The following is a 56,031-nucleotide window of genomic DNA, read 5'->3' on the forward strand; positions in this document are numbered from 1 at the left end:
GTCTCCGGGCCCCTTCCGTCCTGCGGTGGTGCTGCGCTCCCTGGCTGATTTCGAACGTTGTCCCAGCTCCCGTACCCTCGCAGACGTGCCCTCCATGAACGAACTGGTCCGCCAGCACACCGCCCTCAGTGACTCCGACCTGGAGTGGCTCCACCTGCTGGTGTCGGAGTGGCAGCTGCTGTCCGACCTCTCCTTCGCCGACCTGGTCCTGTGGGTGCCCACGCGTGACGGCACCCGGTATGTCTCGGTGGCGCAGATGCGCCCCAACACCGGCCCCACCTCCTACCAGGACGACATGGTCGGCCACCTCGTCCCGCGCGGCCGCCGCCCCATGCTGGACGCCGCCCTGGACGAGGGCCGGATCGTGCGCGAGGGCGACCCCGAGTGGCGCGAGGAGGTCCCGGTCCGGGTCGAGTCCATCCCCGTACGACGTGAGGGGCGCGTCCTCGGGGTCATCGCGCGCAACACCAACCTCCTCACCGTGCGTACCCCGAGCCGCCTGGAGCTCACCTACCTCCAGAGCGCCTCGGACCTGGCTCAGATGATCGCGGCCGGCTCCTTCCCGTTCCCCGACCAGCAGGTCGACATGGACGCCTCGCCGCGCGTCGGCGACGGGCTGATCCGTCTCGACGCGGACGGCGGCGTCCAGTACGCGTCTCCCAACGCCCTGTCGGCCTACCACCGCCTGGGTCTGGCCTCCGACCTGGTCGGCCAGCACCTCGGTCAGATCACCGCCGACCTCGCTCCCACCCGGGGTCCCGTCGACGAGGCGCTCGCCAAGGTCGCCAGCGGCTGGGCGCCGCGCGAGTTCGAGATCGAGGCCCATGACGGGGTGATCCAGTTCCGCGCCATCCCGCTCAAGCCCAAGGGCACCCGGATCGGGTCCCTCGTGCTGCTCCGGGACGTCACCGAACTGCGGCGCCGCGAGCGCGAGTTGATGACCAAGGACGCGACCATCCGGGAGATCCACCACCGGGTGAAGAACAACCTGCAGACGGTCGCCGCCCTGCTCCGCCTCCAGGCCCGCCGTATCGAGTCCGAGCGGGGACGGGAGGCGCTGGAGGAGGCGGTACGCCGGGTCGGCTCCATCGCCATCGTGCATGAGACGCTGTCTCAGAACCTGGACGAACGGGTGGAGTTCGACGAGATCGCCGACCGGGTGCTGGCCATGGTCGCCGAGATCTCGCCCGGCACGGTCACCGGCCGGCGCAGCGGCCGCTTCGGCATCCTGGACGCAGAGGTCGCGACCCCGCTCTCCATGGTGCTGACCGAGATCCTGCAGAACGCCCTGGAACACGGCTTCCGTCAGGGTGACACCGGCACCGTCGAGGTCTCGGCGGTCCGTGGCGGTACGACGAAGGAGGCCCGGCTTCTCGTCACCGTTCAGGACGACGGGGTCGGCCTGCCCGAGGGCTTCGACCCGCACACGGCGGGCAACCTCGGTCTGCAGATCGTGCGGACGCTGGTGGAGGGCGAGTTGGGCGGCGCGTTCGACATGGTGCCGGCCCCGGGGCGGGGGACCCGGGTGATCCTGGACATCCCGGTCCGCGCCCAGGCCTGACGCGCGTGGCGCGGCCGCCCGGCGCACACAGCAATGAGCCCCGGACCACAAGTGGTCCGGGGCTAAAGCTCAGTTGCCAGCTATTGCTGCGCACCGGGGGTACTGCGCGCTGCGGCTCGGGGGCGGGAGATGCGCACTCGCTGTACGCGCCGCCAAGCTCAGGCGGGGTGTGTGTCAGGCGGAGGCCTGACGGGCCCGGTTGCGGGCGGCGCGGCGCTTCATGGCACGGCGCTCGTCCTCGCTGAGGCCACCCCAGACGCCGGAGTCCTGACCGGACTCGAGCGCCCACTGCAGGCACTGCTCGATAACCGGGCAGCGACGGCAGACGGCCTTGGCTTCCTCGATCTGCAGCAGCGCGGGACCGGTGTTGCCGATGGGGAAGAAGAGCTCGGGGTCTTCCTCGCGGCAAACGGCGTTGTGACGCCAGTCCATGGCTGCTACCTCTCTTGGTGTTACGTGCAGATTGCTTGTGAATGTGAACGCTTTCACGAATCCCTCAACAAGTGAAGGGCCGATCGTCAGACTCACTGACGTGGTCCTTGGTTTGAGGAGGGGTTCGGGCTCTCCGTGGGGGCCGATGGTGCGTGCCGTCCCGAGCGCCACGTAGAGACTCGCAAACCTCAGCGGCGGATACAACCCCTTCCGGAAAGTTTTTTTTGATTCCTTGGTGTCGACTAGGTCACAGCCGTACTTCCAAGGGGTGGATCCTGGCCTAAACGTTCGAGTGAAAGGACTTTGGGGCGTTCTGCTCACACAATCACACGCAGTGCACGGCGTACGCCTGTGAACGTCACGCTGGTGCGCAGTCCCAGGTGGTCCCCGTCCATCTGGAGCGGCAGCGGCACCTTCGATTGCAAGGTGAAGGCGCTCAGGTCGTGCAGGGAGACAACGCGCTTGCCGCGGGGGCCCCGCTCGGGGGACGAAGTGAGCAACTGGGTTGCATACCGGGCAATCGAGGTCGTCGACATACGGCTGAGAGCGAGTACGTCGAGTCCGGTATCGAACGAGGCCTTAGGCGAGGCGTACACCGGACGATTGCCGAGAAACGTCCAGGGCACCGTGTTGCAGATTATGGACAGGACGAGACCCTCGATCGGCTCCTCGCCGGGCCGCTCCAGAGTGATCGTTCCGTGCCTGCGATGAGGTTCGTCCAGAAACTGGCGCAGTACTTGGCGCAGATACAACGCATGGGTGGAGCGCCGGCCCCGCTCCCGCTGCTGTTCGACCCGGCCCACCACGCCCGCGTCGAAGCCCAGGCCGGCGTTGAAGGTGAACCAGCGGGAGGGCACCGCCTCGTCCTCGGTGCCCGGGGTGCCCTCGGCCAGACCGAGGCCGACCGTGCGCTCCCGGCCGCCCTCGCGCAGGGCGTCGAGGATCGCGCCGGTGGCCTCCACGGCGTCGTTGGGCAGGCCGAGGGCGCGGGCGAAGACATTGGTCGAACCGCCGGGCACGACGGCGAGTCGGGGGAGCCGGCCCGGATCGGGGCCGTGGTGCAGCAGGCCGTTGACGACCTCGTTGACCGTGCCGTCGCCGCCGAGCGCCACGACCAGTTCGATGTCGTCGCTCTCCGCGGCCTGGCGGCCGAGGTCCCGGGCGTGCCCCCGGTACTCGGTGGTGACCGCCTCGAGCTTCATCTCGCTCGCCAGCGCGTGGATCAGAACGTCACGGGTACGCGCGCTTGTGGTGGTTGCCGCCGGATTGACCACGAGAAGTGCACGCATGAGTTGCAGGTTACCTACTCGGCGGTACTCGTCCCAGGCCGAGTTAGGGATCGGGTAAGAGGAGTGGGAGTGGCCTTGGGCACAGTGGCCGGGAAAGCGGCCCGGGACACGGTGGCCGTCACCGGCCCGCGCCGCGCCGCCCGCCCCGCCGGCCGGGCCGAGTGCGAGGGCTACTCTTCTGGGGTGAGCGCTGAGCAGAACCCGACCTCCCCGGCCCCCGACGCCGGGCCCCGCCCCGTGCGGCTGACCGTCGCGGCGGCACTCGCCGGCCTGGAGGGTCTCGCCCTCCTCGTGGGCGGTGCATGGATGCTCGTCCTGGGCCTCACGGGCTCGCCGGACGACCGCCGGCAGGCCGTCACCGGCGGCATCACCCTGATCGTGCTCGCGCTGCTGCCTCTGCTGGCCGCGCGCGGTCTGCTGCTGCGGCGCAGCTGGAGCCGGGGGCCCGCGGTCATCACCCAGATCATGGCGCTGCCCGTGGCGTACAACCTGCTCCAGGCCGACAGCGTCGCCATCCCGGGCGGCATCGTGCTCGCCGTCGTCGCGGTGGCGGCCCTGGTGCTGCTCGTGAACCCGGCGACCACCCGGGCGCTCGGCATCCGGGGGCCCGGGAACGTACAGGACCAGAAGTAGGCCGACAGCAGGCGGCACACGTGCGGAAGGGCGACCGGGATCCGGTCGCCCTTCGTCACTCCTCGACCAGCAGCTTCTCCCGCAGCTGGGCCAGGGTCCGGGCCAGCAGTCGCGAGACGTGCATCTGGGAGATGCCGACCTCCTGCGCGATCTGCGACTGCGTCATGTTGCCGAAGAAGCGAAGAAGGAGGATCCGCTTCTCCCGTGGCGGAAGGTCCTCGAGCAGCGGCTTCAGCGACTCGCGGTACTCCACGCCCTCCAGTGCCTCGTCCTCCGCGCCGAGCGTGTCCGCGACCGCCGGGGACTCGTCGTCCGTGTCGGGGACGTCCAGGGAGAGGGTCGAGTACGCGTTGGCGGACTCCAGGCCCTCCAGGACCTCCTCCTCCGAGATGGCCAGCTTCTCGGCCAGCTCGTGGACCGTCGGGGAGCGGCCGTGCAGCTGGGACAGCTCGGCCGTGGCCGTCGTCAGGGCCAGCCGCAGCTCCTGCAGGCGCCGTGGCACCCGTACCGCCCAGCCCTTGTCGCGGAAGTGGCGCTTGATCTCGCCGACGACCGTCGGGGTCGCGTAGGTCGAGAACTCGACGCCGCGCTCCGGGTCGAAGCGGTCCACCGACTTGATCAGGCCGATGGTCGCGACCTGGGTCAGGTCGTCCAGCGGCTCGCCGCGGTTGCGGAAGCGGCGCGCGAGGTGCTCGACGAGCGGCAGATGCATGCGGACCAGCTGGTTGCGCAGCTCCGCGTACTCCGGGCTGCCCTCCTTCAGCTTGCGCAGCTCGACGAACATGGACCGCGCCCCGCTGCGGTCCTGTGGGTCGTGCTGCGCGCCGCCCGGCACGCTCTGCTCGGCGTTTCGCTCGTGCTCGCTCATCGTCCCGCCCGTCACCGTTCCCCGCGCTCTCGGCTCCGCCCCCGCTCTCGACCGCGCTCGAGCGGGAGGACCCCCATGAGCCGGGGAGGCCCCAGTTCCTCCAGAGGGCGTGCTCCGCGGGAGACCGTCCGGATCCCGTCGTGTGCCGCCCCGCACGGAGAACGTCTCCTCGGCCCCGGCCGCTCCCGCCTGTACGGGTGCCGCGACCGCCGAAGCGTCGTCCTCCGGATGCGGACGGGCCTGCTCCGGGATGCCGTCCACACCGGCCGCCGTCCGCCGCGGCCCGGTCGGGCCGCCGACGGTCCCGGCGGACGGTTCTCGTGTGCCGCGCTCTTCGTCCCGCACCGGCCCGTCCCCGTTCGTCACGCCGGCCCGGGTCCCGCGCCGCGCTGTTTGTAGAGGCTGATGGACACGGTCTTGTCGTCGGCGACCGCGGAGGAGACCTTGCCGGCCAGGGCCGACAGCACGGTCCAGGCGAAGGTGTCTCGTGACGGAGCGTGACCGTCCGTGGTCGGCGCCGCGACCGTGACCTCGAGCGAGTCGTCGATGAGCCGGAAGACGCAGCTGAGCACCGAGCCGGGCACGGCCTGCTGAAGCAGGATCGCGCAGGCCTCGTCGACCGCGATGCGCAGGTCCTCGATCTCGTCGAGGGTGAAGTCCAAACGGGCCGCGAGGCCGGCGGTGGCCGTACGCAGCACCGACAGGTAGGCACCCGCTGCCGGCAGCCGGACTTCCACGAAGTCCTGGGTCGCGGGCTCGCCTGCGATCTGGGACACCCTCACCTCCAAGGTGGTACAAGCTCTTTCGGGGGCCGAGGGTCGCCCCCCGGGGTAACGCCCTACGTGGTTCAGCGGTGACGCTATCGCGCTACCGGCTTTTCTGTCCCCGCGGTCCCCGCGACCCCGGCCCCTTGCTGTCACTCATAGTAAACCTATGTGTACGCACAGTGGCTAGGGGTCTGCGGGCCCAATTGGGAAGAGCGCGCGCCGGTTTGACGTACCCAGGCGTCAGACCGTCGAACCGTCCGGATCCAGGGTCACACGAGTACATGGTCGACGAAGCACCAACGCCAGTCCTCACCCGGCTCGAAGGTGCGCATCACCGGGTGGCCGGTCTCCGTGTGATGCGCCGTCGCATGCCGCAGGGGCGAGGAGTCACAGCAGCCCACGTGCCCGCACTCCAGACACAGCCGCAGTTGCACCGGGTCGGTACCGGCCGCGAGACACTCCAGGCAGGTGTCGCTCCGGGGCTTTGGTTCGGGGTGCGGCAGCGCGCCGGCGTGCGTGCACTGTTTCATGATTGCCAGGTTACGACGGCTCTGCGGAAAGCAGCGCGAATATAGAGGGGCGGGCGCAAGACATGAACGTATTGCCGCTGCTGTTGCTGGTCGCGGGCAGTGCCGCCGTGGCGGGGATCGCCCGCCGCACCCCTGTGCCCGCCCCTCTGCTGCTGGTCGCGGTGGGACTCGTCATCTCCTATGTGCCCGGGGTGCCGGAGTACACGCTCGACCCGGACATCGTCCTGCCGCTGGTGCTGCCGCCGCTGCTGTACACGGCCGCCGCGGACAGCTCGTACCTGGACCTGCGGGCGCAGCTGCGGCCGGTGGCGCTGCTGTCCGTCGGCTATGTGCTCTTCGCGACACTCGCGGTGGGCTGGGCCGCCTATCTGATCGTGCCGGATCTGCCGCTGACGGCGGCGCTGGTCCTGGGCGCGGTGGTCGCGCCCCCGGACGCCGTCGCGGCCACCGCCGTCGCCCGGCGGGTGGGGCTGCCGTCGCAGATCACCACCATCCTCCAGGGCGAGTCCCTGGTGAACGACGCGACCGCGATCACCGCCTACAAGGTGGCACTCGCGGCGGCGGTCGGGGAGGGCGCCACCTGGGCGTCCGGGGTGCGCGAGTTCGCCCTCGCGGCACTCGGCGGTGTCGCGGTCGGCCTGCTGCTGATGATGCCGATCCACTGGCTGCGCACGCATCTGAAGGAGGCGCTGCTCCAGAACACGCTGTCGCTGCTGATCCCGTTCGTGGCCTACGGGGCCGCGGAGTGGGCGCACGCCTCCGGGGTGCTGGCCGTGGTCGTCGTCGCCCTCTACCTCGGCTACCACAACTGGCAGGTCGACTTCGCGACCCGGCTCCAGGAGGAGGCGGTGTGGAAGATGGTCGCGTTCGTCCTGGAGTCCGCGGTGTTCGCGCTCATCGGGCTGCAGCTGCCGGTCGTGCTGCGGGGCCTCGGCCGCTACGAGGGTGTGCATGCCGCCTGGTACGCGGTGGCCGTGCTCGTCGTGGTCGTCCTCTCGCGGTACCTGTGGGTGTATCCGGCGACCTTTCTGCCGCGTGTGCTGTCCTCGCGGATCCGGGAGCGCGAGGAGAACCCCACCTGGAAGGCGCCGTTCATCATCGGCTGGGCCGGGATGCGAGGCGTGGTCTCCCTCGCGATCGCCTTCTCGATCCCCCGGACCGTGCACGGCGGCGGTCCCTTCCCCGGCCGCAACCTGATCCTTTTCCTGACCTTCACCACGGTGATCGGCACCCTGGTGGTGCAGGGACTGACCCTGCCCCCGCTGATCCGTCTGCTCAGACTGCCGGGGCGCGACCCCCGCGCGGAGACCCTCGCCGAGGCGAACGCCCAGGCGCAGGCGTCGCGGGCCGCCGAGCATCACCTCGACGCACTCCTGGAGGACGAGGGCAACGCGCTGCCGCCGCCGCTGGCCGACCGTCTCCGCGCGGTCCTGGAGCGCCGGCGCAACGCCGTGTGGGAGCGCCTCGGCTCGGTGAACCCGGTGACCGGCGAGACGGCCGACGACACCTACAGTCGGCTGTCCCGGGAGATGATCGGCGCCGAGCGGGCGGTCTTCGTGCGGCTCCGCAACCATCGTTACATCGACGACGAGATGCTCCGCACCCTGCTCAGACGCCTGGACCTGGAGGAGGCGGCGGCCTATCGCGAATCCGCCTGACCCACGACCGGGCGGCGCGCCCCCGGATCCGACGACAGGGGAGCCGGGGGGCCTACGCAGGGGGGAAGGGGGTTCCGGTGATCACCGCGGCCAGCGTCGTTCCCCGCGGGAACGCGCCCTCCTCGGTCAGGGCGACCAGCGCGTACAGCAGCTTGGCGACGTAGAGACGTTCCACCGGCAGGCCGTGCCGCGACTCGAAGTCCCGGGCGAAGGCTTCGAGTTCGTCGCTCGTGCGGGCGTAGCCGCCGAAGTGGAAGCGGGTGTCCACGGACCAGGTGCCCCGGCGGCCGCCGAAGGCAAGGGTCTGCAGGGCGGCCGTCTCGCCGGCCAGGAAGTCGCCCTTGAGCACCGCGACCCCGAGGGCCCGCTGCTCGGGGGCCAGCCCCGCGGCCAGTCCCGCCAGCGTGCCTCCCGTGCCGCAGGCCACGGCGGCGACGTCCGCCCGCCCGCGCAGTTCCTCGCCGAGCGCATGGCAGCCGCGCACGGCGAGGGAGTTGCTGCCGCCCTCGGGCACCACATACGCGTCCTCGGCGTCCGCCGCGCGCAGCACGCCGGCCAGGACCGGTGGCTCCGCGACCCGCCGGTAGGTCGACCTGTCGACGAAGTGCAGCCGCATCCCGTCGGCCGCGCACCGGGCGAGAGACGGGTTGAGCGGACGGTCGGCGAGCTCCTGGCCGCGGACCACGCCGACGGTGTCCAGCCCGAGCAGCCGGCCCGCCGCGGCCGTGGCCCGCAGGTGGTTGGAGTACGCGCCGCCGAAGGTGAGCAGGGTGCGGCCGGCCGCGGCACGCAGGTTCGGGGCGAGCTTGCGCCACTTGTTGCCGATCAGCTCCGGGTGGATCAGATCGTCCCGCTTGAGCAGCAGCCGGACCCCGTGGCGGGCGAAGCGCTCGTCCGCGACCTCCCGCAACGGCGACGGCAGGCGCGGACGCAGACGCGGCACCGCCGCGTCGGGCGTCCGGCCTCCGCTGGGCACGTCGGGGCTGGTCACCCGGCCATTGTCGGACACTCGACGGCGTGGGCGGCGGCCGGTGTCCCGGACGGGCGGCCCGGGGCGCTGCAGCCGGTCGTGGCCCCGCTCCCTGAGCCGGTCCGTCGGGAGGTGCGTCGGGCCGGTCCGTCGGGAGGTGCGTCGGGCCGGTCCGTCGGAAGGCACGTCGGGCCGGTCCGTCGGGAGGTGCGTCGGAGCCACCCTGTCCGCTGCTCGGCGAAGCGCCTCAGTGTGCCCGGGCGGCCGTTGATCCATTCCCGCTCGTTTGGGTAATGGCAGCGCCACTCTCCGTGCTGAGAGGCTTCTTCCCGCAGATCGATGCGTGATCGGGAGGGGCAATACCAATGTCGGTAGGCGAAGAGGTCCGCGCGGAGCAGAACAAGCCGCAGCAGAGTCTGGGCACTGCGGCCGCTCGGAACCTGGCCACCACCACCAAGTCCGCACCCCAGATGCAGGAGATCAGCTCACGCTGGCTGCTGCGTATGCTGCCGTGGGTGGGTGTGCAGGGCGGCACATACCGGGTGAACCGCCGTCTGACCTACACCGTGGGCGACGGCCGGGTGACGTTCGTGAAGACCGGTGACCAGGTCACGGTGATCCCGGCGGAGCTGGGTGAACTGCCGGCCCTGCGCGCCTACGAGGACCTGGAGGTGCTCGGCGAACTCGCCCAGCGGTGCCAGCAGCGCAGGTTCGCGCCCGGGGACGTGCTCGCCGAGTTCGGCAGCCAGGCCGACGAGGTGTTCCTGCTCGCGCACGGCAAGGTGGAGAAGATCGGCACCGGTCCCTACGGGGCCGACGCGGTGCTCGGCGTCCTTGCCGACGGCGCCTACTTCGGCGACCAGGCGCTGCTGGACCCGGACGCCATCTGGGAGTACACGGCCCGTGCGGTCACCGCCTGCACGGTGCTCGCACTGCCCCGGCGGGAGGTCGAACTGGTCGCGGACCGCGCCCAGTCCCTGCGCGACCACCTTCAGGAGCAGCGCTCGGCTCCCGAGGAGGAGACCAACAAGTACGGCGAGAAGGCCATCGACCTCGCCGCGGGCCACAGCGGTGAGCCGGACATCCCGCACACGTTCGTCGACTACGAGGCCGCGCCCCGCGAGTACGAACTGAGCATCGCGCAGACCGTCCTGCGCATTCACACGCGCGTGGCCGACCTCTACAACCAGCCGATGAACCAGACCGAGCACCAGCTGCGGCTCACGGTCGAGGCGCTCAAGGAGCGCCAGGAGCACGAGCTGATCAACAACCGGGACTTCGGGCTCCTCCACAACTGCGAGTACGACCAGCGGCTGCAGCCCCACGACGGGGTGCCGAGCCCCGACGACATGGACGAACTGCTCAGCAGGCGGCGGGGCACCAAGCTGTTCCTCGCCCACCCGCGGGCGATCGCCGCCTTCGGCCGGGAACTCAACAAGCGCGGACTCAACCCGGAGACCATCGACATCGGGGGCAACCGCGTCCCGACCTGGCGCGGTGTCCCGATGTTCCCCTGCAACAAGATCCCGGTCACCGAGGCCCGTACGACCTCGATCATCGCCATGCGTACCGGCGAGGAGGAGCAGGGGGTCGTCGGACTGAGGCAGTCCGGCATCCCGGACGAGATCGAGCCGTCCCTCTCGGTGCGCTTCATGGGCATCAACGAGCAGGCGATCATCAGCTATCTGGTGACGGCCTACTACTCGGCGGCCGTCCTGGTGCCCGACGCGCTGGGCGTCCTGGAGAACGTCGAGATCGGCCGCTGGAGGTGACGCCTTGGACGCTCGCCGGCTCCGGGCGCGCCCCCGGGGCCCGGGCGCCGCGCGCCTGCGGCGGACCGTGTTCCCGCGCGCCGGGCCGGGTACACCCTCGGGGTGCGCGCCCGGTGGCGGAGGCCTCTCCGTCCGCAGACTCTTCGAGGCGGTCCCATGGGTGAGTTCATGACGGAGCCGAAACAGGGCCCGACGCGCAAGCGGCGGAGCGCGACGGTCCCGGCGGGGCGGCACGTTCCGCCCCCGGGCCCTGAGCAACCGTTCGACGGGCACGAGGCCGTGGCGATCCTGGATCGCACCCGCGCCTCGGTCGACCCGGAGCTGCGCCGGGCCGTGGACTCGCTGCCCGGCTCGATGCGGCGGATCGCGCTCTACCACTTCGGCTGGCAGCACGCGGACGGCACACCGGCCGCCGGCAACGCGGGCAAGGCGATACGGCCCGCGCTCGTCCTGACCGCGGCACAGGCGCTCGGCGGACGGCGGTCGACCGCCGTCCGCGCCGCCGCGGCCGTCGAACTCGTCCACAACTTCACGCTGTTGCACGACGACGTGATGGACCGGGACACCACTCGCAGACACCGTCCCACCGCCTGGACCGTGTTCGGCGACGCCGACGCGATCCTCGCGGGGGACGCCCTGCAGGCGCTGGCGCTGGGGCTGCTCGCCGAGGATCCGCACCCGGCGTCGGGGGCCGCCGCCGCCCGGCTCGCGGCCTGTGTCGTCGAACTGTGCGCCGGGCAGCAGGCGGACACGGCCATGGAGCGGCGCGGCCCCCACGAGGTCACCCTCGAGGAGGTGCTCACCATGGCCGAGGCCAAGACGGGCGCGCTGCTGGGCTGTGCCTGCGCACTCGGGGCGCTGTACGCGGGGGCCGACGACGCGGATGTCGAGGCGCTGGACGCGTTCGGCCGCGAGGCCGGGCTCGCCTTCCAGCTCATCGACGACGTGATCGGCATCTGGGGGGATCCGAGTCGCACCGGCAAGCCGGCCGGGGCGGACCTCATGGCCCGCAAGAAGTCCCTGCCCGTGGTGGCCGCGCTCGCCTCCGGCGGTCCCGCGGCCACCGAGCTGGCCGAGCTGTACGAGGGGCCCTACGAGGAGGGGGAGTTGGAGCGCACGGTGCTGGCCGTCGAGCGGGCGGGCGGCCGTGACTGGGCGCAGGTGCAGGCGGCCGACCGGATGGGCCGGGCGATGCAGGAGCTGTCCCGGGCGGTGCCGGACCCGGAGACGGCGGGCCCCCTGCTGGCCCTGGCCGAGTTCGTGACCCGGCGCAGTACCTGAACACCGCGAGACCCCGGAGTCCCGGCCCGTGCGGCTCCTGACCCCGTACGGCTCCCGGTGGCTCCGCCCGGGGCGGGCCCCGCGCATTCCCACGGTGCGCGGGGCCTTCGCGCGCGGACCGCGCTCCCGGGGCCGGTCCGGGTCAGCGGAGGCGTCGGGCGCCGGGGCCGCCCTACGCTGAGGTCATGGGCCGTGAGGAGCAGGTCTGTCCGTGGTGCGGACAGCCCGTCGCCACCGTCGTACGGCGCCACAAGACGCTTGGCGTCTTCGTCCCGGTGTGGCGCCCCGGTCCCTGCCGGAATCCGCGGTGCCCGGCCTCCGTGACCCGGGAAGCGGGGACGCTGTCGGAGCCGGGCCCTAGGGTGGGCGGCATGTCCGAACCCCTGCTGCACCTCACCGAGCGCTCCCTGTGGGAGGCGGCCCGCACGACCGGCTCGTACGAGATGTCGACGCGCGGCGTCACCCTCCAGGAGGAGGGCTTCATCCACTGTTCGCTGCGGCACCAGGTGCCCCGCGTGGCGCGCTGGGTGTACGGCGAGTACGAGGGGCCCGACGAGCTGGTCCTGCTCGTCATCGATCCGGAGCGCCTGACGGCTCCGGTGCGCTACGAGGCCCTCAAGCCCGGCGGCGAGGAGTTCCCGCACATCTACGGGCCGATCCCGGTGTCCGCCGTGGTGGACGTGGAGGTCTGGGACCGCGGGCCGGCGGCGGGGGAGTGACCACGACGGGGGGAGCACGCCGGGTGTGGTGGTGGGCGGGCGCGGTGTGGGCGGCGCTCGTGCTGATGGGAGGGGCCCTCACGCTGTGGCTGCAGGACCGGGACGAGCCGGATCCCCCTGCCCGCTGGGAGCGCGCACCTGCGCCTCGACTGTCCCGCGAGGCGCAGGGCACGGCGTGTCCGACCCAGGGGGCTTTCGAGCGGCCGGTGATCGTGGTCTGCCTGGAGTCGACCGCGACCGCCCGCTGAGTTCCGGGCGGGCCGGTCAGGAGCGCGGGCGTTGCGTGAAGCGCAGCAGATTGCCCGCAGGGTCGCGGAAGGCGCAGTCCCGTACGCCGTAGGGCTGGTCCATGGGCTCCTGGAGGACCTCCGCACCGGACGCCTCGACGCGGGAGAAGAGGGCGTCGCAGTCCTCGGTGGAGAAGATGACCCCGCGCAGGACGCCCTTGGCGAGCAGCTCGGCCATGGCCTGGCGGTCCGCGGGGGAGAAGTCCGGGTTCGCCGCCGGCGGCTCCAGGACGATCTCCACGTCCGGCTGGAGCGGCGAGCCGACCGTCACCCAGCGCATCCCCTCGAAACCGACGTCGTTGCGCACCTCCAGGCCCAGGACGTCGCGGTAGAAGGCGAGCGCCTTGTCATGGTCGTCGACGGCGATGAAGCACTGGGAAAGTTTGACATCCATGCCACAAAGCTAGGGCCTGTCGTCAAACTCCCGCCTGCCCTGCGACGCCATGCACGCTCGGCTTCGCTCGCGCGGGCGGTGCACCCACCGCCGCGCCGGGCGAAACCCCACGTAGATCCAGTACGAGGGCTTCCGCCCGGCACTCCCCCAAGCTCTTCGAGCAGGGATACCACGCACCTGACGCCGCAGCGCCGCCCTTCGGGCGACAACGCCCGTGATCAATACATAGGGGGTGTCGGACAATTCCCGCGCGCGACTCCCCCAGCCTGGCGGCTGGGAGGTGCCCCCAGGCACGCACCTCGCCGCGTTGTCGGATCACCCGAGTACGTCCGGTACGCGGATGATCCTCCGCCGTGCGATGAACCGCACCAGACGCCGCGCGCTGATCCGGCGCGAATTGTCAGACACCCCTAGGCCGGTCAGCGGATTCCCGTCCGCTCTTTCGCCCTCGCGGGAGCTCTCGCTAGAGCTGTGTGCGCGGATCGGTCCGGGTGTCCTCGGGGCGGCCCCGGCGCGGTCGCGTCAGGCTCTTCGCCACGCACGGCGGTATCGCCGCCCCCTGCTCGTGCGACCGGGCCCGGTACGCGCTCGGGGTCTCGCCCACCAGTTCCGTGAAACGGGAGCTGAACGATCCGAGGGAGGTGCACCCCACGGCGAGGCAGACCTCCGTCACGGTCAGATCGCCGCGCCGCAGCAGCGCCTTGGCCCGCTCGATGCGGCGGGTCATCAGATAGCCGTACGGAGTCTCCCCGTACGCCGCGCGGAAACTGCGCTGGAAGTGCCCCGGTGACATCAGCGCGGTGCGCGCCAGCGCGGGCACGTCCAGCGGCTCCGCGTACTCGCGGTCCATCCGGTCCCGGGCCCGTCGCAACCGGATCAGGTCGTCCACGTCCACGTCGTTCAGCATCGCACGGACCACCGACAGCGGACCCGCCCCGACCGGCAACCGGCGGCCGGTCCCGAGCGCGAACGGCCCGGGCAAGATCCGTCCGCCACGCTCTAACCTACTCGGGTGACCACGGAGCTGACCTTCCTCACGCGGGTGGCCCACCGTGGCCGGGAGGTCAGCGGGCCCCGGTTGCGCGGACTGCTCGCCCTGCTCGCCGACGAACCGCGCGCCGGGTGCAGCGCGGCCCGGCTCGTGGACGGGCTGTGGCCCGACGAGCAGCCCGAGCACCCCGCCAAGGCGCTCCAGGTGCTCGTCTCCCGGGCCCGTACCCGGATCGGCGCCGACGCCATCGTGGTGACCCCGAGCGGCTACCGGCTCACCCTCGACGCCGAGGCCGTCGACACCTCCGCCGTTCTGCTCGCGGCCACCCGTGCCGCCCGCGCCGCCCGCGACGCCGACCACGGCGCCGCCCTCGCACACGCCGAGGCCGGGCTCGCCCACTGGGACGGCCCGCCGGGCGACGACGTCCCGGACGACCCGGTCGCCGCACTCCGGGCGGCGCGCGTGGCGACGTACACCGCCCTCGTACGCGCCCGCGCACTCGCCCTGTCCCGGCTCGGCCGGTCCGCCGAGGCCCTCGAACCGCTCAGCGCGCTGGCCGCGGACCATCCCCGGGACGAGGAGGTCCTCGCCGAACTTCTGCGCTGCGAGGCGGCGGTCAGCGGCCCGGCCGCCGCCCTGACCCGCTACGACACCTACCGCCGCGCCCTGCGCGACGACCTCGGCAGCGACCCGGGACCCGCCCTGCGCGCCGTCCACCAGGAACTGCTGCGCGACGAGGCACCCACCGTCCGCCGGGGCATCCCGTACGAACCGAACCCGCTGCTCGGCCGCGCCGACGACCTCACGGCCGTGGCCGGGCTGCTGCGCACCTCGCGGGTCGTGTCGATCGTCGGCGTGGGCGGCCTCGGCAAGACCCGCCTCGCGCACATGGCCGGCCGTGAGGCCGAGCAGAAGGCCGTCCACTTCGTCCCGCTCGCCGGGGTGACCGGGGACGACGACGTGACCGCCGAGGTCGCTGCCGCTCTCGGCGTCGGCGAGGCCCTCCACCCGGACCTGCTCACCGGCATCGCGGGCGCGCTCGGCCCCGGACCCGCCCTGCTCGTCCTCGACAACTGCGAGCAGGTGGTGCGCGGGGTGGCCGACCTCGTCCGCGCCCTGATCTCCCGCACCCGTGATCTGCGGGTGCTCACCACCAGCCGCGCACCGCTCGGCCTCAGCTCCGAATCGGTCTATCCGCTGCCGGAGCTGAGCCTGCGGACCACGGTCGAGCTGTTCGGGCAGCGGGCCCGCGCCGCCCGGCCCGGTGTCGAACTGCCCCCGGGCCCCGTCGAGGAGCTGTGCCGCCGCCTCGACGGTCTGCCCCTCGCCGCCGAACTGGCCGCGGCCCGCGTCCGCGTCATGTCCGTCACCGAGATCACCCGCCGCCTCAGCGACCGCTTCGCCCTGCTGCGCGGCGGTGCCCGTGACGCGCCGGAGAGACACCGCACCCTGCTCGCCGTCGTCGACTGGAGCTGGCACCTCCTCGACGAGACCGGGAAGCGGGCCCTGCGTGCCCTGTCCGTCTTCCCCGACGGCTTCACCGCTGACGCGGCGGAGGCCGTCGTGGGCGACAGCGAGGTGCTGGAGGACCTCGTCGGCCAGTCGCTGCTGAAGGTCGCGGACACCCCCTGCGGGGCGCGCTTCCGCATGCTGGAGACCGTGCGCGAGTTCAGCACCGCCCGCCGCGAGGAGGCCGGCGAGACGGACCGGGTCACCGGACGTTTCCTGGCGTGGGCACGGGAGTTCGGACTCGTCCACCACGCCACCGCACTGGAGGCCGACTCCTTCGTCGACCTGGAGCCCGTCCGCGCCGAACAGGACAATCTGCTGCACGCCCTGCGTCTCGCCCTCTCCCGCGACGACGCGCCGACGGCCGTGGCGTGCACCGCCGTTCTTGCCGGACTGTGGAACATCGAGCCTCGCTACACCCGGATGGCCGCGCTGATCCAGGAGAGCGGCCATCTCGTCGGCCACTTCCGTCCCGAGCCCCCGCTCGTGGAGGCCACCCGGACCGCCGCCGCCCTGTTCGCCTGCGACAACCTCCTGCTTCAGGGCATGGGCGTCAGCGCCCTGCGGTTCGTGGTCGCGCTGCGCCGGCTGCCGCCCGCCGTGCCGGACACCCTGCCCCGCGCCCTGGCGTCCGTCCTCGCCGGCGTGCCCGCGGTGTTCGCCGCGGACGCCCCGCCCCCACCGCGCACCGAGCCGCTGGCAGCCGCCGTCGCCGCGGCCGTCACCGGCTACGCACGGGAGACCCAGGGCGACATCGAGGGTGCCCTCGCCGCCGCCGACCGCATGCTCGACGTCCTGACGGGGGTGAACCGTCCCGCCGCGCTGCTGCTCGCCCACTCCCGGATCAGCGAACTCAGTCTGAAGACCGAGCAGGGTGAGCGGGCCCGGCACCATCTGCGGGTCGCGCTCCACCTCCAGGAGCGGCTGCTCGGGCCCGGACCCGAGGAGATCGGGATCCGCTGGGGGCTCGTCATGGCGGCCCTGCTGCTCGGAGATGTGGACGAGGCCCAGTACTGGCTGGAGTTGTCGTCGGCCCACGACACGGACGACGACTCATACGGCCTGCTCACCTTTCAGCGCGGGGTGCGTGCCGAGATCCTGCTCGCCCGGGGCGAGACCGAGGCCGGGCTGCGGATGTGGCGCCGGGCCGCCGACCCGTCCCCGCTGCCCGAGGGGCCGCTCTTCCACACCGACCCGCCCGGCCTTGAGGCCTGGACGCTGGAGACCCAGGGCGTCGCGGTGATCGCCCACGCCCGGCACGGACGCCTCGACAAGGTGGCGGATCTCGTCCGCGAACTCCCGTCCAGGCTACGGGTGCTGCTGTCCGGACCCGTCGTCGACCGGCCCGCGTACGCGGCGCATCTCTCCCTCTGCGGTGTCCTGCTGCTCGCGCTCGCCCAGGTGGAGCCGGCCGAGGGCGCGCCGGCTGACGCGGCCCGGCTGATCGCCCTCGCCGAACGCTGCCGCCCGCTGCGCAACTTCCAGCCGACGATGTCCTCCACGCACGACCGGGCGGCGGCGGAGCGCGCCGACCGGGCGGCGTACGAGGACGCGGTGTCCCGGTACGCCGCCCTGGGCCGGGAGGAACTGCGGCTGGTGGCACTGGAGTTGCTCGACGCCTGCGAGGTGCGCCGGTGACGGCGGGCCCCGCCCCGCTCACGCCTTGTCATAGGCGGACCGCGCCCTGAGGTGGCCGACGGCGGTGAGCCCGACGCACCAGGCCACCGCGACGACCCCGCTGTTCCCGATCGCCGTGCCCGTCAACAGGCCCCGCAGGGTCTCGGTGACCGGGGTGAAGGGCTGGTACTCGGCGAACCAGCGCACGGCCGTCGGCATGGAGTCCGTGGGGACGATGGCACTGCCGAGGAAGGGCAGGAAGGTCAGCGGGAAGGGGGCGTTGCTGGCCGCCTCCACCGTCTTGGCCCGCAGGCCCATCCCGGCCGCCACCGTGGTCAGGGCCACGATGACCAGAGTCAGCAGTCCGGCCGTGGCGAGCCACTCCAGGGGCGTGGCGTCGGGGCGGAACCCGATGAGCAGGGCGGCGCCGACCACGAGGACGACGCTCAGCAGGGTCTGGACGACACCGCCGAGGACATGGCCGTTCAGCACGGCCGCGCGGGAGATCGACAGGGTGCGGAAGCGGTTGATGATGCCTTCGGTCATGTCGGAGCAGACGGACACCGCCACCGAGACCGAGCCGTAGGTGGTGGCCATGAGGATGATGCCGGGCGCCACGTAGTCGACGTAGTGGCCGTGGGCACCGGGGGCGACCCCGGCGCCGAGGGCGTTGCCGAAGACGTAGACGAACAGCAGCAGCATGACGACCGGGATCGCGACAACTGGTCGACGGTGGGCGTGGCCCTGTTCATCACCGTGGTCCTGCTGCTCCAGGCCTGCTTCCGACACGCGCGCCCGTAACGCCGCGCAGCCGGTCAGCGCGAGGGAGGTGAGCGCGAAGGGCACGAACAGCATCCACGACGGCCCAGGGGAGGTGAGGCCGCCGGCGGGCGACGAGCGCGCCGACGGCGACCACGGCAGGCGATCCCCCGGTGGGCAGCCAGTTGGGGGTGGCAGTTGGTTTCAATCGATACCGTATCGAATGAGTGTATGACTGTTAATGTGTCCCTATGGCCGCTGACCCTTCTCACCAGCCCCCCGCCTCGCGCGCGACCGACCGCCCCGGGGACGAATCGCCCTTCGCTCTCGGGTTGCTGCTGCGCCGGGCGCACTGGCACGCGGCCGCTGTCATGGGGGAGGCCCTTCGGCCCCTCGGTGTCGAGTTGCGGCACTTCGCCGTGCTGATCGTCCTGGTCAACCACGGGCCCACGGTGCAGCGGGACCTGGTGGCGGCGACGGGATCGGACAAGGCCGGAATCATGCGGGTCGTCGACGACCTGGAGCGCATGGGGCTGGCCGTACGCAAAGCCGTTCCGGGGGACCGGCGGGTGCGGGCGGTGGAGATCACCCCTCAGGGTGTCGAGCTCTTCGATGCGGCACATGTGGCGGCGGAGCCGCTGGCTGAGCGTCTGGTCGCCGAACTGGGGCCCGGCGAGTCCGAGCGGCTGAGGGATCTGCTGACCCGGTTCACCTATCCGGCAGGGGATGAGGGATGAACGCGCTCCGTGACGAGGGATGAACGCGCTCCGTCACGTCGACGCGTGTCCCGCTGACATGGCGAACCCCCGGCGCGCTCGGCGCCGGGGGTTTCGGTCGTCAGGACGCCGTGTGACGTCCTGCGGCGAGGCGTCACACGGCTGCTGCTGCCTGGCGGTTACGCGGCGAGGCGTGCCGTGAGTGACTTGGCCTTGGCGGTCGCGTCCTCGAAGGCGCGCTTGCGGGAAGCCTCGTAGAGGGGGACCAGCTCTGCCATGGCCGCGCTGCGGGGAGCCATGGTGAGTTCCGGGACGATGAAGTCGAGGTCCAGGCCCAGGGTGCCCTGGAGGACGGCCTCCAGGTAGTTCTGTACGAACTCGTAGCCCTCGCGCGGGGTGCCCGGGGCATAGGAGCCGCCGCGGCTGGCGACGACGACGACCGGGGTGCCCTGGGCGGAGGGGGTCTCGCCCGCGGTGCGGCCGAGCAGGAGCACGCTGTCCAGCCACGACTTGAGGGTCGAGGGGATCGAGAAGTTGTACATGGGGGCGCCGATCAGGACGGCGTCCGCCTGCTCCAGTTCCTCGATGAGCTTCACACGTGCGGCGAACGCGGCGGACTGCTCCGGGGTGTGCTCGGACGGGGCGGCGTATCCGGCGGACCAGGCGTCGGCGGTGATGTGCGGAACGGGGTCGGCGGCGAGGTCGCGGTAGATCACCGTGCCCGCCGGGTGCTGCTCCTCCCACGTCCTGCGGAAGGCGGCCGTGACCGAACGGGACGAGGACGCCTCGCCGGGGAAGACGGACGAGTCGATGTGCAGCAGCGTGGCCATGGGCTCTCTCCAAGGTGCGGTGCCCGAGGCGGGGAGCCAGGGGCTGGGGGTTCGGCAGCTGAGATCGTTTCAGATAATACGGTATCGAATGATACCGTTGCAGGTGTGTACGGCGAAGACGCACAGGTCGAGTGGATGGAGGCAGGCGATCATGGACGTCTACGAGGCGGTCACGAGCCGACGAGCGGTGCGCGGGTTCACCGACCGTCCTGTTCCGAGGGAGACGCTGGAGCGTGTTCTGTCCGCCGCGGCCTGGGCGCCGTCCGCATCGAACATCCAGCCGTGGCGCGCGTACGTGGTGACCGGCGCCCCACTGGCCGAGATCAAGAAGCGCGCCGGTGAGCGCCTGGCCTCCGGTGACTCCTGGGACGAGCCGGAGTACGAGCAGTACCCGCCCGCGCTGAAGTCCCCCTACCGCGAGCGCCGGTCCGCCTTCGGGCAGCAGCGCTACGGCGCACTCGGTATCCCGCGCGAGGACCTGGAGGCCCGGCAGAGGGCCGCTTCCGCGAACTGGGACTGTTTCGGCGCGCCCGCCGCCCTGTTCTGCTACATCGACCGTGACCTGGGCCGGCCCCAGTGGTCCGACGTCGGCATGTATCTGCAGACCGTCATGCTTCTGCTGCGCGCCGAAGGGCTGCACAGCTGTCCGCAGATGGCCTGGGCGAAGTTCCACAAGACCGTCGGGGAGGTCCTCTCACCCCCGGAGGGACTCATTCTCTTCTGCGGCATGTCGATCGGATTCGAAGACGTCTCGGCCGGTGACGCTCGCATAGGCCGGGCCCCGCTCGACGAGACGGTCACTTTCGTCGACGGCCTCTGACGCCCCTCTCCTCGAGCACCTGCTTCGAGGGGAACCGAAGCAGCCCGTCGCGCACTGCTCGGCAGAAGAACAGATGCCCTCGCCACGTGTCGTGGCGAGGGCATCCGGCGTCGATCAGCTGTGCCGACGGTGTGCCTCGGGCCCGTCTGTGCCCGGGAGACAAGACCGCACCCGGACCGTCATGGACGCCGTTCTCGGCGGCCTGCGGACCGGGTGCGGACTCGGAGACACTGCAACCAAGGGAATCGCAGGTCAAAGGACATGATCGAAGATCAGGCCTTCTTGGTCTCCCAGAAGATCTTGTCGATCTGGGCGATGTAGTCCAGAGCCTTCTGGCCCGTCGCCGGGTCCGTCGACGCCTTGGCGGCCGAGAGGGCCTTCAGGGTGTCGTTGACCAGCTGGTGCAGCTCCGGGTACTTCTCGAAGTGCGGGGCCTTGAAGTAGTCGCTCCACAGCACCGAGACGTGGTGCTTGGCGAGCTCGGCGCGCTGCTCCTTGATGACAATGGCGCGAGCCTGGAAGTGCGGGTCGTCGTTTGCGGCCATCTTCTCCTGCACGGCCTTCACCGACTCCGCCTCGATGCGGGCCTGGGCCGGGTCATAGACGCCACAGGGCAGGTCGCAGTGGGCGCTGACCTTGACCTTGGGGGCAAACAGGCGGGAGAGCATGAAGCTGTCCTTCCTCGTGATCGTCTTCTCAGGTGGGACATTACTCCGTAGGGGACGGGTTTTCGCGAGTGCCCCCATGGGCTTACGACAAAAGTCCAGGGTGAAACTGGGACTGGTGGAGGATCGGACCGGGGAGGTGCCGGTGATGCCGGAGCTGTCGCAGGAGATCGAGCGCACGAGGGCCCTGCTGCCGTTCGGGGTGGCGGAGGTGAGGGGACCGTCCATGGTGCCGACGCTGCACCACGGGGACCAGCTGCTGGTCCGGTACGGGGCGCGGGTACGCCCGGGTGACGTGATCGTCCTGCGGCATCCCTTCCAGCAGGACCTGCTGGTCGTCAAGCGCGCCGTGGAACGGCGCGAGGGCGGCTGGTGGGTGCTCGGCGACAATTCGTACGCCGGCGGGGACAGCACCGACTACGGCACCGTTCCCGAGGATCTGGTCCTCGGGAGGGTGTGGCTGCGCTACCGGCCGCTCAAGGAGGGTCAGCGCTCGCCGCTCACGGTGGCGCGCTGGGCGCTCACGGCGGCCCGGCCCGTGCTGGGCGACCGGTCGGCCTCCAGGCGCTTGCGGGCGCGGTAGGCGGCCACGTTCGCGCGGGTGGCGCAGCGGTCCGAGCAGTACCGCCGGGAGCGGTTGGTCGAGGTGTCGAGGTAGGCGTTACGGCACGGCGCCGCCTCGCACAGGCCCAGGCGGTCCACGCCGTACTCGGTGAGATGGAAGGCGAGACCCATCGCCGCGATCGCCGCGAAGCCCGCGGTCGCGTTCGACGGGTGGTCCGCGAGGTGCATGTGCCACAGCGGGCGGCCGTCCTCGTCCCGGTGGTCGTGCCCGGAGATCTGCGGGCTCACCGGGAACTCCAGGAGCAGGGAGTTCAGCAGGTCAACCGCGAGTGTCTCGTCGCCCTGGTCCGCCGCCTCGAAGACCGCGCGCAGCCGGGCCCGGACCGAGCGGAAACGGGTCACATCGGCGTCGGTGGCGCGGCGGGCCGCGGACTGGTTGACGCCGAAGAGGTCGCGCACGGCCTCCACCGAGGTGAGCGAGTCCTTGCCCCGGACCGGCTCCTCGCTGTTCACGAGGCGTACGGCGAAATCCGAGTAATAGGCCAGTTCCACTTGTAGTCCTTACCGTGGCGCTCTATGGTCGTCGACGAGGTCGGGTAACAGACGATCGTGCATCAAGGGTATTACGTGACGGGGACGACGGAGGCTCGCGATGGCGGACACGGACATCACGGCGGGGACCGACTGGGGCGCCTGGCAGGAGAGCTGGGACCGCCAGCAGGAGTGGTACATGCCCGATCGCGAGGACCGCTTCCGGATCATGCTCGACATGGTCGAGGTGTTCGTGGGCGACACGCCCCGCGTCCTGGATCTCGCCTGCGGCACCGGAAGCATCACCGCCCGGCTGCTCGCCCGCTTCCCCGCGGCCACCAGCACCGGCGTGGACCTCGACCCCGCGCTGCTGACCATCGCCCGCGGCACGTTCCGGGATGACGACCGGGTCACCCTCGTCGAGGCCGACCTCAAGGACCCCGACTGGCCGGCGCGTCTGCCGCACGACACGTACGACGCGGTCCTCACCGCCACGGCCCTCCACTGGCTGCGGACCGACCCCCTCCAGGCCCTCTACGGCCGGATCGCGGAACTCGTCCGCCCCGGCGGCGTCTTCATGAACGCCGACCACATGATCGACGACACCACGCCCCGGATCAACGCGGCCGAGCGGGCGCACCGGCGCGAGCGCGGGGAGCGTGCCCTGCGCGACGGCGCCCTCGACTGGGCCGACTGGTGGGAGCTCGCGGCGAAGGACCCGGTGCTCGCCGCGCCGACCACCCGCCGCTTCGAGATCTACGGCGAGCACGCCGACGGCGAGACGCCCTCCGCCGCATGGCACGCGCGTGTGCTGCGCGAGAAGGGCTTCGCCGAGGCCCGCCCGGTGTGGTGCTCGCCGTCGGACACGCTGCTGCTCGCGCTCAAGTAGCGCGTACGCGGAAGGGGCGGTACGGGAGATCCGCACCGCCCCTTCGCGACGTACCGTCGCAACGCCCGTACCGCTAGAGCACCTTGGACAGGAACGACTGCGTCCGCTCGTGCTGGGGGTTCGTCAGAACATCCCGCGGGTTGCCCGACTCGACCACCACGCCGCCGTCCATGAAGACGAGCGAGTCGCCCACCTCGCGGGCGAAGCCCATCTCGTGGGTGACGACGACCATCGTCATGCCGGACTCGGCGAGGTCGCGCATCACGTCGAGGACGTCGCCGACCAGCTCCGGGTCGAGAGCCGAGGTCGGCTCGTCGAACAGCATCAGCTTCGGGTCCATCGCGAGGGCACGCGCGATGGCCACACGCTGCTGCTGGCCGCCGGAGAGCTGCGAGGGGTAGTGCCCCGCCCGGTCCGCGAGCCCGACGCGCTCCAGCAGCTGCATCGCGCTCTCCCTGGCCTCGGCCTTGCTCACGCCCTTGACCTGGACCGGCGCCTCGATGACGTTCTCCAGGGCGGTCATGTGCGGGAACAGGTTGAAGCGCTGGAAGACCATGCCGATGTCCCGGCGCTTCATCGCGACCTCGCGGTCGCGCAGCTCGTACAGCCTGTCGCCCTGCTGCCGGTAGCCGACCAGCTCGCCGTCCACGTACAGCCGGCCCGCGTTGATCTTCTCCAGGTGGTTGATGCACCGCAGGAACGTCGACTTGCCGGAACCGGAGGGTCCGATGAGGCAGAACACCTCGCCGGACCGCACCTCCAGGTCGATGCCCTTGAGGACCTCCACCGCCCCGAAGGACTTGTGGACACCCTCGGCCTTGACCATGGGGACTGCCGTGTCCTTCACGGGAGCGTCGTTCTTCGTGAGGTTCTCGGTCATGCCACGGCTCCCTTCGGACGGCCGATGGAGAACATGTTGGCTTTGACCTTCTGCCACGGGGTCGGCGGCAGCTGACGGCTGGAGCCGCGCGCGTAGTACCGCTCGATGTAGTACTGCCCCACGCTGAGCACCGACGTCATGATCAGGTACCAGGCCGCGGCGAGGAAGTACATCTCCACCGGGGCGCCCGAGGTCTGGCCGATGTCCTGGGCGTAGCGGAAGAGTTCGGGGAACTGGACGGCCGCCACGAGCGAGGTCGTCTTCAGCATGTTGATCACTTCATTGCCGGTCGGCGGCACGATCACCCGCATCGCCTGCGGAATGATGATCCGGCGCAGTGTCCTGCTGTGGCTCATGCCCAGCGCGTGCGCCGCCTCCGTCTGCCCCTCGTCCACGGCGAGCAGGCCGGCCCGGCAGATCTCGGCCATGTACGCCGCCTCGTTCAGACCCAGGCCGAGCAGCGCCGTCAGCAGCGGCGTCATGAAGTTCGACCAGTAGTCCTTGTAGAACGGCATGAGGTTGATGTACTCGAAGACCAGGCCCAGGTTGAACCAGAGGAAGAGCTGGACCAGGACCGGGGTCCCGCGGAAGAACCAGATGTAGAACCAGGCGACGGACGAGGTCACCGGGTTCTTCGACAGCCGCATCACCGCGAGCACGATGCCGCCGACGATGCCGATCAGCATGGACAGGACCGTCAGCATGAGGGTCTTGCCCACACCCGTCAGGATGCGGTGGTCGAAGAAGTAGTCCGGTACGGCGTGCCAGTTGATCTTGCCCTGGCCGAACGCGTAGATGATCGCGACGAGGAGCGCGATCGCGATGAGAGCGGAGACGTACCGCCCGTAGTGCCTGACCGGAACGGCCTTGATGGCCTCCGCGCCGGCCGAGGGGGTGTCCTGGGGGTCCGCCGTCTTGTCGACGTCAACAGTCACGGGTCTTGCCTTTCAGTGGCCGCGGAGCCGCGGTCACTTGCCGCCGTTGATGACGGATTCCTTCGAGGCACCGTCCTCGGCACCCCACTTCGTGAGGATCTTCTGGTACTCGCCGCTCTTGATGAGCGCGTTCACCGCGGCCTGAAGGGCGTCCCGCAGCTGGGTGTTCTCCTTGGAGACCGCGATGCCGTACGGGGCGGCCTCGACCTGGTCGCCGACGAGCTGGAAGTCCTTGCCGCCGCCCGAGGTCTTCACCGCGTACGCGGCCACCGGGAAGTCGGAGGACGCGGCGTCGGCACCGCCGGAACGCAGCCGGGTCTGGGCCTGCTGGTCGTCGTCGAAGGCCTCGATGGTGATCTTCTTGCCACCCGTGCACTTCTTGGTCTCGGTCTTGGCGAGGTCCTCCGACACGGTGCCGCGCTCCACGGCGAGCTTCTTGCCGCACAGGTCCGACCAGGTGGCGATGGAGCCGGTGTCGCCCTTGCGCGTGTAGATCGAGACACCCGCGGTCAGGTAGTCGACGAAGTCGACGCCCTCGCCGACCTTCTTGCCGGTGTCGGGGTCGACACCGTCCTGGCGGCTCTTGTTGTCGGTCATCGCGGACATCGCGATGTCATAGCGCTTGGAGCGGATACCGGTGAGCAGAGCGTCGAACGTGCCGTTCTCGAACTCGAACTTCACGCCGAGCTGCTTGCCCATGGCGTCGGCGAGGTCGGGGTCCAGGCCCGCCGTCTTGCCGGAGGCGTCCTTGAACTCCACCGGCGCGTAGGCGATGTCCGAGCCGACCTTGACGACGCCCGCCTGACGGATCGACGCCGGGAGCTTGCCGGCCAGCGGGGCGGACGCCACGGACGTGCTGCCCGTGGGGTTGCTGTCGTTGTTCTTCGTCTGGTCACCGCAGCCGGTGAGCACGAGGGTGCCGGCGACCGCGACGGCGCCGACCGCGGCTATCCGGGAGCGCATGGCGGTCGCACGACGGGTGGAGCTTGCGGTCATGGTGGGTTCCTCCGGCGGGACGAGTGATGCCGATGGTCGACGAGAGCACACACCGTTGGGTGTCGCGACCTCGTGTGGTTGAGGCATCTTGCCATTGGGCCGCTCATATTCAGGGGCGTCGCCATGTCAAAATCGCATAACGGGCGACCCCCGAACCGCGCTCGGAGTGTGGATCAGGGCCGGGCTTTTGCGGGAATCGATCCTTCCGAGCGGAAGATCTTCGGCAGTTCGCACGATGCGCGCGACCGCGGCGGTGCAGCCTGGGGCCTGAGGAGACATGCCGGAGACTTGTCCATATTTCCAGCCATGAGTCATCTCACCGGCGTGTGACCTTAGCTTTATGGACTCGTCCGGGACACCATCCGTCCGGTAAGAAGGTGCATTACACCCCTCATCAGGGGCTCAGGGCGCGTGTGCGGCGCGCCCGTCGCGTGTGTACCCGTACGCATCACTCAACTGGGTCGCACGCGGTGCCCGCCCACCCCTCACCAGGAGTGGTCACCCTCAAACCATGCATACCTAAGGGGTACGACACAGTGGCAGCGGAGATCGTCAATCCTCGCAGCGACAACGGCGCGGATCAGGACGGTGGGGGCGAACCCCACGATTCCTTCGATCCGGCGTTCGCGCTGCACCGCGGTGGCAAGATGGCCGTGCAGGCCACCGTGCCAATCCGCGACAAGGACGACCTGTCCCTTGCGTACACGCCCGGGGTCGCCCGGGTGTGCACCGCCATCGCGGAGCGGCCGGAGCTGGTCCACGACTACACATGGAAGTCCTCCGTCGTCGCCGTGGTGACGGACGGCACGGCCGTGCTCGGACTCGGTGACATCGGTCCCGAGGCCTCCCTCCCGGTCATGGAGGGCAAGGCGATCCTGTTCAAGCAGTTCGGCGGGGTGGACGCGGTCCCGATCGCCCTGGACTGCACGGACGTGGACGAGATCGTCGAGACCGTGGCCCGGCTCGCGCCCTCCTTCGGGGGCGTGAACCTGGAGGACATCTCGGCGCCGCGGTGCTTCGAGATCGAGCGCCGGCTCCAGGAGCGGGTGGACATCCCGGTCTTCCACGACGACCAGCACGGCACGGCCGTGGTGACGCTGGCGGCCCTGCGCAACGCCGCGCGGCTGACCGGCAGGGGGCTCGGCGATCTGCGGGCCGTCATCTCGGGCGCCGGAGCGGCGGGTGTCGCCATCGCCAAGATGCTGGTCGAGGCGGGCATCGGCGATGTGGCGGTCGCGGACCGCAAGGGCGTGGTGTCGGCCGACCGGGACGACCTGACGCCGGTCAAGCGGGAACTCGCCGGGTTCACGAACAAGGCGGCCCTCACGGGGTCGCTGGAGCACGCCCTGGAGGGCGCCGACGTCTTCATCGGTGTCTCCGGCGGCACGGTGCCCGAGAAGGCCGTCGCCTCGATGGCTGAGGACGCCTTCGTCTTCGCCATGGCCAACCCCAACCCGGAGATCCACCCGGACGTCGCGCACAAGTACGCGGCCGTGGTGGCGACCGGGCGGTCCGACTTCCCGAACCAGATCAACAACGTGCTGGCGTTCCCCGGCATCTTCGCCGGCGCGCTGCAGGTGCGGGCGTCCCGGATCACCGAGGGCATGAAGATCGCGGCGGCTGAGGCGCTGGCGTCGGTCGTCGGTGACGACCTGGCGGCCGACTACGTGATCCCGTCGCCCTTCGACGAGCGGGTGGCCCCGGCGGTGACGGCGGCCGTGGCCGCCGCCGCGCGGGCCGAGGGTGTCGCACGACGCTGACGTCGCGTCGGGCGGGCGGGGTCGTGCGACCCGCCCGCCCGCGCTCTGCGGTTCGCGTTTCGTCCTGTAGACCTCGGTCGCGAGCCGCGAGGCGCGGCGGTCCGGAGAAGGCGTACGCCTCCCGGCGGGACACGCGTCACAGCCGGTCCTGGTTCCGTACGCCCACCGTCGGCCCTATCGTCAAGGTCATGTTCGCTGCCTACGCCGCCCGCATCGACCGCGACCACCCGCTCTCCGGCCTTGAGTTGGGGGAGCGCCCGGCCCCCGAGTCCAGGTCCGGCTGGACGACCGTGAACGTCAGGGCCGCCTCCCTGAACCACCACGACCTCTGGTCCCTCAGGGGTGTCGGTCTCTCCGAGGACAAGCTCCCGATGATCCTCGGCTGTGACGCGGCGGGTGTCGACGAGGACGGCAACGAGGTCGTGCTGCACTCCGTCATCGGCCAGACCGGTCACGGCGTGGGCCCCGGTGAACCCCGATCGATCCTCACCGAGCGCTACCAGGGCACCTTCGCCGAGCAGGTCTCCGTCCCCACCTGGAACCTGCTGCCCAAGCCGAAGCAGCTCTCCTTCGAGGAGGCAGCCTGCCTCCCGACCGCCTGGCTGACGGCCTACCGCATGCTCTTCACCAACGCCGGTGTACGCCCCGGGGACTCGGTCCTCGTCCAGGGCGCGGGCGGCGGTGTCGCGACGGCCGCGATCGTGCTCGGCAAGGCGGCCGGGCTGCGGGTCTTCGCCACCAGCCGGGACGAGGCCAAGCGCAAGCGGGCGCTGGAGCTGGGCGCGGTGGAGGCCCTGGAGTCCGGGGCGCGGCTGCCGCAGCGGGTGGACGCCGTGATCGAGACCGTCGGCGCCGCCACCTGGTCCCACTCCGTCAAGTCGCTGCGGCCCGGCGGCACGATCGTCATCTCGGGTGCCACCAGCGGCGACCGGCCCTCCCACGCGGAACTCACGCGCATCTTCTTCCTGGAGCTGAAGGTGGTGGGCTCCACCATGGGCTCGAAGGACGAGCTGGAGGATCTGCTCTCCTTCTGTGCCACCACCGGAGTGCGCCCCGTCATCGACGAGGTGCTTCCGCTCGACCGCGCCCGTGAGGGCTTCGAACGCCTGGAGTCGGGCGACCAGTTCGGCAAGATCGTGCTGACCGCGAACTGACGCTTCCTCGCGTCCCCGTCGATGGCGGGCCGCGAATCCCGTTGCGCCCACGGCGGGCCCGGTACCTTCCGGGCCCGCCGTTCGTGTTTCCACATCCGTGATGTCAACCGGGGTTGACATCTCCCGGCCTGTCAACCTACATTGACATCATGACCGAAGCAACGGATCTCGCCGAGCGCGCGGGCGACCGTGACCCGCGGGTCGGGCTGCGGGCCGTCGCCGCGCTGCGCAGGCTGCTGGAGCAGCTGGAGGCGGTGCAGGTGCGCAGTGCGCGCAACCAGGGCTGGTCGTGGCAGGAGATCGCCGCGGAGCTCGGAGTCAGCAGGCAGGCCGTGCACAAGAAGTACGGGAGGCAGTGATGTTCGAGCGGTTCACCAAGGACGCCCGCGCGGTGGTCACCGGCGCCGTCGAGTACTGCGAACGCACCGGTGAGGAACACGTCGACGAGGCGCATCTGCTGCTCGCACTCCTCGACCGCGAGGGCAGCCGCGCCTCGTTCGCCCTGGCCTCGCTGGGGCTGACGGGGCGGCGCGACGCGGTCGCGCGGGACCTCGCCGAGGCCCGCCGCCGCGGCGGCCTCTCCCGCGCCGACGCGGACGCGCTCGCCGGGCTCGGCATCGATCTCACGGAGATCGTCTCCCGGGTCGAGGAGGCCCATGGGGAGGGCGCCCTGGCCGCGAGCCCACGGGGCGGGGTACGCCGCACGGGGCGGCGTCCGTTCACCCGCGGCGCCAAGGACCTGCTCACCCGGTCCCTGCGCACCGCCCTCGCCCACGGCGACCGGCACATCGGTGACGAGCATCTGCTCCTCGCCCTCACCGTCCGCCCCGGCGTCCCCTCGGAGGTGCTCGCCGACCACGGAGTCACATACACGGCGGTGGAACGGGTGCTGTGGGGCGGGGGAGAGGCGAAGGCCGGCTGAGCCCGCCCGGGCCAGGCCGTGGCACCGGGCCCGGGCGGTGTCGGCGTCAGCTGTTGCGGGCCCGCAGCGTGGCGCCTATGTGGGCCGCCGCCGTCGACAGGTGGCGCCGGGCCTCACGGAGTTGCTCCTCCGTCACACCGTGGTCGCGGGCCGCGTCGCGGATGTCGTCGCGGAAGCGGTCCAGCAGCCGATCGAGAGCCCGGGCCGGGTCGCCCGGGACGTCCTCGTGGGTCCAGGAGGGTTCGTAGGCGGCGGGGAAGTCCTCGGAGGTCGTCGTGTACTCCGGTCCTTCCGCCGCGCCCGTGCGGCCGAAGCCGAAGTCCTTCCCGAACCCCTTGCCGAAGTCCTTTCCGAACTCGCCGAACTCCTTGGCCAGTTCGGTCAGGCCCTCCCGGACGCCCGTCGGCCAGTCGCCGCGTGCGAAGTGGTCCTGCACCTGCTCCTGGACCCGCCGCGCCATGCGCTGGAGCTCCTCCTGCGCCTGGGCGCGCGCCTGTTCCTGGGCCTCCTTGGCCTGGCGGCGGGCCTGCTGGGCCTCCTCGCGGGCCCGCCGGCTCTCGTCCTTGGCGCGCCGGGTCTGCTCCTTCCACTCCTGCTTGACGCGGCGCATCTCCTCCTTGGCGACGCGCCACGCCTCGTTCTCGGCCCGGTCGCCGCGCTGCCCGTAGGACTCCGTGTGCTCCTTGGGGCCCCGGCGGGCCTCGGAGGCCGCGGCCCGCATCTCGCGGCGCAGATCGCCCGCCGCACCCCGGACATCCGCCTGGATCTCGGCGGCCAGCTCCGCCACCGACTCGCGGATCTCCAGCTCCAGGTCGGCCAACTCGGCGCTGCGGTCGGCGAGTTCGGCGCGGCCCGCGTCCGTGATCGCGTACACCTTGCGGCCGCCCTCGGTGGTGTGGGTGACCAGGCCCTCGGCCTCCAGCTTGGCCAGCCGGGGGTAGACGGTGCCGGCGGACGGTGCGTACAGCCCCTGGAAGCGCTCCTCCAGCAGCCGTATCACCTCGTATCCGTGGCGGGGTGCCTCGTCGAGCAGTTTCAGCAGATAGAGCCGCAGTCGTCCATGGGCGAAGACGGGAGCCATGTCAGAGCCCCTTCTGCTCGGTCGGACCGCCGGTCGTGTCGCCGGAGGAACGGCTCGACGGGACGTCGTCGGCCCCGCCGAGGTCATGGCCCGGGTCCGCCTTCTCCTTCGGCGCCGGGTCCCCCGGGCCGGGGGCGTCCCATGGCTCCTCCTCCACGCTCGGGCGGCGCAGGATGGCGATGGAGCCGGAGACCGTGGTCGCCTTCAGCCTGCCGGTGCCCCCGCCGAGGCGGCCAGTGATCTTCTTGGCGCCCCACATGCCGGACACCCGCAGGTCGTCGAAGGCGTTGGACACGGCACCGCTCGCCGTGTTCGCCTCCACCTCCGTGTCCGCCGGGTGCGGCAGACGGATCGCTATCTCCCCCGAGACGTTCGTCAGCCGGGCGTCCGTGGGGCCGCTCGTGGGATCGAGGTCCAGGATGATCGAGCCGCTCACGGAGTCCGCCTTCACCAGCGGGCAGGCGCCCTCGATGACGGTGAGGTCGCCGGAGACCGAGTTGAGCCGCAGTTCGCCGGTGACGCCCTGGGCCTCCACGTTCCCCGAGACGGTGGTCACGTGGACGGGGGCGGTGATGCCGACCAGGGTCGTCTCGCCCGTGACGCCCTTCACGTCGACACCGCCGTCGATGCCCGAGACCACGGCGTTGGACCCGACCGCGCCGACCTCCACGCGGGTGGACGCGGGGACGGCCACGGAGACCACCGCGCTGCGGCGCCAGCCCTTGCGGTCGAGCCACTTGAGGAAGCCCTTCCAGGGAAGGTCGTCGTAGGCCACCGTCAGGGTGCCGCCCTCATGGGTCACCGTGAGCGGGGGGCCCTCGATCTCCGAGATCTCCAGCCGTGCGGAACTCTCGTCCGTGCCCACCACGTTCACCGTTCCGTTGACGGTGCGTACGTGAAGTGCCGTCACGGGGGCGTCGAAGGTGAGCTTGCTCGGCTCTGCGACGGACCACTCGGACATGGGGTGACCTCCTCGGCCGGTGCGGGGCGGCGTACTCGACGGACGTCACCGCGGATGTGGCGACGGCGCGGGGCGAGGTCACCCAACGCGCCATATCGCGTCTTCGTATTCACGATATATCGCGGCTGTCCAAAGTCAAGGCGCCCGTCGTGGGGAACCGCAGGGAGGAGGGTTGACGCTGCCGTTCTGTGGGCGGGCGGGGCGACGGACCGCGGGCGGGGCGACGGCTGTGCGATGCGCGGACGTGCGCCGACGCGGCCGGAGGCGGGCTGTCGCGACACATCGCCTCTGCGGGCGGTGTGTGCAGGGGGCGGGCGGTGCCCCGGAAAGGCGGGAGGATGACCGGGAACGCATGAGGAAGTCAGCCCCGCCGCGCCACGGGCCCGGCGCACCGAGACTCCCCGGGCCGTGACCCCCCGCGCTCCGTGAGCTGCCCCCGTCAACCGGTGCTCTGGTGGCCCCGTCCCCCGTCAACCGGTGCTCTGGTGGCCCCGTCCCCCGGTAGCCCCGCCCCCGTCGGCGTCCCCGGTCGGCCTACTCGTCGTCCTCGTCGTCCAGCCGTGCCAGCCACGTCGCCAGCCGCTCCACCGGCACCTCGAAGTCGGGGTTGAGGTCCACGAACGCGCGCAGCTGCTCGGCGAGCCACTCGAAGGTGACCTCCTCCTCGCCGCGTCGCTTCTCCAGCTCTTCGATGCCACGGTCGGTGAAGTACATGCCTTCAGAATATGCGCCACTTGGCCGGTTAGCGGTCTCGCTCGGGAACCACCCGGGCGGCTAGCCTCGTCGCAGTTCAAGAGCCCTGGACCGACGGCGTGTCGGTGCCCGGGCGAGCGGAGCCGCACAGGGCGGGGGAGCCATGGACGAGACGCTGCGCGAGATCACACTGCCCGGGGGCCAGACGGTGCTGGCGCGGGTGACGCCCGCGCCGGTCGCGGCGAAACCCGGTGGGTACGGCTCGGACGATCTCGACATCGGGGTGGGAAGCCGCGCGGCGGCCAAGCTGGAGCAGCTGGGGGAGCTGATCCAGGGGGTCGGGCAGTCGGTCATGGACGCGGCGCGGTCCGTGCAGCCGGACGAGGCGACCATCACCTTCGGCGTCGAGATCGTCGCCAAGCCCGGCAAGGCGGTCGCCGTGCTCGCCGACGGCGAGGCCAAGGCGTCCCTGGAGGTCAGCCTGGTCTGGAAGCTCGACGAGCGCCGCTTGCGAGCCACCGCGGCGCCTCCCGCGGGCACCGCCGCGCCCACCGCGGGCACCACCGCGGCGTCTCCTGCGGGCACCGCCGCGCCCACCGCGGGCACCACCGCGGCGCCCACCACCAACGCCACCCCCCAGCCCCCCGCGGATGTCTGAGCGGCGCGACGCCCGCCTCGAGCAGCTGATCGAGAACGCCACGGTCCACTTCCACTCCGCGCGCCCGGATGACGAGGCCATGTGGGGCAGCGGCTTTCTCGTCGCTCCGGGCTGGGTGCTGACCTGTGCCCATGTGCTACTCGGCCGGATCGGGGACGGCGGCGAGGAGGAGTTCCGGGTGCGCGGCCCCGGACTGCACGACGGCCGCCCCGTCCGCGCCCGGCTGGAGGAGCGCCTCTACCAGGGGCCCTTCGGTGAGCAGGCCGCCGAGCGGACCAGTCTGCCCGTGGACCAGGACATGGCCCTCGTACGCCTGCTCGACCCTGCCGTGGAGCACGAGTGCGTCTGGCTGAGCGACCGCTCCGACCACCCGCTCGGCGACCACCGGATCGTGTACGGCTACCGGCCCCTCGCCGACGGTGCGGCCCAGGCGTGGAACGGCGAGGCCACGGTGAACGCGCACGACGGGCCGTACGGTCTGCGGCTCGGGCCGAGCAACGAGTTCCCGCCCGGAGTCTCCGGCGGCCCGGTGCTGGACCCGGCCACCGGGGCCGTCGTGGCCGTCATCAAGTGCCGCCGCGGCGACCGGGACGGCGGGCTGTCCATCGCGGTGTCGGTGATGCGCCGGTTCACGGCGTACCACCAGGTGATCGCCGAGCACGACCGATGGCACGAGGAGCGCCGCAGGACGGAGCACAACTGGGTCGCCCGGCAGACGAAGCTGTCCGGGGCGTGGAGCGAGGCCGACTCCGACCAGTGGAGTCCCGTGGACCGCCGCAGGGCGCTCGCGCTGCTGGCGGCGGTCGAGCCCGCCGACGCGCCGCACACCATCACCCAACTGGTGCGCAAGGCGCGCGGTGACGACCCGGCCGGGCGCCCGCACCTGCCCGTCTCCTGGCGGGACGGGCACGGGCAGCTCTACGAGGGGGACCGGCCCCAGGAGGCGTTCGTCCATCTGCGCTACCTGCGCCTGGTCCAGCTGTTCGTGGAGGCCCACGACCCCAAGGACCGCGCCGCCGTCGATCGGCTCGACGCGTGGATATGGGACCGGCTCACCGAGGTCAGACCGGCGGTGCGCACCAATGTCGAGGACGCCGTGCTGCCGCCCGGGCTGCTGCCGTCCGGGCAGCGCAGCGTGGAGCCGTACCCGGGACCGGGCGAGCGCGGTGTGGTGCTGCTGGAACTCGAGCCGCTCGACGAGGACCAGAGCCGTTTCTACTGGACGCTGCGCGTCGACGACGGGGGCGAGAACAGCGACGTACCCCGGTACGGGCAGACCACCGGTCCGGGCGTCGCCGGTGACCGGCTGCGGGACGTGCTCGACGCGCCGCTCGCCCGGGCCTTCGAGTCGGTGGACCGGCCGGAGCAGCCGGCGCCGCTCGAGGTCGCCCTGAACCTCTCGAACTTCGACACCGCTGTGCACACCTGGCAGATCTACGACTCCGCGCCGCTGTGGGACCGGGCGCGCCAGCAGCTTCTAGGCGTACGCCGTCCCGTGGTCATTCGCGACATCGAGCGCCGGGGAGTTCCGGCCGAATCCTGGGGGAGCCGCTGGGCGGAGATGCTCTCCCGTGGGCGGCTGACCGCGAGGAACACCGTCTTCGACGCCGCCACCCTGCACGCCCGCCAGTTCACGGAGATGCCTCCCGGGCAGATCCCCGTGCAGTGCCGACGGGCCGGATCGGGGGCCGGCCGGACGGCGATGCGCCTGGCCCTGGACGCCGGACACGGGGTGGCGCTGTGGCACTCCGGGGACCATCCGGGACACCGGTGCGGATCCCGCTGCGACGATCTGCACCGGTCGACCGCGGGCTTTCTGGCGGAGGTGACCGATCCGGCTGAACTGCCGGACCGTCTCCGCCGTATCAGAGAGAACGTCACCACCGGAAACGGTCACCACTGGGCCGGTGACGTCGCCGTCCTGTACGACGACCCGCGCCGTCCCCTGCCCGCGGAAGAGGGGGTGTTCGACGCCCCATGACTCCCGATGGACACCCGGCGACACCTCAGTACCGCTGTCCGGAAATCGACGGTCGGCTGATTGTGAACGGGTACGTTTTCAGGGGCCCGTTGTGGGCGCCGCCTGCCCTCGTCGGCCGTGACGCGCCGTGCCATCGATCGTCGACGAGGAGCGAACCATGAGCGAGTGGCTGGTCTACCGGGGCAAGGGCGAGCCCGCGCCGACGCGTGTCGACTCCCTGCCACAGCCGCCGGTCTGGCGTCGGTTCGACGGTGTGCCCCTCGACGACGTCTACACCGTACCCGCCCTCGACAGCGCTTCCTCCCGTCGGCTCGGCCGCCGCCCCCCGCTGCCCGTGCAGGACCCCCGCGCCGTGGAACTCATCAACGCGGCCCTCTACTTGAGGCGCCCGCTGCTGGTCACGGGGGAGCCCGGCTCCGGCAAGAGCACCCTGGCGCACGCACTCGCCCATGAACTGGGGCTCGGCCGGGTCCTGCAATGGCCCATCGTCAGCCGCACCGAGCTGACGTCGGGACTCTACGCCTACGACGCGATCGGCCGTCTCCAGGACGCCCAACTGGACCGCGCGGGAGCCGAGGAGACCCAGGAGTCGCCCGGGGCGCGCCGCGACCTCTCCATCGGCCGCTACATCCGGCTGGGTCCGCTGGGCACGGCCCTGCTCCCGATGGAACGCCCCCGGGTCCTGCTCATCGACGAGCTGGACAAGAGCGACATCGACCTGCCGAACGACCTGCTCAACGTCGTAGAGGAGGGGGAGTTCGGCATCCCCCAGCTGGAGCGCATCGCCGACCGGCCCGGCCAGGGCACCGTGGAGGTCCTCACCGACGACGGGCTGCGGGCGCCCGTCACCGGCGGACGGATCCGCTGCCACGCGTTCCCAGTGATCGTGATGACGAGCAACGGCGAGCGCGAGTTCCCCGCCCCGCTGCTGCGCCGGTGCATCCATCTGCACCTCGACCCTCCGCGCGGCGACCGCCTCGCCGCCATGGTGCAGGCCCACTTCGGCGAGGGCGCCGACCGGGACCACCACGATCTGCTGGAGCTGTTCACCACCGACGGGACGGGCTCGCACCGGCCCACCGACCAGCTCCTCAACGCCATCTTCCTCACCCAGCAGGTCGCCCCGCCGGGCAGTCCGCACCGCACGGAACTGGCGCGGCTGCTGATGGGTTCACTCGACTCCGGGCAGCGGTAACCGGCCATGACCGTCGCCGACTCCCTGGAGCTGCTCGCCCGCCGGCTGCGCGAGGCCGGGATCGCTCCGGACGCCGAGGAACTCGCGGACGCGCTCTGGCTCGCCCGCCATGTCCCCGGCAGTACGGCGACGGTCCCCGCCACCGCCGAGGACCCGGTCGAGCCGTCCCCCGGCACCCGCCCCGGCAACCGCCACAGCACCGTCCCGCCCGAGACGTCCCTGGTCGTGGCGGCCCGGAAACAGGCCGCGGACCGCCGGATCCCGGCGGTCGGCGGCATCGCGACCGAGGGTCCCGCGGGCGGCACCGGCACGGTCGTGTCCACCCAGGTGCCCGCCGCCTCCGTCCTGCCCGAACCGCTCGCCCTGCAACGGGCGTTACGGCCGCTGAACCGCTACCGGCCGCCGAGCGGCCCCTCGTGGTCCGGACTGGACGAGGAGGCGACCGCGCAGCGGGCGGCCGACACCGGGGTGGTCGTCCCGGTGCCCGCCCCGGGGCAGCGCCGTGAGGCACGCCTCCAACTCGTCATGGACGTCTCCTCGTCCACCGTGGTGTGGCAGCACACCTTCGCGGAGCTGCGCCAGGTCTGCGAACGGGCGGGCGCGTTCCGGGAGATCCGGACCTACTACCTCCATGACGGCGGACGGAACGGACTACGGGTGGCGTCCACGCCGGACCCCTCGTCCCCCGCCGACGGCCCCGGTCTGCTGCGCGATCCGAGCGGACACCGGCTGACCCTGGTCCTCAGCGACTGCGCGGGGCCGCTGTGGCGCAGCGGCAGCATGCAGCGGATGCTGCACGACTGGGCCACCTGCGCACCCGTCGCCGTCCTCCAGCCGCTGCCCCAGCGGATGTGGCGCGGCACCCATCTGCCCGCCTACTCCGGGGAACTGCGCCGCCACGAGGGACTGGCCGGCGGCCTGGAGTTCCGGTCGGAACGCGCCGGACCCCCGCCGCGGCGCGCCCTGCCCGTGCCCGTGCTCGCTCTGCGCCCCTCCTCCCTCGCGGGCTGGGTCCGCCTCGTGTGCGACGCGACCGCCCAGCGGCAGATCGCCTCCGCGGCCTGGGTGCGCGCCGACCACCCGGCGACCGCAGCACGGCCGCTCGCCGAGCGGGACATCACCTCGCGCGACCGGGTCCGGGCCTTCCGGCGCACCGCCTCGCAGGACGCGCGGCACCTCGCCGAGTACCTGGCCACCGTGCCCCTCGCCCTGCCGGTGATGCAGCTCGTGCAGCGGGCCATGCTGCCCGGCAGCGGCCCCGAGGCGATGGCGGAGGTCCTCCTCGGCGGGCTGATGAGGCGCAGCGACGCCGACGCGGACGGTGGATACGAGTTCATCGGGAGCGTGCGCGAGGAACTGCTGCGCCATCTGCCCGGCGGCGAGGCCCAACTCGTCCTCAAACACAGCTCGCAGTACGTCGAGCGGCAGTACGGCCGCGCGGCCCGCAACTTCCCGGCGCTGGCCGCCGCCTACCTCTCCGGTGCGACGGCCGCACATCCCGTGACCGAGGACGGCGCCGACGACCGGCTGCTGCGCGCCTTCGCCCGGGTCTCCTCGCAGGTCCTCGCCCGCTACGGAAAGGTCCCGGTGCTGACCGACACGGGCCCGGCCGAGCTGGCCTCCCGCGCGTACCGGCTGCTCGACCGCTATGACGCCCAGGGCACCGCCCGCGACCTGGACGAGGGCATCGCCCTGCTGCGCCGGGCCCTGGAGGTCGAGCGCCGGCAGTCGGAACAGCGCGCGCTGCGGACCCGGCTGGCCAAGGCCCTGCTGGAGCGCTGGCGGGTGGCCGGGACGGCGGACAACCTCCGGGAGGCGTACGAGGTCCTGCCCGGGCACCGCAAGACCGACGCGCAGGAACTCGTCATGGAGGCGCAGATCCTGCTGTACCTCGCGGCCGATCTGGAGACCGCGGGCGCGGCCGCCGCGAGCCGGCCCGCGGGGCTCGGCCACGATCTGGGCGAGCCCGACGCCTCCCCGCGCCGGCTGGCCCTGCTGGCCTACCAGCAGGCCCGGCAGCGGCTGGAGGAGATCCCGCCCGATGCGGAGCGGTGGACCACCCGCGTCCTGGAACTGCGGGCCACCGCGGCGTTCCAGGCGGCGTCCCTCGCCGCCCGGGCCGGCGCCGCCGTTCTCGGCCCGGACGAGGGAACACCACAGGACTGGGCCGCCCAGCAGTTCGAACAGGCAGCGGGCCTCGCCACCCAGTACCGGCTGCGCAACGGCGAGTCGGCCTCCCGTCTGCTGGAGGCCCGTGCCCTGCTCGCGCTGGCCCGGCACGACTCGGGACGCGGCGCGAGGCCCTGGGAGCCCGGCCCGGAGCGGCGCGCCCTCGCCCACCGCTCCGCCGAACTGGCCGAGGTGGGCTTCCGCGAGGCGCTCCCGCTGCGCGCCGCCGAGGGCGCCGGCACCCAGGAGCTGACCCGGATCTGTCTGGAGACGGCCGCCGCTCTCGGCCTCACCCGAGACGCGGAGCACGATGTCCCGACCCGCCGCCGGATCGTCACCGTGCTCCAGCAGGCGCTGGAGTACGCGGGTGAGGCCCCGGAACTGCGAGCCGAGTGCTTCGACCGGCTGGGCGAGGCCTATCTGGCGTCGTACGAACTCACCCGCGACCGGGACGATCTGGAGGCGGCCGTCTGGTCCTGGTGGCAGGCGACCGGGGAACTGTCCCTGGACGATCCGGCCCGGCCCGCGCTGCTGCTCCGGCTGGGCCTCGCCCTGGGGGCGGCCGACGAGTGGTCCGACGCGGTTCGGGTGCTGCGGATGGCCGTCGACGAGTCCTCCGAGCAGGACCCCGAACTGCCGCGCCGCCGGGTGGAGCTGGGCGACGCGCTCCTGCACCGGAATCTGCGCCAGGGCGGGCTGTCCGATGTGCACGAGGCCGACTGGATAGTGGGCACCGCCGCCCGGGACACCGACGACGACCTGCTCGCCGCCCGGGCCTGGCGGCTGCGTGCCGCGGCGGCCGGGCGACTGGCCGAGCACACGGCGCAGTGGTCGGACTGGGAGGCGGTCGCCGACCATCTGCTGCGGGCCGCCGAACTGTACCGGGACCTGGAGCTCACGGCCGCGGAGGCCCGGGTGCGCGTCGACCGCGGCGAGGCCCTCGGCCGCGCCTCCGCCCCCGCCCGCGCCGCCGAGGAGTACCGCACGGCGCTCCGGCTCTACGAGCAGGCCGGGCTGGGCGACGGGGACGAGGCGGAGCAGGCCCGGGACGCCCTCGACGCCCTGGACCCGAGGGGCGGGGGCGGCGTATGAGAGGGCCGGACGACGTCCCCGGCATAGCCCTGCCCACCTTCGAGCGCCCCGGCCCGGACGGCACCCCCCATCCCGTGCTCGCCGCGGTGCTCGCCGAACTGCGCGCCCGGGAGGCCGAGGACGACGCCCCGGCCGCCTACTACGGCGACTCGCCCGACCCCTTGGCGCCGCGCCCGCCGGCGGGGGCCGCGCCATGAGCGCCGACTGCCTGCGTCAGTTCGTCCTCAAGGTGCACAGCCGCTGCAATCTGGACTGCACGTACTGTTACATCTACCGCAGCCCGGACCGCAGTTGGCGAGAGCGCCCGCACCACGCCGACGAGCAGACCATGCGGCAGACCGCCCGGCGCATCGCCGAACACGTCGAGACACACCGCCCCCGGTCGGTGCGGGTCGATCTGCACGGCGGGGAGCCCCTGCTGACCGGTCCCGAAACCCTTGTCGCGTACGCCGACACCGTGCGCGACGCCGTGCCGGACGGCACCGAGGTGGCGGTCACCGTGCAGACCAACGGCACCCTGCTCACCCGGCCCGCGCTCGACCGGCTCGCCGACGCCGGCATCCGGGTCGGGATCAGCCTCGACGGTGGCACGGCCGCCCTCAACGCCCGCCGGGTCGACCACGCCGGGCGCCCCTCCTGGCCCGCCGCCCGCCGCGCCGCCCGGCTGCTGGCCGCACGCCGGCCGGACGTCTACGCCGGGCTGCTGTGCACCGTCGACCCGGCCACCGACCCCGCCGAGGTCTACCGCTCGCTCAGGGCCCTGGCCCCGCCCGCGCTCGACTTCCTGCTCCCGCATCTGCACTGGGGCACCCGCCCGCCCGGCCGCCACCGGCCCGCCCCCACGCCGTACGGGGACTGGCTGGCCGAGGCGTTCGACCTGTGGTGGAACGACACCACCCCGGGCCGGCCTCGGGTGCGCCTGTTCACCGAGATCACGGCGCTGCTGCTGGGCGGCTCCTCACGGACGGACGCCTTGGGACTGTCGCCGATCGCCGCGATCGTGGTGGAGACCGACGGCACCATCGAACGACTCGACTCGCTGAAGACGGCCTTCCCGGACGCTCCCGCAACCGGCCTGGACGTCTTCCGCAACTCCTTCGACGAGGCGCTGCGCCATCCCCGGGTCGCCGCGCTGCGGGCCGGACCCGAAGCGCTCGGCGAGGACTGCCGCGCCTGCCCGGTGGTGCGGATCTGCGGCGGCGGCAACTACGCCCACCGCTACTCCGCCCTCACAGGTCACTTCCGGCAGCCGAGTGTGCACTGCGCCGATCTGGAGCGCATCGTCCGGCACGCCGCCGCGCGGATCGGCGAGCAGCTCTCCGTATCGTCAAGGAGTCTGGTCTAACGTGGAGTTGACGAACCGCGACGTAGCGCTCCCCTACGTCAGAAGGAGACCCCAGGCATGCCATCCGCGTCCCCCGAGCATGTCACGATCGTCTACGCGGGACAGTCATGGTCCTGGGCGACGTGGATCGAACACCGTCTCGCACACGCCGGAGCGGTCCCGGAGGCGGTCCGCTGGGACCCGCTGCACACCGCACCGGAACCGGCGAGGCTGACCGGCCTGCTGGCCGTCCCCGGCAAGCTGCTGCTTCTGATCGACGACTGGTTCGTGCGCTTCGACGAGGCCCGTCGGCAGGCCTGGGCCGATGTACTGACCGAGATCATGCCCCGGGAGGGGCACCGGATCGTCGCCGCGTCGATCACCGCCGCCACCCTGCCGCCGGCCGCCGAACGGCTCGGTCGGGTGCTCCCGCTGCGCGGCCTGGACGCCGAGCGGGCCGCCGAGGTGCTGGTCGACGCGCTGGAGGTGGCCTCGCCGTCCGGCGGCCCGGTCAGCCTCGACCGCGCCCGTGGCCCCCGCTTCCCCGAGGACCGGCCCGGCATCGACAACGCCCCGCGCCACCACCGCGACTTCACCGGCCGCGAACGCGTCCTGGAGCGCATCCACCAGGAGTTCACGGAGGGCGGCGAGGGCACCCGCATCGCGCTGCGCGGCCCGGGCGGGATCGGCAAGACCCAGACGGCCGCCGAGTACGTGCACCGCTACAAGGGCGAGTACGACATCGTCTGGTGGGTCAACGCGTCGGTACGCAACCGGGCCCGCGAGGAGTTCGCCCGGCTCGCCGACAAGCTGGGCGCGGAACCGGACACCGGGGACGCCCTGCGCGGGCGGATCGAGGCGGCCAAGCGGGCCCTGGGCGACCGCACCCGCTGGCTGGTCGTCCTGGACGGGGCGGAGGACCCCGAGGACCTCGGGACGGTGCTGCCCGACGGCCCGGGCCATCTGCTGGTCACCACCCCGCGCAAGGAATGGCACCGCTGGGTCGGCCAGGTCGTGGACCTGCCACCGTTCGACCGCGAGGAGTCCGTCGACTTCGCGTGCCGGCGCAGCCGCCGGCTCACCCGCGACAGCGCGGACCGTCTCGCCGCGGCCGTCGAGGACCATCCGCTGCTCCTGGACCAGACCGCGGCCTGGGTGGAGCTGAACGAGACCGCCGACATCGACACGTACATCACCCGCATCCAGGAGGGCGATCCGCACGCCGTCCCCGTCGTCTCCTCCGAGGAGTACCGCAAGGAGTTCCAGGCCGCCTGGGCACAGACGGTCAACACCCTGCGCGAGAAACACCCCAACGCCTACGAACTGCTCTCCCTCTTCGCGTTCTTCTCGCCCGACGTGATCCCCCTGGGCCTGGTGCAGTCGGCCCGCGTCGGCGACCTGCCCCCGCACCTGGTGTCCCTGGTCACCGAGCCGAGCAGCTGGAACACCGCGCTGCGGGTGCTGTCCGAGGCCACCTCCATGCGGCTGGAGTACGAGCAGGGTCCGATGGACATCCAGACCGTCGGCACGCTGCGTATGCACCGGCTCTTCCACCGCTTCGTCCGCGGTCATCTGGGCCCCGAGGAGGCCCGGTTGTCGGCCGAGACCGCCCGCCGGGTGCTCGTCGCCGCCGACCCCCGCCGCCCCGGCGACCGCACCAACTGGTCGCGGTACGCGGAGGTGATACCGCATCTGGAGCCGACGGGGGCGCTGCACTCCGCCGACCCCGATGTGCGGACGGTGGTGCTCAACTGCATCGAGTACCTGCGGATCCGCGGCGAGGCCAAGGAGGGCAGGCGGCTCTGCGGCGCGGCCGTCGCCTCCTGGAGCGCGGTCTCGGGCGACACCGACCCCGCCGTCCTCGTCGCCGCGCACCAACTGGCCAACATGGAACGCCGCCTCGGCCGCTACCGCGAGGCGGAGCGCATCGCGCGGGACGTGCTGCGCCGGGTCACCGCCGATCCCGGGCGCAGCTCGGTGCAGGTGCTGCGGGCCAAGAACGGGCTCGGCGGAGCACTGCTGGCGCTGGGCCGGTACGAGGACGCCCGGCTCCTCTACGAGGACGCCGCGGCCCAGGCGGCCGCCGACCTCGGGGAGCAGGAGGTGCCGCGCACCCTCGACATCCGCGGCAACCTCGCGCTGGCGCTGCGGCTGCTGGGCCGCTACGAGGAGTCCCTCGCCCTGCAGCGGTCCGTCCTGGAGGCGTACATCGCGCTCGGCGGCGGCCGGCATCCCTCGACGCTCCTCGCCGGCCTCAACACCGCCTGGACGCTCCGGCTGCTGGGCCGCTACGGCGACGCGCTGGCGATCCAGGAGCTGAACCACCGCCTGCACCGGGAGGTGCTCGGCCGCGACCACGCCCAGACCCTGCTCGCCCAGCACAACCTGGCCCTGTGCCTGCGCCGCGACGGCGCCCATCTGCGGGCGCGCGGGCTGATGCGCGAGGCGCGCGACCGCAGCCTGCGCCGGCGCGGCCCCCGGGAGACGCTTCGCCTGACCACGGACTACGCGATGCTGCTGCGCGAGATCGGCGAGTTCGACGAGGCACGGGAGCTCGCCGAGTCCGCCCTCAAGGGGTTCACGGACCTCTTCGGCGACGGTCACCCCTACATCGCGGGAGCCCTGGACAACTGCGCCCTCGTCCAGGGCGACCAGGGAGACCTGGCGGGCGCCCGGCAGCGCGCGGAGCGGGCCAGGGCGGGGATGGAACGGGCCCTGGGCACCGCCCACGTCTGGTCCGTCGGGTGCGCGATGAACACCGCGACGGCGCTCGCGCGGACCGGTGAGCTGGAGCGCGCGGTGGCCCTGGGCCGGGACGCCCTGGGCCGGGCGCGCACTGCGGTCGGGGACACACACGTCCTCACCCTCAACCTGGCGGCGGGACTCGCGCAGGACCTCGCGGCGACCGGCCGGCACGAGGAGGCGGAGACCGTGCGCGTGGAGGCCGTACGCCGGCTCACCGAGAACTTCTTCGAGGAGCACCGGCAGGTGCGCTACATGCTCGAAGGGCGGCGCCCCTACTGGGACTTCGAGCCGCAGATGATGTGAGACCGGCAGCAACGCCGAGGGGCCCGCCCCCGAGCCGAAGCTCGGGCGCGGGCCCCTCGTGCGACCAGAGGCCGACCGGGCGGGCCGATGGCCTTACGCGTCGAACACCTCGCGCACGAGCTGCTCCTGCTCCGCCTGGTGCCGCTTCGCGGAACCGACGGCCGGGGACGAGCTGTGCGGACGCGAGATGCGGCGCAGACGCTCGGCCGGCGGGACGTCCGCGCCGACCGCCAGGTCCAGGTGGTCGATCAGGTTCAGAGCGATGAACGGCCAGGCACCCTGGTTCGCCGGCTCCTCCTGCGCCCACAGGTACTTCTCGGCGTTCGGGTACTTCTTGATCTCGGCCTGGAGCTCGGCACCCGGCAGCGGGTACAGGCGCTCGAGGCGGATGATCGCCGTGTCCGTCACACCGCGCTTCTGCCGCTCGGCCTCCAGGTCGTAGTAGACCTTGCCGGCGCAGAAGACGACCTTGCGGACCGCGGCCGGGTCCACCGACGCGTCGCCGATGACCGGACGGAACTGGCCCGTCGTGAACTCCTCCGCCTTGGACGCGGCGGCCTTGAGGCGCAGCATCGACTTCGGCGTGAAGACCACCAGCGGCTTGTGGTGCGGGTTGTGCACCTGCCACCGCAGGAGGTGGAAGTAGTTCGACGGCAGGGTCGGCATCGCGACCGTCATGTTGTTCTGGGCGCAGAGCTGCAGGAACCGCTCCGGGCGGGCCGAGGAGTGGTCCGGGCCCTGGCCCTCGTAGCCGTGCGGGAGCAGCAGGGTGACGCCGGACGTCTGGCCCCACTTCTGCTCCGCCGCCGAGATGTACTCGTCGACGACGCTCTGGGCGCCGTTGACGAAGTCACCGAACTGCGCCTCCCACATCACGAGCGCGTCCGGGCGGGCCAGCGAGTAGCCGTACTCGAAGCCCATGACGGCGTACTCGGACAGGAGGGAGTCGTAGACGTTGTAGCGGGCCTGGTCCTCCGACAGGTACTGCAGCGGGGTGTAGTCCTCGCCGGTCTCCCGGTCGATCAGCACCGCGTGGCGCTGGCCGAAGGTGCCGCGGCGGGAGTCCTGGCCGGAGAGGCGGACCGGCGTGCCCTCGAGGAGCAGCGAGCCGATGGCCAGGGTCTCGCCCATGCCCCAGTCGATCGTGCCGTCCTCGACCATCGACGCCCGGCGCTGCAGCTGCGGCAGCAGACGCGGGTGAACGGTGAAGTGGTCGGGGATGTTGACCTGGGACTCGGCGATGCGCTTGACGACCTCCGAGGAGATGGCCGTGCCGACCGCGACCGGGAAGCCGTCCTGCGGCTCCTGGACCGGGGCCGCCACCTGCTGCGAGGTGGCCTCGCGGACCTCCGTGAAGACCTTCTCCAGCTGGCCCTGGTAGTCCTGCAGGGCCTGCTCGGCCTCTTCCAGGGTGATGTCGCCGCGACCGATCAGGGACTCGGTGTACAGCTTGCGCACCGAGCGCTTCTTGTCGATCAGGTCGTACATCAGCGGCTGGGTGAAGGCCGGGTTGTCCGACTCGTTGTGACCGCGGCGGCGGTAGCAGATGAGGTCGATCACCACGTCCTTGTTGAACGCCTGGCGGAACTCGAAGGCCAGACGCGCGACGCGCACGACCGCCTCCGGGTCGTCGCCGTTCACGTGGAAGATCGGGGCCTCGATCATGCGGGCCACGTCCGTCGCGTACATGGAGGAACGCGAGGACTCGGGGGCCGCGGTGAAGCCGACCTGGTTGTTGATGACGATGTGGACCGAGCCGCCGGTGCGGTAGCCGCGCAGCTGCGACATGTTCAGGGTCTCGGCCACCACGCCCTGGCCCGCGAAGGCCGCGTCGCCGTGGATCGCCACCGGCAGGACCGTGAAGTCCGTACCGCCCTTGTTGATGATGTCCTGCTTGGCGCGGGTGATGCCCTCGATGACCGGGTCGACCGTCTCCAGATGAGACGGGTTGGCGGCGAGGGAGACCTTGATCTGCTCGCCGTCCAGGCCGGTGAAGGTGCCCTCGGCGCCCAGGTGGTACTTCACGTCGCCGGAGCCGTGCATCGACTTCGGGTCGAGGTTGCCCTCGAACTCGCGGAAGATCTGCGCGTAGGACTTGCCGACGATGTTGGCGAGGACGTTCAGCCGGCCGCGGTGGGCCATGCCGATGACGACCTCGTCCAGGCGGGACTCGGCCGCCGAGTCGATCACCGCGTCGAGCAGCGGGATGACCGACTCGCCGCCCTCCAGGGAGAAGCGCTTCTGGCCGACGTACTTGGTCTGCAGGAAGGTCTCGAAGGCCTCCGCCGCGTTCAGCCGGCGCAGGATGCGCAGCTGCTCCTCGCGCTCCGGCTTGGAGTGCGGGCGCTCCACACGGTCCTGGATCCACTTGCGCTGCTTGGGGTCCTGGATGTGCATGTACTCGATGCCGGTGGTGCGGCAGTACGAGTCGCGCAGCACGCCGAGGATGTCGCGCAGCTTCATCATCGACTTGCCGGCGAAGCCGCCGACGGCGAACTCGCGCTCCAGGTCCCACAGGGTGAGGCCGTGCTCGACGATGTCCAGGTCGGGGTGCTTGCGCTGGCGGTACTCCAGCGGGTCGGTGTCGGCCATGACGTGGCCGCGGACCCGGTAGGAGTGGATCAGCTCGAAGACGCGGGCGGCCTTGGTGACGTCGTCGTCGTGCGAGGCGTCGATGTCCTTGAGCCAGCGGACCGGCTCGTAGGGGATGCGCAGGGCCTCGAAGATCTCGTCGTAGAAGCCGTTCTCGCCGAGCAGGAGGTTGGCGACGACGCGCAGGAACTCGCCGGAGGCGGCGCCCTGGATCACCCGGTGGTCGTAGGTCGACGTGAGCGTCATGACCTTGGAGATGCCGAGCTTGTTCAGGGTGTCCTGGGAGGTGCCCTGGAACTCCGCCGGGTAGTCCATCGAGCCCACGCCCATGATCACCGACTGGCCGGGCATCAGACGCGGCACCGAGTGGACCGTGCCGAGGCCGCCGGGGTTGGTGAGGGAGACGGTGACGCCGGTGAAGTCGTCCATCGTCAGCTTGCCGTCGCGGGCGCGGCGGACGATGTCCTCGTAGGCCTGCCAGAACTCGAAGAAGTTGAGCGTCTCGGCCTTCTTGATCGCCGCGACGACGAGCTGGCGGTCACCGTTCGGCTTCACCAGGTCGATGGCGAGGCCCAGGTTGACGTGCTCCGGCTTGACCAGGGTCGGCTTGCCGTCCTTCTCCGCGAAGGACCAGTTCATCGACGGCATGGCCTTGATGGCCTGGACCATCGCGTAGCCGATCAGGTGCGTGAAGGAGATCTTCCCGCCCCGGGCGCGCTTGAGGTGGTTGTTGATGACGATGCGGTTGTCGAAGAGCAGCTTCACCGGCACCGCGCGCACGGACGTGGCCGTGGGCAGCTCCAGCGAGGCGTTCATGTTCTTCGCGACGGCGGCGGAGGGGCCGCGCAGGGTCACCAGTTCGGGACCCACGGGCGCCTGGGCCACGGGCTCGTCCTTCTTGGGCTGGGCAGGGGCCGGCGCGGGCTTCGCGGCGGCGGGAGCGGCTGCGGCCGGCTTGACCGGGGCGGCGGCGGGCTGCGCGGCGGGAGCCGGCGCGGCCGGTGCCTGCGGTGCCGCGGGAGCCGGGGCCGTCACGGCCGGTGCCGGAGCGGCGGGAGCTGCCTGGGCCTGCGTGGTGGTCTCTGCGGCCCCCGCGGCCGCAGTGCCCGCCGCAGCGGGCGAGGCAGGGGCTCCCGGCTTGTAGTCGGCGAAGAAGTCCCACCAGGCACGGTCTACCGAATTCGGGTCCTGGAGGTACTGCTGATAGATCTCGTCGACGAGCCACTCGTTCGCACCGAACGCGGCCGCGGGGTTCTTCCCGGCTTGGTCGTCGGTGGAGACACTCGAGTTACTGGGGGACTGTGGCGACACGGCGGCAACCGCCCTCTTCCGCTTCACAAGGTTATGGACAGCGGAAATAAAGGCTACGCCTCCCTGAGGGTGAAGGTCAGGTCAGGCCGGTTCATCGTCGCGTAAGTCACATCGGAGTGCGTGTTTCGGGACGGGAAATGGCGGGAAACAAGCGTGGTTCCGCCCTCGGAGGGGTACGCCGACCGGGGCCCGGCGCGGAGGCTGCGCGGGCCTGTGCCTGATCACACGTGTCCGTCAGCCGGTCCGTCCGTGGATCTTGTCGTTCCGGTTCGAACTTTACGTCAACTTGGGAGAGATGACTCTCCCGGAAGAGTGACCTGGATCCGGCAGCCCCGGGCGGATTCGGCCACCCCGATCCGGCCACCGTGCAGATCCACCGCCCAGCGCGCGATCGCCAGGCCCAGGCCCGTGCCGCCGTCGCTGCCCGGCCCGTGCGGCCGGTTCACGGCGCCGCGGTTGAACCGCTCGAAGACCCGGTGCCACTCCGACTGCGGGATGCCGGGGCCCTCGTCCAGCACCTCCAGCTCCAGGGAGTCCGGGCCGGCCCCGCGCCGGGCCTTCACCGTGACCCGGCCGTGCGGAGGGCTGTGCTTGACCGCGTTGTCGATCAGGTTGGCGACGACCTGGTGGATGCGCTCCGGGTCCGCGTGCGCGGTCAGCTCCGGCGGTGAGACGTCGAGGTGCAGATGGACGTCCGTGCGGGTGTGGCTGCCGGAGCCCGAGGCCATGCCCGCCCGGGCGGAGGACACCATCTGGGCCTCCCTGAGGACGCCCGAGAGGTACGGCCACACCTCGAAGCGGCGCTTCTTCAGCGGGACCACGCCGTTGTCGAGGCGGGAGAGGTCCAGCAGGGTCTCCACCAGGCGCCCGAGCCGCTCGGTCTGCTTCAGGGCGGTGCGCATGGTCTCGGGATCGGCCTCCGTGACGCCGTCCACGATGTTCTCCAGCACCGCGCGCAGCCCGGCGATGGGGGTGCGCAGCTCGTGCGAGACGTTCGCCACCAGCTCCTTGCGCTGGCGGTCCTGGGCCTCCAGCTCGTCGGCCATCAGGTTGATCGTGTGGGCCAGGTCACCCATCTCGTCGCGGCGGTTGTCACGGACCCGGCGGGTGTAGTCGCCGTGCCATATCGACCGGGCCACCGCGTTCATCTCGTCGAGCGGTGCCGTGAGCGAGTGCGCCACGAACTGCGTGATCAGCAGTGTGGCGATCATCGAGAAGACCGTGATGAAGCGCAGCTCGGTCTCGGTGCGCACGGCGATCAGCAGCAGCCCCGTGGTGATCAGCACCGAGATGACGACCAGCGCGCCCAGCTTGGTCTTGATCGAGAACGGGCGTACGCCGCCCCAGGGCTCCCCGGGGCTCCTCCGTGCGTCCGGCCCGTCGGTCATGGCGCCGGGGTCTCCAGGGCGTAGCCCACTCCGTGCACGGTGCGGATGCGCTCCGCGCCGATCTTCCGCCGCAGAGCCTTGATGTGGCTGTCCACGGTGCGGGTGCCGGAGGCGTCCGCCCAGTCCCACACCTCCGCGAGCAGCTGCTCCCGGGAGAGCACCGCGCGCGGTGTGTTGGCCAGGCACACGAGCAGATCGAACTCGGTGGGCGTGAGGTGGACGTCCTCACTGCGCACCCGGACCCGCCGCTGGGCGTGGTCGATCTCCAGTTCACCGAGGCGCAGGATGCCGCTGCGGGGTGTGGCCGCGGCCAGGGCGGCCCGCTCCATCCGCCGCAGCAGCACATGCACCCGTGCCGCCAGCTCACGCATCGAGAACGGCTTGGTCATGTAGTCGTCGGCGCCGACGCCGAGCCCGACCAGCATGTCCGTCTCGTCGTCGCGCGCGGTGAGCATCAGCACCGGTACCGGACGCTGCGCCTGCACCCGGCGGCAGACCTCCAGGCCGTCGAAGCCCGGCAGCATGATGTCGAGAATCAGCAGGTCCGGCTGCCATGCCTCGGCCGTGTCGACCGCCGCCGGACCGTCGCCGGCCGTTTGCACGAGGAATCCCTCGGCGCGCAGTCGGGCGGCGATGGCGTCGACGATCGTCGGGTCGTCCTCGACCACCAGAACCCGTCGCTGCGCGCCCGGGGTCGCCGTCGTGCCGTTGTGCGCGGTGTGTGTCTGCTCCATCGCCCGCCCCTGGGGTTGCTTTCCGGAATCCGTGGGGTGATCCCATGACTGCGTTTGACGCTTGAATGATCCGCGCCAGGGAAGCAGGGTACGGGGAGTTACCGCCGGTCGGCTATCCAGGTCGTACGGCGAGGTGCACGACGTCGGGAACGCCCCGGGCAACGGGGACCTCTTCGGTATGCACCTGCCGGAACCCGGCATTCCAGAGGGTTCCTTCGAAATCCGGAGAGGGCTGGGCGGACCATACCGCCAGTACCCCGCCGGGGTTCAACACCTGTGCGCAGTCAGCCAGTCCGGCCGCCGAGTACAGGTTGTCGTTGTCGTCCGTGACCGTCCAGCCGGGTCCGTTGTCGATGTCGAGGCACAGGGCGTCGTACGTGGCGGAAGTCTCACGCAGATACGCGACGAGGTCGGCCTCCAGGACGTGGGTGCGCGGGTCGGCGAGCGCGGGTGCGGACAGCGCGCCCAGGGGGCCGTCGAGGTGCCAGTCGATGACCGCGCGCTCACGTTCGACGACCGTGATGTCACCCCAGCGCGGGTCCGCCGCCGCGTGTGCGAGCGAGAAGCCGACGCCGAGTCCGCCGATCAGCAGGCTCGGCGCCGGGCGTGCGCCCAGGGCCCGGTGTGCGGCGTCGACGAGCAGTCGCTCCGAGCGCCCGTCGGAGGTGTCCATGAGGAAACAGCCGTTGGCGATGATCTGGAGCAGCTCACCGTGGCGGCGCAGCACGACCTCGCCGTGCGGGCCCTCGCGACGGTCCAGGACTTCAGGGGTCTGGCGGATGTCGTACGGATGAGGCATGAGTCACATTGTGGTGACGCACCGGCTCCAGAGGCGAAGGGTTTTCCTGTGTCGCCCCGAATGCGCGCTTATGTTCCCGTATGCGCAGCGCGGACGCAGAACCCACCTGAGAAGTTGCTTTGAATCCGTCCCGCGGTGGCGTCGGTCATAGACAGCGGCTCGGGCGGCACAAAGGGTGGGGGATGAACGGAAGGAGTTCCTCACCTTGGAACGCACGGTCTCGGCGGCTGACGCCGTGCTCACGGCCCCCGGGACGGCCACGCCCCTGCTCGACGGCATGCCGCGCCAGCGCGCCGCACCGCTCCCCGTGGCCCCCTCCGCGCCTCCCGCTCCGGCCCCCGCCGCTCCCGCCGCGCGCCCGGGTGTGCGGCCCCAGGGACTCCTGCCGACCCTCGCGGACACCCCGTTCACCCTCGGATACGCGGCCGTCCTCGTCGTGACGTCCCTGTTCGCCCAGTACGCCGACCCCTCCCTGGTGCACACCCTGTACCAGGAGTCCAGCACCGACGTCGCCCATCTGGTGAGCAGCCCGGTGCTCGTGCTGGTCGCCAGCGCGCTGTGGATCGCGGGCGGCCTGACCTCGTCGTACGCGCTCCTCTTCCTGCTCGTGCTGCCGACGCTGGAGCGGCGGATCGGCGGCCCGCGCACCGCCGTCGTCTTTCTGCTGGGCCATGTCCTCGCCACCCTGGCCACCGAGGTCCCGGTCGGCCTGGCGGTCATGGCCGGCCATCTGCCGGACAGTTCACTGCACCGCCTCGACTACGGCATCAGCTTCGGCGTCGCGGCGAGCATCGGCGCGCTGGCGGGACTGCTGCCGCCGTGGGCTCGGTGGACGGTGCTCACGGTGTTCGGCGGGATACTGCTCGACGATCTGGCCCAGTTCACGGACCCCCTGAGCGACTGGGGCCATCTGCTGTCCCTGGCGATCGGCATGGGGACCTGGCCATGGGTACGCCGCTGGCAGTGGGCGGGCCGTCAGGACGCCCGCGCCCACGGCTGACTTCCTGGCGTCAACCGCCGCGCCCGGCCGTGCCCGGCCGTCTTTCTCGCGCTCCGCACCTCGCCCTGCGCTCGCTGTACGGGCTCCGCACGCCGTAGCCCCGACGGGCCGGGACACCGGGGGAGGCGCGGACGTGCCGAGGAGGCGCCGGGACACGGGGGGGCGCGGACGTGCCGAGGGGGCCGGGACACCGGGGGAGGTGGGGACGTGCCGAGGGGGCCGGGACACCGGGGGAGGTGGGGACGTGCCGAGGGGGCCGGGACACCGGGGGAGGTGGGGACGTGCCGAGGAGGCCGGGACACCGGGAGGCGCGGACGTGCCGACGCTGGTCCTGCCGGGAGCGGTGGGAGGAGCGCTGCGGGGAGTCCTCGACTTCTGCATCCAGTCTGAACTGGCGTTCGGCCCGCAGTGCCCATCGGCGGCCGCCGTCCGGCGAGGGGGGCGAGACCCCGTGTCCGGGACTGCTCCGACCCCGGTGCCGACGTGGTCGCGGCTCTCGTGCACAGCACGATCGGCGCCGGCCTGGCAGTGCTCTTCGGCGGGACGGGACAGATCAGCGGCTGGTACGCGGCCAGATCAGCGGCCGGTACGCGGCCATCGTCGTCGGCATCCCGGCTCCGGTGATCCTGACCCGGCTCCCCCGTGTCCAGGCGGTGAGCCAGGCGTTTGGCGGCGGGGGCGGCCAGGACACGGCCGCCGACCCCGGCGACATCGCCACCGTGCCGCCCGTGGCGGATCCCGAGACCTTGCCCGGTCCCGCTGCCGCCGCGGCCGTCGGCTCACCGTCGGCGCCCGCGTCGGCGCGGGTGGCGACGCAGCCGCTGCCCGGCGTACTCCGCCCGGACCCCGGGGCCGCCCGACCGCAACCGAACGGCCGGCCGGGCGATCCGGCGGTCGGGGCGGGTCGGGGCGGGTCGGGGCGGGTCGGGGCGGGCCGGGGCGGTCATGACGCCTCGCCCCGGGGCGGCCAGGGTGTCGCGCCTCGGCGGCCGGGGCTGTCATGACGAGCCCCTGGACCGTGAGCCGGCCGTCGGAGAGGAGGGGACGCCGTGACCGGGCGCCCCTCCGCCGGCCGCCGCGTCGCTGAACGCGCGTCGGACTGACGCGCACGGACGCCCGTCGGACTGACGCGCACGGACATCCGTCACCCCGCCCGACACCCGGAAATCGCAGACCATCGCGTGATCGCTCAGAGCGAACGTGCCCGGGGGAACAATGGGACCGTGCCGCGCATTGAGTCGGCATAGCTCAAGTTGACTGCCGAAGGGGAGATCATGGCTTCGATGCCCACATCGCTCACTCTGCCTGTGCTGCCGCTCGATGGCGAAGTCGTGCTGCCCGGCATGGTGGTTCCGCTGGACCTGAGTGACTCCGACGTGCGCGCGGCGGTGGAAGCCGCTCAGGCGGCCGCCCGGTCGGAGCCCGGAAAGCCCAGGGTGCTGCTCGTGCCCCGGATCGACGGCACGTACGCCACCACCGGTGTGCTGGGCACGGTCGAGCAGGTCGGCCGGCTCGCCGACGGTGACCCGGGCGCTCTGATCCGCGGCCGGAGCCGCGTGCGGATCGGCGCCGGGACCACCGGTCCGGGTGCGGCGCTGTGGGTCGAGGGGACCAGGATCGACGAGGACGTGCCGGACCCGCTGCCCGGACAGGTCACCGAACTCGTCAAGGAGTACAAGGCGCTCGCCGCCAGCTGGCTGAAGAAGCGCGGCGCCTGGCAGGTCGTGGACCGCGTCCAGGCCATCGACGACGTCTCCGCGCTCGCCGACAACTCCGGTTACTCACCTTTCCTGACCACCGAGCAGAAGGTGGAACTGCTGGAGACGGCCGACCCGGTCGCCCGGCTGAAGCTCGCCACCCAGCAGCTGCGCGACCATCTCGCCGAGCAGGACGTCGCCGAGTCCATCGCCAAGGACGTCCAGGAGGGCGTCGACAAGCAGCAGCGCGAGTTCCTGCTGCGCCGTCAGCTGGAGGCCGTCCGCAAGGAGCTGCGCGAGCTGAACGGCGACGCCAAGGACGGCGAGGAGTCCGACGACTACCGGGCCCGGGTGGAGGCCGCCGACCTGCCCGAGAAGGTCCGTGAGGCCGCTCTCAAGGAGGTCGACAAGCTGGAGCGGTCCAGCGACCAGTCGCCCGAGGGCTCCTGGATCCGCACCTGGCTCGACACCGTGCTCGAACTGCCGTGGAACGAGCGCACCGAGGACGCGTACGACATCCGGGGCGCCAAGGCCGTCCTGGACGCCGAGCACGCGGGCCTGGATGACGTGAAGGAGCGGATCACCGAGTACCTGGCGGTGCGCAAGCGCCGCGCCGAGCGGGGCCTCGGTGTCGTCGGCGGGCGGCGCGGCGGTGCCGTGCTCGCGCTCGTCGGCCCGCCCGGTGTGGGCAAGACCAGCCTCGGCGAGTCCGTGGCGCACGCCATGGGACGCAAGTTCGTCCGCGTCGCCCTCGGCGGTGTGCGCGACGAGGCCGAGATCCGCGGTCACCGGCGTACGTACGTCGGCGCCCTGCCCGGCCGGATCGTCCGCGCCGTCAAGGAGGCCGGCTCGATGAACCCGGTCGTCCTCCTCGACGAGATCGACAAGGTGGGCTCGGACTTCCGGGGCGACCCGGCCGCCGCCCTGCTGGAGGTCCTGGACCCGGCGCAGAACCACACCTTCCGGGACCACTACCTGGAGGTCGAACTCGACCTGTCGGACGTGGTCTTCCTCGCGACGGCGAACGTCCTGGAGGCCATCCCGGAGGCGCTGGCCGACCGTATGGACATCGTCCGCCTGGACGGCTACACCGAGGACGAGAAGGTCGTCATCGCCCGTGACCACCTGCTACCGCGTCAGCTGGAGCGGGCGGGCCTGGACAAGGCCGAGATCACGATCGACGAGAGCGCGCTGCGCAAGCTCGCCGGCGAGTACACCCGCGAGGCGGGCGTACGAAACCTGGAGCGGTCGATCGCCCGGCTGCTCCGCAAGGTCGCGGCCCAGCACGAACTGGGCGAGAAGGACCTGCCCTTCACCGTCCGGGACGAGGACCTGCGCGAGCTGATCGGGCGTCCGCACCACGTGCCCGAGTCCGCCCAGGACCCGGCCGAGCGGCGGACGGCGGTCCCGGGTGTGGCGACCGGTCTCGCGGTCACCGGCGCGGGCGGTGACGTGCTCTTCGTGGAGGCGTCCCTGGCCGACCCGGAGACGGGCGCGGCGGGCCTGACCCTCACCGGTCAGCTCGGCGACGTGATGAAGGAGTCCGCGCAGATCGCGCTGAGCTTCCTGCGCTCCCACGGCGCCGAACTGGAGCTGCCCGTCGGCGACCTGAAGGACCGGGGTGCGCACATCCACTTCCCGGCGGGCGCGGTCCCGAAGGACGGCCCGAGCGCGGGCATCACGATGACGACCGCGCTGGCCTCGCTGCTCTCGGGCCGCCTGGTCCGTACGGACGTGGCGATGACGGGCGAGGTTTCCCTGACCGGCCGGGTACTGCCCATCGGCGGGGTGAAGCAGAAGCTGCTCGCCGCGCACCGGGCGGGTGTCACGACCGTCATCATCCCCAAGCGCAACGAGGCCGACCTGGACGACGTCCCGGCCGAGGTGCTGGAGAAGCTCGACGTGCACGCCGTCACGGACGTCCGTCAGGTCCTGGAGCTGGCGCTCGCGCCGGCCACCAGCGACGCGACGCCGGAGGTTCCGGTGGCGGCGTGACACCCAGAGATTCCGGTGGCGGAGTGACGGACGCTCCCGGATGACCGGAGGCCCGGGTTTCGTGAGGGAGGCCCGGGCCTTCGTCGTGCCTGAAGGGGGGCCGGAGGCTGCCGTTGGTCTACGCCTGCGAAATACTGGCGGAGCTGCGGCAATGGGTGAGATGTGGCAGAAACTTTCAGGATCGGACAACCGGGGCAGGGGTGCTGACGTGCACGAGGACTCACACGGCGAGGAGTGGCCGGCCCGATCCGGGCTCTCGGGCGGCGGTGCGGACCAGGAGTTCCTGTCGCTGGAGCGCGAGCTGACCGTGTTCCTGCGGCGCGCCCGCGCCAGTCAGGGTGAGATGGCCCGCGAGGTCCACCCGGATCTGGAGACCGCCGCCTACGGCCTTCTCGTACGGCTCGACGAGTGCGGCCGCCAGCGCGCCACGGCACTCGCCGCCTACATCGGAGTCGGCAAGGCCACGATGTCCCGCCAGCTGCGCGCCCTGGAGGACCTCGGTCTCGTCGCCCGGGAGCCCGACCCCGCCGACGGCCGTGCCTGGCTGGTCCATCTCACCGAGGAGGGCCGCAGCCGCGTCGGCCGGGTCCGCGAGGCCCGCCGTGCCCGCTATG

At 71.8% G+C, this 56,031-nt stretch carries 48 protein-coding genes (1 of these 48 cut by a window edge); 26 read left to right on the plus strand and 22 right to left on the minus strand.

All coding sequences use genetic code 11. The annotated features are described in order from the left end of the window. Positions 1–94 precede the first annotated feature (94 nt). Entirely contained in the window at positions 95–1,561 is a 1,467-nt protein-coding gene (locus tag ACFY2Z_RS20640; protein WP_390745618.1) for a PAS domain-containing sensor histidine kinase, read from the plus strand. Between the two features lie 174 nt (positions 1,562–1,735). On the opposite strand, the gene ACFY2Z_RS20645 is transcribed toward ACFY2Z_RS20640, so the two are convergent. Together ACFY2Z_RS20645 and ACFY2Z_RS20650 are read right to left on the minus strand one after the other, a co-directional pair. Further along, the gene (locus tag ACFY2Z_RS20645; RefSeq protein ID WP_003992873.1) at positions 1,736–1,993 is read right to left on the minus strand and encodes a WhiB family transcriptional regulator; all 258 of its coding nucleotides are present in this window, start codon (positions 1,991–1,993) and stop codon (positions 1,736–1,738) included. A 317-nt stretch (positions 1,994–2,310) separates the two neighbouring features. Then, positions 2,311–3,282: a diacylglycerol/lipid kinase family protein gene (locus ACFY2Z_RS20650; protein WP_390745553.1), complete on the minus strand. Its 972-nt coding sequence runs from the start codon at positions 3,280–3,282 to the stop codon at positions 2,311–2,313. Positions 3,283–3,465: 183 nt separating this feature from the next. Between ACFY2Z_RS20650 and ACFY2Z_RS20655 the strand changes: the two genes are divergently transcribed. After that, the gene (locus ACFY2Z_RS20655; protein WP_390745619.1) at positions 3,466–3,915 is read left to right on the plus strand and encodes a hypothetical protein; all 450 of its coding nucleotides are present in this window, start codon (positions 3,466–3,468) and stop codon (positions 3,913–3,915) included. Between the two features lie 55 nt (positions 3,916–3,970). Here the strand turns inward: ACFY2Z_RS20655 and ACFY2Z_RS20660 are convergent, their stop codons facing one another. From ACFY2Z_RS20660 to ACFY2Z_RS20670, 3 genes are all read right to left on the minus strand, one after another. Further along, positions 3,971–5,149 (minus strand): RNA polymerase sigma factor SigF, encoded by a 1,179-nt coding sequence (locus tag ACFY2Z_RS20660; RefSeq protein ID WP_390745554.1) that lies wholly within the window; start codon positions 5,147–5,149, stop codon positions 3,971–3,973. Beyond that, positions 5,146–5,559 carry an anti-sigma regulatory factor gene (locus tag ACFY2Z_RS20665; RefSeq protein ID WP_055492491.1) on the minus strand — a complete coding sequence of 138 codons (414 nt, stop codon included), beginning with the start codon at positions 5,557–5,559 and terminating at the stop codon, positions 5,146–5,148. Before ACFY2Z_RS20665 ends, ACFY2Z_RS20660 begins: the two co-directional genes overlap by 4 nt. A 260-nt stretch (positions 5,560–5,819) precedes the next feature. Continuing rightward, a complete protein-coding gene (locus tag ACFY2Z_RS20670) occupies positions 5,820–6,080 on the minus strand; it encodes a UBP-type zinc finger domain-containing protein (RefSeq protein ID WP_390745555.1) in 261 nt (86 codons plus the stop codon). A gap of 62 nt (positions 6,081–6,142) precedes the next feature. Here ACFY2Z_RS20670 and ACFY2Z_RS20675 point away from each other — a divergent pair, with 62 nt between their 5' ends. Next, positions 6,143–7,738: a Na+/H+ antiporter gene (locus ACFY2Z_RS20675; RefSeq protein ID WP_390745556.1), complete on the plus strand. Its 1,596-nt coding sequence runs from the start codon at positions 6,143–6,145 to the stop codon at positions 7,736–7,738. A gap of 52 nt (positions 7,739–7,790) precedes the next feature. On the opposite strand, the gene ACFY2Z_RS20680 is transcribed toward ACFY2Z_RS20675, so the two are convergent. After that, complete coding sequence (locus ACFY2Z_RS20680; protein ID WP_390745557.1) at positions 7,791–8,729, minus strand: 1-aminocyclopropane-1-carboxylate deaminase/D-cysteine desulfhydrase; 939 nt, start codon at positions 8,727–8,729, stop codon at positions 7,791–7,793. 344 nt (positions 8,730–9,073) lie between these two features. On the opposite strand from ACFY2Z_RS20680, the gene ACFY2Z_RS20685 reads away from it, so the two are divergent. The 4 genes from ACFY2Z_RS20685 (at position 9,074) to ACFY2Z_RS20700 (ending at position 12,728) form a co-directional block, all read left to right on the plus strand. Next, positions 9,074–10,480: a family 2B encapsulin nanocompartment shell protein gene (locus tag ACFY2Z_RS20685; RefSeq protein WP_390745558.1), complete on the plus strand. Its 1,407-nt coding sequence runs from the start codon at positions 9,074–9,076 to the stop codon at positions 10,478–10,480. A gap of 168 nt (positions 10,481–10,648) precedes the next feature. After that, positions 10,649–11,761, plus strand: a complete 1,113-nt coding sequence (locus tag ACFY2Z_RS20690) for a family 2 encapsulin nanocompartment cargo protein polyprenyl transferase (RefSeq protein ID WP_390745559.1) — start codon at positions 10,649–10,651, stop codon at positions 11,759–11,761. A 371-nt stretch (positions 11,762–12,132) separates the two neighbouring features. Beyond that, positions 12,133–12,480: a DUF952 domain-containing protein gene (locus tag ACFY2Z_RS20695; RefSeq protein WP_390745560.1), complete on the plus strand. Its 348-nt coding sequence runs from the start codon at positions 12,133–12,135 to the stop codon at positions 12,478–12,480. Continuing rightward, positions 12,477–12,728: a hypothetical protein gene (locus ACFY2Z_RS20700; RefSeq protein ID WP_390745561.1), complete on the plus strand. Its 252-nt coding sequence runs from the start codon at positions 12,477–12,479 to the stop codon at positions 12,726–12,728. The genes ACFY2Z_RS20695 and ACFY2Z_RS20700 overlap by 4 nt, the downstream gene beginning before the upstream one ends. Positions 12,729–12,744: 16 nt before the next feature. On the opposite strand, the gene ACFY2Z_RS20705 is transcribed toward ACFY2Z_RS20700, so the two are convergent. Then, a complete protein-coding gene (locus tag ACFY2Z_RS20705) occupies positions 12,745–13,161 on the minus strand; it encodes a VOC family protein (protein ID WP_390745562.1) in 417 nt (138 codons plus the stop codon). Between the two features lie 463 nt (positions 13,162–13,624). Next, entirely contained in the window at positions 13,625–14,068 is a 444-nt protein-coding gene (locus ACFY2Z_RS20710; RefSeq protein ID WP_390745620.1) for a helix-turn-helix transcriptional regulator, read from the minus strand. A gap of 105 nt (positions 14,069–14,173) precedes the next feature. On the opposite strand from ACFY2Z_RS20710, the gene ACFY2Z_RS20715 reads away from it, so the two are divergent. Beyond that, entirely contained in the window at positions 14,174–17,299 is a 3,126-nt protein-coding gene (locus ACFY2Z_RS20715; protein ID WP_390745563.1) for an ATP-binding protein, read from the plus strand. An 18-nt stretch (positions 17,300–17,317) separates the two neighbouring features. Here ACFY2Z_RS20715 and ACFY2Z_RS20720 read toward each other — a convergent pair whose 3' ends face one another. Beyond that, entirely contained in the window at positions 17,318–18,133 is an 816-nt protein-coding gene (locus tag ACFY2Z_RS20720; RefSeq protein WP_390745564.1) for an ABC transporter permease, read from the minus strand. A 155-nt stretch (positions 18,134–18,288) separates the two neighbouring features. On the opposite strand from ACFY2Z_RS20720, the gene ACFY2Z_RS20725 reads away from it, so the two are divergent. Next, positions 18,289–18,774 (plus strand): MarR family winged helix-turn-helix transcriptional regulator, encoded by a 486-nt coding sequence (locus ACFY2Z_RS20725; protein ID WP_390745565.1) that lies wholly within the window; start codon positions 18,289–18,291, stop codon positions 18,772–18,774. A gap of 158 nt (positions 18,775–18,932) precedes the next feature. On the opposite strand, the gene ACFY2Z_RS20730 is transcribed toward ACFY2Z_RS20725, so the two are convergent. Continuing rightward, the gene (locus ACFY2Z_RS20730; protein ID WP_390745566.1) at positions 18,933–19,583 is read right to left on the minus strand and encodes an FMN-dependent NADH-azoreductase; all 651 of its coding nucleotides are present in this window, start codon (positions 19,581–19,583) and stop codon (positions 18,933–18,935) included. A 151-nt stretch (positions 19,584–19,734) separates the two neighbouring features. On the opposite strand from ACFY2Z_RS20730, the gene ACFY2Z_RS20735 reads away from it, so the two are divergent. Further along, on the plus strand, positions 19,735–20,403 hold the full coding sequence (locus tag ACFY2Z_RS20735) for a nitroreductase (protein WP_390745567.1): 669 nt from the start codon (positions 19,735–19,737) through the stop codon (positions 20,401–20,403). Between the two features lie 272 nt (positions 20,404–20,675). Here ACFY2Z_RS20735 and sodN read toward each other — a convergent pair whose 3' ends face one another. Further along, positions 20,676–21,071, minus strand: a complete 396-nt coding sequence (gene sodN / locus ACFY2Z_RS20740) for a superoxide dismutase, Ni (protein ID WP_252422631.1) — start codon at positions 21,069–21,071, stop codon at positions 20,676–20,678. 145 nt (positions 21,072–21,216) lie between these two features. Here sodN and sodX point away from each other — a divergent pair, with 145 nt between their 5' ends. Beyond that, positions 21,217–21,651 (plus strand): nickel-type superoxide dismutase maturation protease, encoded by a 435-nt coding sequence (gene sodX / locus ACFY2Z_RS20745; RefSeq protein WP_390745621.1) that lies wholly within the window; start codon positions 21,217–21,219, stop codon positions 21,649–21,651. Here sodX and ACFY2Z_RS20750 read toward each other — a convergent pair. Then, on the minus strand, positions 21,555–22,184 hold the full coding sequence (locus tag ACFY2Z_RS20750; protein WP_390745568.1) for a CGNR zinc finger domain-containing protein: 630 nt from the start codon (positions 22,182–22,184) through the stop codon (positions 21,555–21,557). The genes sodX and ACFY2Z_RS20750 overlap by 97 nt on opposite strands. A 100-nt stretch (positions 22,185–22,284) precedes the next feature. Between ACFY2Z_RS20750 and ACFY2Z_RS20755 the strand changes: the two genes are divergently transcribed. After that, a complete protein-coding gene (locus ACFY2Z_RS20755) occupies positions 22,285–23,052 on the plus strand; it encodes a class I SAM-dependent methyltransferase (RefSeq protein ID WP_390745569.1) in 768 nt (255 codons plus the stop codon). Positions 23,053–23,125: 73 nt separating this feature from the next. On the opposite strand, the gene ACFY2Z_RS20760 is transcribed toward ACFY2Z_RS20755, so the two are convergent. From ACFY2Z_RS20760 to ACFY2Z_RS20770, 3 genes are read right to left on the minus strand one after another with little or no spacing between them, the layout of a single operon-like run. Further along, positions 23,126–23,878, minus strand: a complete 753-nt coding sequence (locus tag ACFY2Z_RS20760; protein WP_390745622.1) for an amino acid ABC transporter ATP-binding protein — start codon at positions 23,876–23,878, stop codon at positions 23,126–23,128. A gap of 50 nt (positions 23,879–23,928) precedes the next feature. Then, the gene (locus ACFY2Z_RS20765; RefSeq protein WP_390745570.1) at positions 23,929–24,867 is read right to left on the minus strand and encodes an amino acid ABC transporter permease; all 939 of its coding nucleotides are present in this window, start codon (positions 24,865–24,867) and stop codon (positions 23,929–23,931) included. Between the two features lie 33 nt (positions 24,868–24,900). Then, positions 24,901–25,863, minus strand: coding sequence for an ABC transporter substrate-binding protein (locus tag ACFY2Z_RS20770; protein WP_390745571.1), 963 nt, complete (start codon positions 25,861–25,863; stop codon positions 24,901–24,903). Positions 25,864–26,399: 536 nt separating this feature from the next. Between ACFY2Z_RS20770 and ACFY2Z_RS20775 the strand changes: the two genes are divergently transcribed. The 4 genes from ACFY2Z_RS20775 to ACFY2Z_RS20790 all read left to right on the plus strand — a co-directional run bounded on the left by ACFY2Z_RS20775 (position 26,400) and on the right by ACFY2Z_RS20790 (position 29,699). Further along, entirely contained in the window at positions 26,400–27,623 is a 1,224-nt protein-coding gene (locus ACFY2Z_RS20775; protein ID WP_390745572.1) for an NADP-dependent malic enzyme, read from the plus strand. Positions 27,624–27,811: 188 nt separating this feature from the next. Beyond that, positions 27,812–28,777 (plus strand): zinc-binding dehydrogenase, encoded by a 966-nt coding sequence (locus ACFY2Z_RS20780; RefSeq protein WP_388974711.1) that lies wholly within the window; start codon positions 27,812–27,814, stop codon positions 28,775–28,777. A 149-nt stretch (positions 28,778–28,926) separates the two neighbouring features. Continuing rightward, positions 28,927–29,136 (plus strand): helix-turn-helix domain-containing protein, encoded by a 210-nt coding sequence (locus tag ACFY2Z_RS20785; RefSeq protein WP_018571396.1) that lies wholly within the window; start codon positions 28,927–28,929, stop codon positions 29,134–29,136. Then, positions 29,136–29,699: a Clp protease N-terminal domain-containing protein gene (locus ACFY2Z_RS20790; protein ID WP_390745573.1), complete on the plus strand. Its 564-nt coding sequence runs from the start codon at positions 29,136–29,138 to the stop codon at positions 29,697–29,699. Before ACFY2Z_RS20785 ends, ACFY2Z_RS20790 begins: the two co-directional genes overlap by 1 nt. A 46-nt stretch (positions 29,700–29,745) precedes the next feature. Here ACFY2Z_RS20790 and ACFY2Z_RS20795 read toward each other — a convergent pair whose 3' ends face one another. The 3 genes from ACFY2Z_RS20795 to ACFY2Z_RS20805 all read right to left on the minus strand — a co-directional run bounded on the left by ACFY2Z_RS20795 (position 29,746) and on the right by ACFY2Z_RS20805 (position 32,455). Further along, positions 29,746–30,780, minus strand: coding sequence for a helix-turn-helix transcriptional regulator (locus tag ACFY2Z_RS20795; protein WP_390745574.1), 1,035 nt, complete (start codon positions 30,778–30,780; stop codon positions 29,746–29,748). 1 nt (position 30,781) lies between these two features. Continuing rightward, positions 30,782–31,741 (minus strand): DUF4097 domain-containing protein, encoded by a 960-nt coding sequence (locus ACFY2Z_RS20800; RefSeq protein WP_390745575.1) that lies wholly within the window; start codon positions 31,739–31,741, stop codon positions 30,782–30,784. Positions 31,742–32,275: 534 nt separating this feature from the next. Next, positions 32,276–32,455, minus strand: a complete 180-nt coding sequence (locus tag ACFY2Z_RS20805; RefSeq protein ID WP_153482227.1) for a DUF6104 family protein — start codon at positions 32,453–32,455, stop codon at positions 32,276–32,278. A 142-nt stretch (positions 32,456–32,597) separates the two neighbouring features. Between ACFY2Z_RS20805 and ACFY2Z_RS20810 the strand changes: the two genes are divergently transcribed. The 7 genes from ACFY2Z_RS20810 to fxsT all read left to right on the plus strand — a co-directional run bounded on the left by ACFY2Z_RS20810 (position 32,598) and on the right by fxsT (position 43,901). Further along, the gene (locus ACFY2Z_RS20810) at positions 32,598–33,092 is read left to right on the plus strand and encodes a CU044_2847 family protein (protein WP_390745576.1); all 495 of its coding nucleotides are present in this window, start codon (positions 32,598–32,600) and stop codon (positions 33,090–33,092) included. Further along, a complete protein-coding gene (locus tag ACFY2Z_RS20815; protein ID WP_390745577.1) occupies positions 33,085–35,073 on the plus strand; it encodes a trypsin-like peptidase domain-containing protein in 1,989 nt (662 codons plus the stop codon). The genes ACFY2Z_RS20810 and ACFY2Z_RS20815 overlap by 8 nt, the downstream gene beginning before the upstream one ends. Before the next feature lie 157 nt (positions 35,074–35,230). Continuing rightward, positions 35,231–36,268 carry an AAA family ATPase gene (locus tag ACFY2Z_RS20820; RefSeq protein WP_390745578.1) on the plus strand — a complete coding sequence of 346 codons (1,038 nt, stop codon included), beginning with the start codon at positions 35,231–35,233 and terminating at the stop codon, positions 36,266–36,268. A 6-nt stretch (positions 36,269–36,274) separates the two neighbouring features. Next, complete coding sequence (locus ACFY2Z_RS20825) at positions 36,275–39,529, plus strand: SAV_2336 N-terminal domain-related protein (protein ID WP_390745579.1); 3,255 nt, start codon at positions 36,275–36,277, stop codon at positions 39,527–39,529. Beyond that, positions 39,526–39,726, plus strand: coding sequence for a hypothetical protein (locus ACFY2Z_RS20830; RefSeq protein WP_390745580.1), 201 nt, complete (start codon positions 39,526–39,528; stop codon positions 39,724–39,726). The genes ACFY2Z_RS20825 and ACFY2Z_RS20830 overlap by 4 nt, the downstream gene beginning before the upstream one ends. Further along, positions 39,723–40,874, plus strand: a complete 1,152-nt coding sequence (locus ACFY2Z_RS20835) for an FxsB family cyclophane-forming radical SAM/SPASM peptide maturase (RefSeq protein ID WP_390745581.1) — start codon at positions 39,723–39,725, stop codon at positions 40,872–40,874. The genes ACFY2Z_RS20830 and ACFY2Z_RS20835 overlap by 4 nt, the downstream gene beginning before the upstream one ends. Before the next feature lie 57 nt (positions 40,875–40,931). Next, complete coding sequence (gene fxsT / locus ACFY2Z_RS20840) at positions 40,932–43,901, plus strand: FxSxx-COOH system tetratricopeptide repeat protein (RefSeq protein ID WP_390745582.1); 2,970 nt, start codon at positions 40,932–40,934, stop codon at positions 43,899–43,901. A gap of 93 nt (positions 43,902–43,994) precedes the next feature. Here fxsT and ACFY2Z_RS20845 read toward each other — a convergent pair whose 3' ends face one another. The 4 genes from ACFY2Z_RS20845 to ACFY2Z_RS20860 form a co-directional block, all read right to left on the minus strand. Beyond that, on the minus strand, positions 43,995–47,804 hold the full coding sequence (locus tag ACFY2Z_RS20845) for a multifunctional oxoglutarate decarboxylase/oxoglutarate dehydrogenase thiamine pyrophosphate-binding subunit/dihydrolipoyllysine-residue succinyltransferase subunit (protein WP_390745583.1): 3,810 nt from the start codon (positions 47,802–47,804) through the stop codon (positions 43,995–43,997). Positions 47,805–48,085: 281 nt separating this feature from the next. Further along, entirely contained in the window at positions 48,086–49,192 is a 1,107-nt protein-coding gene (locus ACFY2Z_RS20850) for an ATP-binding protein (protein WP_390745584.1), read from the minus strand. Then, entirely contained in the window at positions 49,189–49,926 is a 738-nt protein-coding gene (locus ACFY2Z_RS20855) for a response regulator transcription factor (RefSeq protein WP_390745585.1), read from the minus strand. Before ACFY2Z_RS20855 ends, ACFY2Z_RS20850 begins: the two co-directional genes overlap by 4 nt. A gap of 112 nt (positions 49,927–50,038) precedes the next feature. Then, the gene (locus ACFY2Z_RS20860; RefSeq protein ID WP_390745586.1) at positions 50,039–50,725 is read right to left on the minus strand and encodes a spermidine synthase; all 687 of its coding nucleotides are present in this window, start codon (positions 50,723–50,725) and stop codon (positions 50,039–50,041) included. A 205-nt stretch (positions 50,726–50,930) separates the two neighbouring features. On the opposite strand from ACFY2Z_RS20860, the gene ACFY2Z_RS20865 reads away from it, so the two are divergent. From ACFY2Z_RS20865 to ACFY2Z_RS20875, 3 genes are all read left to right on the plus strand, one after another. Further along, positions 50,931–51,725 carry a rhomboid-like protein gene (locus ACFY2Z_RS20865; RefSeq protein WP_390745587.1) on the plus strand — a complete coding sequence of 265 codons (795 nt, stop codon included), beginning with the start codon at positions 50,931–50,933 and terminating at the stop codon, positions 51,723–51,725. Between the two features lie 1,274 nt (positions 51,726–52,999). After that, positions 53,000–55,417 (plus strand): endopeptidase La, encoded by a 2,418-nt coding sequence (lon, locus tag ACFY2Z_RS20870; RefSeq protein ID WP_390745588.1) that lies wholly within the window; start codon positions 53,000–53,002, stop codon positions 55,415–55,417. Positions 55,418–55,625: 208 nt separating this feature from the next. After that, positions 55,626–56,031: the 5' portion of a MarR family winged helix-turn-helix transcriptional regulator gene (locus ACFY2Z_RS20875; RefSeq protein WP_390745589.1), read on the plus strand. 86 nt of this gene lie beyond the right edge of the window; only the first 406 of its 492 coding nucleotides appear in the window; the start codon lies at positions 55,626–55,628; its stop codon lies off the right edge, out of view.

The sequence above is a fragment of the Streptomyces sp. NPDC001222 genome (assembly GCF_042896945.1).
In the GTDB taxonomy this organism is placed as follows: domain Bacteria; phylum Actinomycetota; class Actinomycetes; order Streptomycetales; family Streptomycetaceae; genus Streptomyces; species Streptomyces gibsoniae.

Bases quoted from the DNA above. Each gene is read 5' to 3' on its own strand.
- ACFY2Z_RS20640 (WP_390745618.1), top strand. From the start codon at position 95: ATGAACGAACTGGTCCGCCAGCACACCGCCCTCAGTGACTCCGACCTG.
- ACFY2Z_RS20645 (WP_003992873.1), bottom strand. From the start codon at position 1,993: ATGGACTGGCGTCACAACGCCGTTTGCCGCGAGGAAGACCCCGAGCTC.
- ACFY2Z_RS20650 (WP_390745553.1), bottom strand. From the start codon at position 3,282: ATGCGTGCACTTCTCGTGGTCAATCCGGCGGCAACCACCACAAGCGCG.
- ACFY2Z_RS20670 (WP_390745555.1), bottom strand. From the start codon at position 6,080: ATGAAACAGTGCACGCACGCCGGCGCGCTGCCGCACCCCGAACCAAAG.
- ACFY2Z_RS20675 (WP_390745556.1), top strand. From the start codon at position 6,143: ATGAACGTATTGCCGCTGCTGTTGCTGGTCGCGGGCAGTGCCGCCGTG.
- ACFY2Z_RS20685 (WP_390745558.1), top strand. From the start codon at position 9,074: ATGTCGGTAGGCGAAGAGGTCCGCGCGGAGCAGAACAAGCCGCAGCAG.
- ACFY2Z_RS20690 (WP_390745559.1), top strand. From the start codon at position 10,649: ATGACGGAGCCGAAACAGGGCCCGACGCGCAAGCGGCGGAGCGCGACG.
- ACFY2Z_RS20695 (WP_390745560.1), top strand. From the start codon at position 12,133: ATGTCCGAACCCCTGCTGCACCTCACCGAGCGCTCCCTGTGGGAGGCG.
- ACFY2Z_RS20705 (WP_390745562.1), bottom strand. From the start codon at position 13,161: ATGGATGTCAAACTTTCCCAGTGCTTCATCGCCGTCGACGACCATGAC.
- ACFY2Z_RS20710 (WP_390745620.1), bottom strand. From the start codon at position 14,068: ATGCTGAACGACGTGGACGTGGACGACCTGATCCGGTTGCGACGGGCC.
- ACFY2Z_RS20720 (WP_390745564.1), bottom strand. From the start codon at position 18,133: ATGCTGTTCGTGCCCTTCGCGCTCACCTCCCTCGCGCTGACCGGCTGC.
- ACFY2Z_RS20725 (WP_390745565.1), top strand. From the start codon at position 18,289: ATGGCCGCTGACCCTTCTCACCAGCCCCCCGCCTCGCGCGCGACCGAC.
- ACFY2Z_RS20730 (WP_390745566.1), bottom strand. From the start codon at position 19,583: ATGGCCACGCTGCTGCACATCGACTCGTCCGTCTTCCCCGGCGAGGCG.
- ACFY2Z_RS20735 (WP_390745567.1), top strand. From the start codon at position 19,735: ATGGACGTCTACGAGGCGGTCACGAGCCGACGAGCGGTGCGCGGGTTC.
- sodN (WP_252422631.1), bottom strand. From the start codon at position 21,071: ATGCTCTCCCGCCTGTTTGCCCCCAAGGTCAAGGTCAGCGCCCACTGC.
- sodX (WP_390745621.1), top strand. From the start codon at position 21,217: ATGCCGGAGCTGTCGCAGGAGATCGAGCGCACGAGGGCCCTGCTGCCG.
- ACFY2Z_RS20755 (WP_390745569.1), top strand. From the start codon at position 22,285: ATGGCGGACACGGACATCACGGCGGGGACCGACTGGGGCGCCTGGCAG.
- ACFY2Z_RS20760 (WP_390745622.1), bottom strand. From the start codon at position 23,878: ATGGTCAAGGCCGAGGGTGTCCACAAGTCCTTCGGGGCGGTGGAGGTC.
- ACFY2Z_RS20770 (WP_390745571.1), bottom strand. From the start codon at position 25,863: ATGACCGCAAGCTCCACCCGTCGTGCGACCGCCATGCGCTCCCGGATA.
- ACFY2Z_RS20780 (WP_388974711.1), top strand. From the start codon at position 27,812: ATGTTCGCTGCCTACGCCGCCCGCATCGACCGCGACCACCCGCTCTCC.
- ACFY2Z_RS20785 (WP_018571396.1), top strand. From the start codon at position 28,927: ATGACCGAAGCAACGGATCTCGCCGAGCGCGCGGGCGACCGTGACCCG.
- ACFY2Z_RS20790 (WP_390745573.1), top strand. From the start codon at position 29,136: ATGTTCGAGCGGTTCACCAAGGACGCCCGCGCGGTGGTCACCGGCGCC.
- ACFY2Z_RS20795 (WP_390745574.1), bottom strand. From the start codon at position 30,780: ATGGCTCCCGTCTTCGCCCATGGACGACTGCGGCTCTATCTGCTGAAA.
- ACFY2Z_RS20800 (WP_390745575.1), bottom strand. From the start codon at position 31,741: ATGTCCGAGTGGTCCGTCGCAGAGCCGAGCAAGCTCACCTTCGACGCC.
- ACFY2Z_RS20805 (WP_153482227.1), bottom strand. From the start codon at position 32,455: ATGTACTTCACCGACCGTGGCATCGAAGAGCTGGAGAAGCGACGCGGC.
- ACFY2Z_RS20810 (WP_390745576.1), top strand. From the start codon at position 32,598: ATGGACGAGACGCTGCGCGAGATCACACTGCCCGGGGGCCAGACGGTG.
- ACFY2Z_RS20815 (WP_390745577.1), top strand. From the start codon at position 33,085: ATGTCTGAGCGGCGCGACGCCCGCCTCGAGCAGCTGATCGAGAACGCC.
- ACFY2Z_RS20820 (WP_390745578.1), top strand. From the start codon at position 35,231: ATGAGCGAGTGGCTGGTCTACCGGGGCAAGGGCGAGCCCGCGCCGACG.
- ACFY2Z_RS20825 (WP_390745579.1), top strand. From the start codon at position 36,275: ATGACCGTCGCCGACTCCCTGGAGCTGCTCGCCCGCCGGCTGCGCGAG.
- ACFY2Z_RS20830 (WP_390745580.1), top strand. From the start codon at position 39,526: ATGAGAGGGCCGGACGACGTCCCCGGCATAGCCCTGCCCACCTTCGAG.
- ACFY2Z_RS20835 (WP_390745581.1), top strand. From the start codon at position 39,723: ATGAGCGCCGACTGCCTGCGTCAGTTCGTCCTCAAGGTGCACAGCCGC.
- fxsT (WP_390745582.1), top strand. From the start codon at position 40,932: ATGCCATCCGCGTCCCCCGAGCATGTCACGATCGTCTACGCGGGACAG.
- ACFY2Z_RS20850 (WP_390745584.1), bottom strand. From the start codon at position 49,192: ATGACCGACGGGCCGGACGCACGGAGGAGCCCCGGGGAGCCCTGGGGC.
- ACFY2Z_RS20855 (WP_390745585.1), bottom strand. From the start codon at position 49,926: ATGGAGCAGACACACACCGCGCACAACGGCACGACGGCGACCCCGGGC.
- ACFY2Z_RS20860 (WP_390745586.1), bottom strand. From the start codon at position 50,725: ATGCCTCATCCGTACGACATCCGCCAGACCCCTGAAGTCCTGGACCGT.
- lon (WP_390745588.1), top strand. From the start codon at position 53,000: ATGGCTTCGATGCCCACATCGCTCACTCTGCCTGTGCTGCCGCTCGAT.